Raw genomic sequence first — 57,671 nt, 5'->3', positions numbered from 1 at the left:
GCTGTAATGGACGTCGAGGCGGCGCAGCGAGGTGCTCCAGGCGTCCGGGCTGCTGCCGTCCTTGCTCGGACGATACATCCAGCGCAGCGGCGTGGCATTCTTGCTGATCTCGGTGCCCAGCTGCCAGTCGTTGCCCTCCTCCGGGAATTTGTCGCCCTTGCCGCCGGCGCGCGCATAGGCTTCCACCACTTCACCGGCAATGTCCGAACTCGATTCGTTCAGGCCTCCCGACTCTCCCGAGTAGATCAGGTCCGAGGTAGAGGCGGTGATGCCATGCCCCATCTCATGGCCGATCACGTCGATCGAGCCCAGGCTGGTGAAATAGCTGCCGTCGCCGATGAACATGCACTTGCAGGTATCGCTGTAGTAGGCGTTGTCGTAGCCCCGATTCACATGCACGGCGATGGTGGTCGAGGTGTCGCGGCCGTCCAGCGAGAGCCAGCCCAGCACGTTCTTGTGGGCGTCGTAGGTGTTCATCAGGCCCCACATCGCGTTGACGGCCGCGGTCTGGCCGTTCACGCCGGTGGTGCTGCCGCCTTCGACGAACTGCTTGCCGTCGCCCCAGGTGTTGGTGGCGTTGGTATAGACCTTGCCGGCGCTGCTGCCGTTGTTGGCATTGGTGATCGCCATGGCGCCGAAGCTGCCGCCCTTGCCGCGCTCGGGGTCGAGCATCCGGTAGACGCCGTCGCTGAGGGTGGTGCTGATCGGGACATCGCCGTTGTACTGGCTCTTGCCCACGCCGGTCACGGTCTGCAGCATGTTCCACTGGTCGAGCACGGCGGCGTCGCGCGCGCTGACGACGGTGTCGAAGTAGACCGGCTGCTCGCCCACCCGCATCCGGGTACGCACCAGCCAGGCCAGTTCGTAGCGCTCGACCACGTCCTGCACGTCGAGGGCATTCAGGTCCGCTTCTTCCTTGGCGCCGGCGCCGACCACGCGCTGCATGCGCATGACCGGGTAGATCAGCAGCTCGGCGGCCGGCTTCGTCACGTGCACCGCATTCTGCCCCAGGCTCGGCGCCAGCGAGGCCAGCGCAGCCGCGATCGCCGTCCTGCCGTTGACCTGCGGCTGGACGCTGAAGCTCGCGGTCAGGGCGCCGAGGCGGTTGGCGCTGCCCGTACCCAGGTGCAGGCGGCGCTCCGAGGCGGATTCGGACAGGACCTTGGCCGACTTGTCGAGCACCACCACCGATTCCGAACCGAATACGCGCAAGCCCTTCCAGGTATGGGCGGCGCGCAGGATCTGGGTGCCGTTGACGCCCGGGTGCTGGGCCGTGATCCGGTAGTGGTGGTCCCTATCGAGTCCCTTGGCCTGGCCTTGTCCGGCCAGCTGGGCCAGCACCGAGGCCTTGGCCTGGGAGCTCAGCGTCGCCGGCGCGCTCATGGTCGGCGCCGCATGGAGGGGCCGGGACAGCGGCAGGAGCAGCAAGGCGGCGCCGAGCAGCGCTGCCGGGAAGGTGGTGTGCTTCGTCATCTCGTCTCCGTCCGTGGAAACGCGGCCCCAGGATGGGCCGCCCACCGGACAGTGTGGACGAGCTCAGCAGAAAAGGTTTGCTTGAACGCAACGCTTATGCAGGCGGGTGACCGGCGCGCCCGCCTGCATACGGCTTAGAAGCTGCGGTTCCAGCTGAACGCCAGGGTACGGCCGCGGCCGGCGTAGGTAGCGTTGGCGTCGACGGCGGAGGCCGACTGCGAGTAGTAGCCGACGTACTGCTTGTCGAACATGTTCTCCAGGCTCAGGCCGAAGCGGCCGTAGCCGGTGTCCCAGGTGGCGGCGGCATCGACCAGGGTGTAGCCCTTGAAGTGCTCTTCCAGGTTGCTGGTGCCGACGCGGCGGCCGATGTTGATGTCGCGGTCGCGCAGGTGGGTGGCCTGCAGGCGCAGCTGGGCCTGCGGGCGCAGCTTCCAGTTGGCGCCCAGCACGGACTTGTCCGGGCCCTGCGAACGGGCGCCGAGGTCGAGGTCCATCGGCGCGCCCTGGGTGGCGGCGGTCTTGCCGTCGGTGGTGGCCCAGGTGCCGAACAGGCTGAGGTCTTTCGTCGGACGCCACTCGACGTTCGCTTCCCAACCCTTGACCGTGGTCGGCACGCGCTCGACCAGGCCGATGCCGGCCGAGGTGATGCGGATCACGCTGCCCAGCTTGGAGCGCGAATCGTAGCGCGACAGGCCGAACTGGCCACGGCTGCCGCGCCAGTTGATGCCGATCTCGTTGTTGCGGGTGAGGATGGGCTGCAGGCTGATCAGGTTTGAGACGGATTGGTTCGGCACGGCCACGCCGCGCAGCACCAGGCCGGCATCCGGCAGGCCGAAGCCTTCCGAACTGCCCACGAAGGCCGACCAGCCCGGGGCGAAGCGCGGGTCGAGCCGCCAAACCGCACCGATGTTCTTCACCGCTTTCGTAAACTCGGCGGAACCACCCTCCACCCGGCGGCTGCCGTAGGCGGCCAGGGTGGTATAGGTGTCCACCTCCAGTTTGGCGTCTTCGTAGCGCACGCCGCCGCGCACGGTCACCGGGCCGAACTCGTATTCGAGCTGGGTGAAGGGTGCAAGCGAACGGAATTTCAGTTCCGGCACCCAGGTGCGGCCGGTCCCCGCCAGGCGCTGCTGGGGGTTGTCCTGCAGCCAGTCGACGCCGGCCGTCAGTTCCAGGCCGGCCACCAGCAGGTCCGGGCGGACCCAGGTCATGCGCGAGCCGCGCTTGTCGGTCACGACCTGCGACTGGTCGTACAGGGTCCCGACCGGGGCGATGTTGCGGTCCTGGAAGGTGGAAGTGTTGGTGGCGCCATACAGGGCCGAGAACTCGTGACCGAACAGCTGCGCGGTCAGATAGCCCCCCGCCAGGTCGTTGTGGCGGTAGTCGATGCTGGCGCTGCGCACCTTGTTGCGTGGCGGCATACCGATCGGGGTGCCGGGGACCGAGCTGGTCGGCAGGCCCTGGGCCACGTTGCCGGGCACGCTGCGGTAGTCGCCGTCGCCGGCCAGGTCGAAGCGGTTCAGGGTCAGCTGCAGGCGCTGGGCGCCGAAGGACTTGCCGATCTTGAGGAACAGGTCGTTTCCATGCGAGTCCATGGTATCGCCCTGCACGGCGTCGACGCCCAGGCGGCGGCCGCTGCCGTCGTAGCCCATGCCGCGGCGCTGCACGCTGGCGAAGGCCAGCATGTCGAAGTCGCCCGATTTGTGGGCGACCGTCAGGCCGGTCTTCCAGTCCAGGCTGTCGGACTCGAACTGGCTGGCGAAGCGGGTGTTGACCGTGTAGGCGGTGCCCTCGGCGCGCGGGGTCTTGGTGATGTAGTTGATGATGCCGCCGGTCGCGCCCATGCCCTGCATGGCCGAGGCGCCGTTGATGACTTCGATGCGCTCGATGATGGCACTGTCGGCGAAGTAACCCTCGCGCATGCCGGCGCGCAGCGGGTTCGATTGCGGGATGCCGTCGAACAGGATCAGCGGCTGGCGCCCACGCAGCGATTCTCCGGTGGAGGTCATCTTCTGGCGGCTCGGCGCATAGCCAGGCACATAGGTTGCCAGCGCCTGCGATGGATCATCGGCGATCAGGTATTGGGTCGCCAGTTCCTGCTGGGTGATCACCGAGACCGCACCCGGAATCTTGTCGACCGCCTTGGCGGTGCGGGTGGCGGTGACGACCACCGAGGCGAGCTCGTCTTCCTGCGCCTGGGTCGGCGCTGGTTCTTGTGCGGCTGCATGGGACATGGCCATCAGCATGCAGGCGGCGGCAACGGCGGCGCTCAGTGGCTTGACTGTGTTCTTGTTATTCATGGAACAAATACGCTTTCTGTGCAGGAATCGCGAAATGATAACTATTATCATGTAAGGACGCAAGATCAGAATCATTCTCATTTCGGTTATCATTCAAGGCATGAAACCGCTCATCCGCACCGTTCACCTCTGGGCCGGCCTGATTTTCGGCACCATCCTGGTCCTGCAAGGCCTGACCGGCACTGTCATCGGCTGGCGTCACGAACTCGACGCCTGGCTCAATCCGGGACTATTGCAGGTGGCGCCGCCGCCGGGGACCGTTGCCGGCACCGAGGCACGCCCCTCCCCGGCCCAAGTGGCGACGGTTGCCGCACGCCTGGCGGGCGACCCCGCCTACGGACGGCCCGACACCCTGTTCCTGCCGGAAGTGCATGGGGACGTGTACGTGGCCTGGTATCGCCCGGAAAAGCCGGCGTCGAGCTGGTCGCAAGGGGTGACGCGCCAGGTCATGGTCGATCCGGCCAACCTGGCGGTGCTGGGCGAACGCAACTGGGGTGAGGCCGGCCTGTCGCGGCCGCTCCTGATGCCGACCCTGTTCCACCTGCACCGCTACCTGATGGCCGGTGAGGCGGGCAAGCTGGTGATCGCGGTGCAGGGCGTGGCCCTGTTGCTGCTGGCCCTGACCGGCATCGTGGTCTGGTGGCCGACGATGACCCTGTCGGCGTTCCGGCATGCGATCACGGTGCGCCGCGGCAGTAACTGGCCAAAATTCAACTTCCAGCTACACCGTGCGGCCGGCTTCTACACGGCGCCGGTCCTGCTGGTGCTGGCCTTCTCGGGGGTGTACTTCAATGCGCCGGACTGGGTGACGCCGGCGGTCCGCGCGGTGGCACCGCTCAGCAAGAACGACAAGGCGGTAAACGCGAGCCCGCAAGACGCGCCGCGCATCGATGCGGGCGCGGCGATGGCCGCGGCGCAGGCGCGCTATCCCGAGGGCCGGGTCTCGCGCATCGGCATTCCGGGGAAACCGGAGCAGCCCTACGAAGTGCGGGTGCGCCAGCCGGGCGAGCTGCGCCATGGCGCGGGCGCCACCCGCGTGAGCGTGGACGCCGGCAGCGGCGTGGTGCTGCGGGCCATCGATCCGCTGACGGCACGCGGCGGGGACTGGTTCGTCAGCACCCTGTACCCGCTCCATACCGGCGAAGCCTTCGGCACCTTGGGGCGCGTCGTGATCAGCGTCGCAGGGCTGACGCCGCTGCTGTTCTTCATCACCGGGCTGGTGGTCTGGATCAAGTTCCGCCGCAAGCCGGCCAAGCGCACGGCGCCAAAGGCACAGCCCAGGACGGCGCCCGCCCGGACAACCGAACAGGCGAGCGCGCGCCGGGCCTAGCGGCGGTAATAGCGCTTGCCGTAGCGGTCGCCGTCGTAGCGGATTTCCTCGCGGCCGCGCCGCTTCATCAGGTAGACCGCCGTGCCGACCACGGCGGCGGTGATCACCGCCTTCTTCGCCAGCCCTGCCGGGTTGTGCTTCATCTCGGCCTTGATCCCCATCTCGCCCAGCACGTTCGGGATCTTCCCGTGTGCGAGGTCATCGGCGATGCCTTCGACCATGTTGACGCGGTCGGCCAGCAGCAGAAGCAGCCAGTGGCGGATGTCGTTCTCGCTCGACTTGAAGGCCAGGCGCCGGATCATGCCCGACAGGCCCGAGGGCGGCTGCACGGTGCCGAACACCTGGGTGATGCCCGGGCGCTCGCTCGACACCAGGATCTCGACCTTTTCCTGCTGCTGGGGCGGGTCGCCGTCGGGCTGGTTGATAAAGCGCGGCGGCGTGCGTTCCATCGGCACGCCCGGACGGTCCTTGCGGTCGAGGTCGGCGCCCCAGCCATTGATGTGCTGCAGCTCCTGGCGCGAGGGACGGCGCGGTGCGATGTGGCCCTGCCCCGGATGCTGCTGCAGGTGGCCATGGTCGTGGCCATGGTGCTTGTGTTCGGTGATATCGCTGCGTGGTTCCATGGTCGCTCCTTAATGCATTGCGCTGGCCGAGACCGCCTTCACCTGGTTGGCGTTCGGCGGGATCAGAATGGTCTTGATGCAGTTGTCGAGCTTGCCCGAGAAGATGTGATAGGCGTCCGACACTTCTTCCAGCGGCACCCGGTGGGTGATGATCTCCTTCGGGTTCAGGCGTCCCGCGCGGATGTGCTCGATCAGGCGCGGCAGGTGGCGCTTGACGCTGGCCTGGTTCATGCGCAGGGTCAGGCCCTTGTTCAGCGCATTGCCGATCGGAACGAAGTTGAAGGTCGGCCCGTATACGCCGACGATCGACACGTTGCCGCCCTTGCGCACCGAGTTGATGCACCAGTGCAGCGCCGTGGCCGAGCCGGCCTGCATCATCGTGTAGCGCCCGGTGAGCGACTGCATGGCATTGCCCGAGGCTTCGCAGCCGACCGCATCGATACAGACGTCGGCGCCCATCCAGTCGGTCATCTTCTTGATGTGCTCGGCCATGTCGCGCACTTCCTTGAAGTTGACCACCTCGCACTGGGCGTAGCGCTTGACGAACTCGAGCCGGTATTCGATGTGGTCGACCACGATCACGCGGCCGGCGCCCATCAGCCAGGCCGACTTGGCGGCGAAGATGCCGACCGGGCCGGCGCCGAACACGACAACCGTGTCGCCTTCCTTGATGTCGCCCATTTCGGCGGCCTGGTAGCCGGTCGGCACCGCATCGGTGAGCAGCACGGCGTCGTCGTCGTGGATGTCGTCGGGAATCACCATCGGGCCGACGTCGGCCATCGGCACGCGCACCAGCTCGGCCTGGCCGCCATCGTAGCCGCCCGCCGTGTGCGAATAGCCGTAGATGGAACCGACGGCCGTGGATTCCGCATTCATGTTGTGGCAATTGCCGTACAGTTCGCGGTCGCAGAAGAAGCAGGAACCGCAGAACACGTTGAAGGGCACCAGCACCTTGTCGCCGACCCTCAGGTGCTGGACACCGGAGCCGACCTCTTCCACCACGCCGATGAACTCGTGGCCGAAGGTGTGGCCGACGCGGGTGTCGGGCACCAGGCCATGGTACAGGTGCAGGTCCGAACCGCAGATGCAGGAGCGGGTGACGCGCACGATGGCGTCGCCTGGGTGCTCGATGACGGGGTCGGGCTTGTGATCGGCGCGGACGCGGTAGGGCCCGCGGTAGTTCATTGCCAGCATAACTCCTCCTCGATGATGTCATGACAGATACACGGAGCCCGCCATCTCGGCGGGCTTGTGAAAACACGTTATGGCAAAACACCCAAGATTGCGATACGCGCACGGAAACGAACGGGGCGATTCGATGGGTTGGACGGCCCATTGGCCGCCCGACGGGAATTTGTCCTACACAGGACTAAAGCTGGCGCGCTTCGAAGGTATTGCACTGTTCCACGCTGCCGCTCTCCAGGCCGCGCTTGAACCAGCGCACGCGCTGGGCCGAGCTGCCGTGGGTAAACGAATCCGGCACCACCGTGCCCTGCGACTGGCGCTGCAGGGCATCGTCGCCGATCGCGGTGGCCGCGGCCATCGCCGCTTCGACGTCGCCCGGCTCGATGACCTGCTTGCGCTGGTTGGCCCAGATGCCGGCGAAGCAGTCGGCCTGCAGCTCTAGCCGCACCGACAGGGCATTGCCTTCCTTCTCGGACACGCCGCGCTGGGCATTGTGGACCTGGTCGGAGAGGCCCATCAGGTTCTGGACGTGGTGTCCCACCTCGTGCGCAATGACATAGGCCTGGGCGAATTCGCCGGCCACCTGGAAGCGCTGTTCCATCAGGCGGAAGAAGCCCAGGTCGATGTAGACCTGGCGGTCGGCCGGGCAGTAGAACGGGCCGGTGGCGCTGCGCCCGGTGCCGCAGGCGGTGGGCGTGGCGTCTTCGAACAGCACCAGCCGGGCCGGCTGGTATTGCGCGCCCTGGGCCGCGAACAGCGTGGCCCAGGCATCCTCGGTCGAACCCAGGGTCGCGCGCACGAACTGGGTTTGCGGATCGTTGGCCGGCTCCGCGCGCGGCGCCTGCTGCACCGGCACCGGCCCGCCGCCACCGCCCAGCAGGGCGAGGATGGTGCCGGGATCGACGCCGAAGATGGCGCCGCCCACCAGGGCGATCACCAGGGTGCCGATGCCGACGGTGCGTCCGCCCAGGCCCCCGAAGCCGCCTCCTCCACCCCCGCGGCGGTCCTCCACGTTATCGCTCTGGCGTTCGCCTTCCCATTTCATGGCCTGTCTCCTCGTTGTCTAGCGTGCTGGATGGCGCTTCAGATTGCCCGTATCGGCGCGCTCGCGCGCATCCTTGCTGCGGAATTCTTCTTCCAGCGTCCCCAGCCCGCTCTTGATTTCATCGTGCAGGGCACGCTCATGGCGCTCGCGCGCGACTTCGCGTTCTACCCGGCCCCTGGCTCCCTCGATGCCGTCCCTGTTTGCCATTGCTTTCTCCTGTTTGGACCGACTGGATGACCGCCGTGCGAACGAGTATGGCGACGCGCCCCGATCCACACTGTACGCATGCTCACATAGTGGCGGAAATTTCCTGAAGCCATCACCGGCAACAAGGTTAGCTGGCGCACAGCGCCGCCGCGCCGGACGTGCGACGCTGTGCCCATGACCAGCCCCCACGCCAACGCCCTGCTCGCCGTCGGCCGCTACCTGCGCGCGCACGGCTACCGTTTCATTACGGTGACCCCGTCCACCCACCGCCGCATCAACCGTCGTCCCGGCAACGAGCGCGCCATCGACCTGCGCGGCATCTTCGGCTGGAGCCGGCCGTTCGCGCCCGAGGACGTGGCGCCGGAACTGCTGTCGCTGATGCGCGAGGCCGGCATCGTGGAGCCCGACGGCAGCCTGCTGCGCGCGACCCTGCGCGCCTCGACGCTGGGGGAACTGCTGGTGTTCCACTCGGCCTACCCGACCGAGGATGAGGATTCGGTGTTCTTCGGGCCCGATACCTACCGCTTCGTGGGCACGATGGGACGCGCCTTTCCCTGGCTCGGCTCGGGGCCGACGCGGGCCGTGGACATCGGCTGCGGCGGCGGCGCCGGCGCACTGGCGATCGCACGCCAGTTCCCGCACGCCGAAGTGACCGGCGCCGACATCAATACACGCGCGCTGGCGCTGACGGTGGTGAACGCGCAGCTGGCGGGGCTGCCCAACCTGCGCGCCTGCCACAGCGACCTGTTCGACGGCCTGGAGGGCGATTTCGACCTGATCGTGTCGAACCCGCCCTATGTGCTCGACCCGAGCGAACTGCCCTACCGCCACGGCGGCGGCATGCGCGGCGCCGAACTGTCGGTGCGGATCGTCAGGGAGAGTCTGGGGCGGCTGCGCCGCGGCGGCAACCTGATGCTCTACACGGGCGTGGCGATCGCCGGCGCCCTCGATGAATTCCTGGAAGCGGTCCGCCCCGAGCTGGAAGCGCAATGCGACCACTGGAGCTACGAAGAGCTGGACCCGGACATCTTCAGCGGCCAGCTGGGCGAACCGGGCTACGAGGACGCCGAGCGGATTGCGGCGGTGTGGCTGCACGCGATCAAGCGCTGATGCACCTGTCGGTCAGCACGGGAACGACCTCGTCGAGGCGAGCGACCTCCCAGCTGGGCAGCGCCTCGCTGTCGTTCGCCAGGCGGCCCGGATTGAACCAGCAGCTGTCGATGCCGAAGCGGTTGGCGCCGAGGATGTCCGCATCCAGGCGGTCGCCGACGATGACGGTCTCCTGTTTCGAAAAGCTGCGCGCCATCCTGGCGGTGTACTCGAAGAAGCGGCTGTCCGGCTTGGCGTGGCCGCAGGCTTCCGAGGTCGCGACAAAAGCGATGTACCCGCCCAGCCCGGAACTGGCGATGCGGCGGTGTTGGATGTGGTGCACGCCGTTGGTGATGATGCCGACTTCGCCGATGGCGGACAAGCTCTCGCACAGCTGCTGGGCGCCCTCGACCAGCACCACGGTCTCGGACAGCGAGTCGAGGTAAATGCTGCTGGCCCTGGCCGGATCGAGATCGAGGCCGCTGGCAGCGAAGGTCTGGCGGAAGCGCTCGACCTTCAGCAGGTCTTTCGACACCATGCCCGTTTCGAAAGCGCGCCACAGCGCCAGGTTGATCGCCTGGTATTGCTGGAACAGGCTTTCGAGCTCGCCCCCGAGGCCGAGTTCGCGCATCGTGCGCACGAAGGAAAGCCGTTCGGAGGCCTTGAAGTCGAGGAGCGTGTTGTCCAGGTCGAAGAGGAATAATCTGTGTTTCACCAGTCGACTATACCACGCCCGCTACAGGTACTTCAGCCAGGCGAGGTCGCGCCGCCTTGCCTTCAGCCGGGCGAAGGCCTGCACCGCCGGGAACAGGACGAGGCACAGCAACGCCGTCAGCGCCCACACCGGCCACACGGCATCGAAGCGCGCCGCGGCGGGGTCGATGGCGGCCACGATGAGGACCAGCAGCTTGAGCGCATACAGGTGCAGGATGTAGAAGAACATCGGCGCCGCGCCCAGCACGGCGAGCTTGCCCACCATGGAGCCGTGACGGCGCTCGAGCAGCAGGAGCAGCAGCAGGCCCAGTCCGAGCGTCAGTGCCGTGAACAGCAGGGACGGCGGATACTTGGTGACGTTGAAGAAGCTCATCACCGTCTCGGCGGCCGAGGCGCCCGCATGCCAGGGCCGGTCGCCGTAGATGTTCAAGGCCCGCAGCAGCAGGAAGCCGCCCAGCCCTGCCACGGCCCAGCCGAGCAGCCGGCGATGGCGGCGCTGCGGCGCGAAGCCTGCGCCGAACCACGGCCCACAGGCATAGCCCAGGCAGATGATGCCGATCCAGGGCAGCACCGGATAGGAGGTGCGCAGGCGCAGGGACTCGCCGATTTCCAGCCAGCCGCGGTCGTGCAGGATCGCCCAGATCGCATGCAGCGGATGGCCGGCTGCGAACTGCAGCGGGTCGAGCAGGTTGTGGCCGGCGACGATCGCCAGGCCGAGCGCCGCCAGCGCCGCGCGCGGCAGGCGCACCAACGCCGCCAGTGCGATCATCGACAGGCCGATGGCCCAGATCACCTGCAGGTAGATCACCTGCGCCGGAAAGCTCGCGGTCCAGGCGAAGTTGATGACGGTGAGTTCCAGCGCGACCAGGAACAGGCCGCGCTTGAACAGGAAGCCTGCGGCGGCCGCGGCGCCATCCTGCTGGCGGGCGCCGTACAGGAAGGCCGACAGGCCGGCCAGGAACACGAATACCGGCGCGCACAGGTGGGCGACCAGTCGCGAGATGAACAGCGGGCCGGAGGTCGTGGCGACGTCCATCGGATCGGACACCTGCAGGTGCAACAGGAAGGTCTCGCGCACGTGGTCGGCCAGCATGAAGACCATCACCAGGCCGCGCAGCGCGTCGATGCCGATGATCCGCTTGCGGGTGCCCGGATTCATGTCGTTCGTCATGGACTCAGAGCTTTACATTGAAAGACAGGTAGGCCGCCCGCCCCGCTCCCGGCGAGAACATCGGCTGGGCGCTGGCGGCGGGCCAGAAGAAGTTGTCGAACCAGGCATATTCATGGCGGCGGTCGGCCAGGTTCTTGAGCTGCAGGTCGAGGCTCATACGCTCGGACAGCTGGTAGCGCAGGTTCGCGTCGAACAGGACGAAGCCGCCGAACTTGCCCTGGACGTTCGCGTTGTCGATGAAATAGCTGCCCTGCGCCCGCCCCTGCAGTCCGACGCGCCAGCGCTCGTAGACCCGGACGTCCAGGCTGGCGTTGCTGATGTGGCGCGGCGTGGAGAACACTTCCCGGCCCGCCAGCGACAGCCCCTCGGCGCTGAAGGCGCTCACCACTTCGGCCTTCTGCAGCGAGTGCGAGAGCGACAGGTCGACCCGGTCGCCGATACGCGCCGAGGCCTGGAAGTCGAGGCCCTGGCGGCGCGTCTCGCCCAGGCCCACTGTGGTGCCGGTGGCGGGCATGTTCGCCACCTCGCCGGTCGCATCCTGGCGCCAGGCCGCGACGCGCAGGTCGGCGCCGGGGATGGGCCTGAACTTGATGCCGAGCTCCTTGCCGGTATTGATCGAGGGCGCGAAGGCGGCCTGGCCCGGCACCAGGTAGGCCGGCGCGCCGGAGCCGGTCAGGATCTGGAAGGTCCGGCCCCAGTTGGCGTACAGGCTCAGGTCCGGCGCCGGGCTGTAGACCATGCTCAGCTTGGGCTGCCTGATCCAGCCGTAGTCCTGCAGCCGCGCCCGCAGTCCGTTCGCCTTGTTCAGGAAGCCGCCGCTGAATTTGTCCAGCCGCAGGCCCGGGATGATCTTGAGCGCATCGACCGGCTTGATAATCGCCTGCAGGTAGGCGCCGCTGTTGTCGAGCGTGTAGCTGTCGTCGTTCTGGGCCGTGGCCGGCGTCGCGAAGCTGGTCGGCAGCGCGAAGCTGTAGCGCAGTCGCCGGTACTGGTTGTCCTGGTGCTCCGCGTTGACGCCGCCCTCGAGCACTAGCGCGGCGCCGGCGCGCCAGGTCAGCGTGCTCATGACACCGCGCTGGCTCTCGCCCCAGATGCGGCGCTGGCGCGGCGCCGTGCCGGCCGGATTGCTGGTGAAGGTCACGCGGCGGTCGTCGGCATAGCGGTTGAAGTACAGCTTGCTGGCCAGGTGGGCGTCTGGTGAAATCTGCCAGTCCAGGTGGGCGCTCGCATGCCGCATGTCGCGCTCGCTCACGTCCTTGGCGTTCTTGGCCGGCGAGTGGCGCCGGTCGGCCGCCAGTTCCGCCGCCGTGAGGAAGCCCGGCTCCTCGGCATCGTGGCGGTAGCTGCGCAGCACCAGGCCGGCCTTGAGCGCCTTGTCGGCCGAGCCGAGGAACCACTTGGCGGCGGCCGTGTGTTTGTCGGAATCGCTGTGGGCGCGGTAGCCGGTCGATTCCTGTTTGGCCAGGAAGTAGTTCTGGGCCAGGCCATCGGCCTCGCGCCCCAGTGCCAGCTGGGCTTCGCGGGTGCCGAAGCTGCCCAGGGTGAGGCGGCCGTCCGTGTAGTTGCCGCCCTGGCGCGTGCCGAAGTTGATGTTGCCGCCGATGTTGTGCAGGCCGTAGCGCGGGTCGTTGGTGCCGCGCACCACCTCGATGTAGTCCACCTCGAGCGGGAAAATCATGTCGATGAAGCGCTGGTTGCCGCTGTTGACGTTGCTGGGAATGCCGTCGATCAGGACCTTGATGCCGTTGATATAGCCTTCGCCGTTGAAGGCGCGGAAGGTGGCCTTGCCGGATTCCGCACCCATGCGGGTTTCGGTCAGCTGGATGCCGGGGAGCTGGCCCAGCAGCTCCCAGCTGTTGGCGACGTTCTTGTCCTCGACCTTGTCGGCGCCGAGCACGTCGACCGAGCTCATGACGCTGTTCGACAGCAGCGGGCCGCCGCGCTGGGCGCTCACCCGCACTTCGCCGATCACCATCACAGGGTCGTCGGCGAATGCGGCCTGGCTGAACAGGGACAAGGGCGCCAGCAGCAGCGCTAGTGGCAAGGACGGGAGCGCGCGCTTCATGGACCGGAAACCTTTTAGGATGGCAAGAGACCTTGATGATACTGCATTCTCATTATCGTTTCAACCCTGACTTTCGGAATCCGCGACACGTGCTAAGCTGGATTGAATGGCGGCCCCGCCCGCGAACGCCCGGCCGGGAACGCTGTCCAAGTCCGTGTCCGGTCCAGCCTGCGGCCGGCGTCGATTCAGGGAGGCGAACGTGTCACGCCACCAGCTCGCTGCGGCATCGGCCATACCGGCCTCGTCCCTGGTCGCGCTGCTGCTCGCCCTCGTTTGCCTATTCCCTCCGGCATCCGCTACCGCCTCCAGGCCGGCAGCGGTCGGCCTGCTGACGATCGACGGCGCCATCGGCCCGGCCAGTGCCGACCACGTCGTGCGCGGCATCGCGCGTTCGGCCTCGCTCGGACACGGCCTGCTGGTCCTGCGCATGGACACGCCCGGCGGCCTCGACACCTCGATGCGCACCGTGATCAAGGCGATCCTGGCCTCGCCGGTGCCGGTCGCCACCTACGTCGCCCCCAGCGGTGCGCGCGCCGCCAGCGCCGGCACCTATGTCCTGTACGCGAGCCACATCGCGGCCATGGCGCCGGGCACCAACGTCGGTGCCGCGACGCCGGTCGAGATCGGCCTGGCGCCGCCGCAGCCGCCGCCGACGGACAAGGAAAAGGCCGGTAAGGACGCCCCCGATACCGCCCGTCCGGATGCCGCATCGCCCATGAAAGCCAAGGCACTCAACGATGCCGCCGCCTACCTGCGCGCCCTGGCCCAGCTGCGCGGCCGCAATGCCGACTGGGCCGAACGGGCCGTGCGCGAATCCGTCAGCCTGAGCGCCGAGGATGCCTTGCGCCTGCAGGTGATCGACGTGCTGGCACCCAGCGTCCCCGCCCTGCTGGATCAGCTCCACGGCCGCACGGTCACGCTGGCGGGCCAGCCGCGCCGGCTGCAGACCAAGGGCGCGCTGGTGGTCGAGTTCGCGCCCGACTGGCGCAACAATGCGCTGGCGGCGATCGCCAACCCCAGCGTCGCCCTGCTCCTGATGACGGTCGGGATGTACGGCCTGATCTTCGAATTCATGAACCCGGGCGCGGTGGCGCCCGGCGTGATCGGCGCCATCTGCCTGCTGCTGGGACTGTACGCGCTGCAGCTGCTGCCGGTGAACTACGCCGGCCTGGCCCTGATCGTGCTCGGCCTGGCCTTCATGGCCGCCGAAGCCTTCCTGCCCAGCTTCGGCATCCTCGGTCTGGGCGGGATCGCCGCCTTCGTGGCGGGCGCCCTGATGCTGATCGATACCGAGCTGCCCGGCTTCGGCATTCCGCCCGGCCTGGTCGGCACGCTCGCCGTCGCCAGCGCCCTGCTGCTGTTCGGCACCGCACGCCTGGCCCTCAAGACCCGCCGCCGCCCCGTGACCAGCGGCGCGGCAGGAATGATCGGGGCCCTGTGCACCGTCGAGGAGCTCGGCAAACTGGGCGTCCACGAAGCATGGGTGAGGGTCGAGGGCGAGCTGTGGCAGGCCATCAGCAGCGCGCCGCTGCACGTGGCCCAGACCGTGCGCATCGTCGGCCGCAGCGGCTTGCGGCTCGAAGTAGTCCCTGCCGACAACAATTAGGAGAACGCGATGATCTCGGGTATCGGTATCGGCCTCGGCGGCCTCTTGTTCCTGGTGCTGGCGCTGCTGGTCGCGGCGATCCGGATCCTGCGCGAGTACGAACGCGGCGTGGTGTTCCAGCTCGGCCGTTTCTGGGGTGTGAAGGGACCGGGTTTGATCATCCTCATCCCGGTGCTGCAGCAGATGGTGCGGGTCGACCTGCGCACCATCGTGCTCGACGTGCCGACCCAGGACGTGATCTCGCGCGACAACGTCTCGGTCAAGGTCAATGCCGTCATTTACTTTCGCGTGGTCGACCCCGAACGCGCCATCATCCAGGTCGTGAACTTCATGGAAGCCACCAGCCAGCTGGCCCAGACCACCCTGCGCTCCGTGCTCGGCAAGCATGAACTCGACGAGATGCTGGCCGAACGCGAGCGCCTGAACGTCGACATTCGCGAGGTGCTGGACGCCCAGACCGATGCCTGGGGCATCAAGGTCGCCAACGTCGAGATCAAGCACGTCGACCTGGACGAATCGATGATCCGCGCCATCGCCCGCCAGGCCGAAGCGGAGCGCGAGCGGCGCGCGAAAGTCATCCACGCCGAGGGCGAGCTGCAGGCTTCCGAGAAACTGCAGCAGGCCGCGCGGGTACTGTCGCAGCAATCGGGCGCGATGCAGCTGCGCTACCTGCAGACCCTCAACGCGATCGCGGGCGACAAGTCCTCCACCATCGTCTTTCCGCTGCCGATCGACGTGCTGGCGGGCCTCGATGCGCGCCTGCGCAAGGACGCGGGCTGAGCCGCCCTGGTCCGCTCAACATCCTGAGTGTTCAGAGCGAATGCTTGACCCTCAGCATGAAACGGCGGGAAATGACATACTAGTCAATACGCCAGTATGTCATTACGAAAGAGCCCAGTGAGAGACTTCAACGTAACGCTGAACCATCCGTCGCGCGTGCCGCTCGCGGCCGAGCTCCACTCGCGGCCCTTCATGCGCATCGACGCCCCCGAGGCCATCACCCACCTGGCGGTCTGCCACGGCGGCGAGGCCGGCCCGCCGGGCCAGCATTCCCAGCACCGCCTGCTGGGTGAACTGTGCGGGCATTTCGGCGTCGCGGCGCCGGGTCCGGGCAGCAACCACTTCTTCCACGACTTCGGCAGCTTCCGGCTGAAGTGGGAATGCCATACCGAGTTCGCCACCTATACCGTGGCCGCGCCGCTGCCGCCCGACATGGCGCTGCACGAGGCCTTTGCCCACGTGCCGCTGTCCTTCCTCCCGGCGGCCTGGCTGGCGCGGCTGGAAGGCAGCCTGATGGCGGCGGCCCACGTGGCCCTGGTCAAAGGCGATGTCGACGCTTCCCGCCTCCCCTCGGTCTTCGAACGCAACCAGTTGGCCGGCTCCTCGGTCATGCAGGGCGCCGAGCTATGGACCGATTTCGCGATCCAGTCCGACGGTTTCAGCCGCTTCGTGATCCGCGACCTCGGCATGCGCCACCTGCAGGGCGGACGCCTGGTGCAGCGGGTGCTCGAGATCGAAACCTACCGCATGATGGCCCTGCTCGGCCTGCCCGCCGCGCGCACCGTCGCCACGGAACTCGACCACCTCGAAGCCGAGCTGTCTTCGCTGGCCAGCGCCATGGTCGCCACCGACATGGCCCCTGCCGAGAAGGGCGCGGAAGGCGAGCAGCGCCTGCTCGACCAGATCACGCGCCTGGCCGCGCGCCGCGAGAAGCTGGTGCTCGACAACGGCTACCGCTTCTCGGCCTCGAAAGCCTATTTCGGGATCGTCAAGGCGCGCATCGAGGAACTGCGCGAAGTGCGCATCGAAGGTACGCCCACGGTGGAAGAATTCATGGAAAGGCGCCTGGCGCCGGCGATGCATACCTGCGACGCGGTCAGTGCGCGCCAGGACGCGCTGGGACGCCGCATCGCCGACAGCAACGACCTGCTGCGCACCCGCGTCGGCATCGTGCAGGAGCTGCAGAACCGCCGCATCCTGGAATCGATGAACGCGCGCGCCGCCCAGCAGCTGCGCCTGCAGCTCGCGGTCGAGGGCCTGTCGGTGGCTGCAATCTCCTATTACCTGGTGGGCCTGCTCGGCTACGCGGGCAAGGCGGCCAAGGCGGCCGGGCTGCCGATCAATCCGGACCTGGCGCTCGGGATCCTGGTGCCGGTGGTCGCCGGCGCGGTCTGGCTGGCGCAGCGAAGGGTGCATCACCGGATCGGGCGGCGCGGCCACTAGATGACGACAATCGGCATCGACCTGGCAAGAACGTGTTTCAGGTCCACCGAGTTGATGCGCACGGCAAAGCAATGCTCATGAGGCAGCTAAAACGTGCAGAAATGACTGCCTTTTTCTCCAATCTGGCGCCATACCCGACCCGCGTTTGGCCGCAGCTACCCAATTGGCCAGCGTCCCTTTTGGAATGCTGACACGTGCTCCGTCCGAAACTGTCCGGCTCTTTGTGTCCGGACATCTACCGGACACAGAGCGTACGAAGCCGACACCTGCAAAATCAGGCACTTATATCTTGGCACGCTTTATGCAGAGTTCTCCGGAAAAATTCCCTTTATCCATAAAAACTCATTCGTCCTGTGAACATACCTACATCGAGATATTTGGCCTTCGTTAGGCCGTTGGGCGTGATGCTCTTCGTCGCGGCCCTATCCTCCACTGATGGGTTTGCCGCCGACGGCCCCAACTTGTCAGGTATGGAAATACAGGCTGCCATCCATGCTCGTGCAACAGAGTCTATGCGCCTCGCCGCCATCGAGGCAAAAATGCGCCAACGCGACTGGAACGCCAAAGCCGGGCCCCTGGCGATCGTGGTCGGCGTGCTCGATGCGTCGGGCCCCCGATTCTACAAACTCGGATTGGCTGACCGGGAAACCGGCCGGCTGGCGGACGAACATACAATCTTCGAGATCGCGTCGGTCACGAAGCTGTTTACCTCGTTGATCCTGGCCGACATGGTGGTCAAGGGAGAGGTCGCGATCGACGACCCCGTACAAAAGTATGTACCGGGCGTCACGGTTCCCGTATTCGATGGCCACCCGATCACCTTGGCCGATTTGTCGATGCACCGCTCGGGACTGCCGCGCGATTCCGCCGACAAGACGGAGAACTACGACAGTGTCGCAAGGCGTGGATTTTCGACCGAGCAGCTGTACCGCGCCGTGGCCGAATCCCGGCTCACTCGTGCACCAGGCAAGGTCGAGTACTCCAATCTTGGCGTCAGCCTGCTTGGTTGGGCGTTGGCCGAACGAGCCGGCACGGATTTTCCCTCACTGGTACGGGCGCGCGTCTTTAGCCCGCTGGGCATGACGGACAGCGGCTTCGGGGCCGATGCCTCCCTGCGCGCACGTCGGGCCGTCGGATATGGCGACGAACTGAAGCCGACTCCCGATTTCACGAGCATGCCAGGCTACTATCCCGGCGGTGGTATTCAGTCGAGCGCAAGCGATATGTTGCGGTTCCTGGCCGCGATGATGGGGACCACATCCAGCGCGCTGCAGCCGGCTGTGCTCTATATGCGGAAACCGTTTCCAGATAAAAAACCCGACAATACCCTCGCATGGGGGCGGATGTTCTCCAGGACGTCCGTCATCTGGAACCACAGTGGCCGGAGCCTCGGCTTCAGCAGCTTCCTCGGGTTCGACGCAAACAGCGGCGTTGGCTGCGTCGTGTTGACCAATTCGCGCATGGTGGATGTCGACGACCTGGGCTTCAGGATCATCAATCGGATTCATCCGCTGAGGCAGAAGGTGCCGCCAGTCGAATTCGTGGCCACTATCGAGGCCGATGGCTATCGCCAGTTGGAAGCGACCTACCGCGCTTTTCGGCACCGGGGTCCCAGTTTCTCCCTCGGCGAGGGCGCGGTGAATCTTTGGGGCTATGAATTGCTCGGACAAGGACGCAGCCGCGAGGCGATCGAAGTGTTCAAGTTGAATACGACGATCTTTCCGAAATCGGCCAACGCCCATGACAGCCTCGGCGAGGCTTACGAGAAAGCGGGGATGCCGGCACTTGCGATTGCCAGCTACCGCAAGGTCCTGGAACGCGACAAGAACTCTACAAATGCCCTGGCAAGGCTTCATGCGCTCAAGGCAGACGCGGATGGCCTGGCTCAACCTTGAGCATAGCAATGCGACGGTGGGAACGGCGGCGTAGCTTCGGCAGGATGCGCCAGATCTAACGCGGACGGTCAGGTTGCAACCTGATTGCAGTTATTTCGACAGCAGTAAAACCAGAGCTTGGCCGTCTGCTTCGGGTCGGCTGCTGCCGGTCCCGACAGGTGGCAGTTGGCCAGGAACGGACCGCCGCCAATGCTCATCCGGAGTTGCCGTGACAGCTATCTCCTGTCACCATCCACTACCGCTTGCGCAACCACCACTTGGAGTTTACCTTGACTGCAGACATCCCAGCTTTGATCGGACGACTCGGTCGGGCAGCGCAGGGAACGGCGAAATGAACCCGTTCGATCGCAGGCGCTTTCTCCATTTGGCCGGGGTGGCGGGCTCCGCTTCCATTACCGGCACGGGCACCGGCTTCGCCCAAACGGCGTCGGAAAACATCCGGCACCAGGTGCTGGAAGCCGATCCAAAGGTCCCGGCACCCGTCCAAACCATCCGCTTTGCCGTCATCGGACTGGATCACGCTCACATCATGAGCATGACTGCGGCGGTCCTGCGGGGCGGCGGGCAACTCGTCTCCGTCCTGTCGACAAATCAGGAGGGGCTGAAGAATAAGCAGCTCGCCGAGTTCCGCGCGCGGTTCGGCGACGTGTCCGAAGCAGCCAGCGAGGATGCCGTCCTGCAAGACCGTTCTATCCAGCTCGTGCTAGGGGCACCGGTTCCCGACCAGCGCGCCCCCTTGGGCATCCGCGTGATGAAAGCCGAGAAGGATTTTTTGAGCGACAAACCCGCCGTTACCAGCCTTGCCCAACTTGCGGCAGTACGCAGGACTATTCGTGCGACCAAGCGCAAGTTCGCGATCATGTATTCCGAACGGCTGGAAGTGCCGGCAGCCGTGAAAGCAGGAGAGCTCGTGCAAGCCGGCGCCATCGGCAAGGTCATTCAAACTGTGAATCTGGCGCCGCACCGCCTGAGGGCATCTTCGCGGCCAGCCTGGTTTTTTGATCGAAAGCGCTACGGCGGCATCCTGACGGACATCGGCTCGCACCAGGCCGACCAGTTCCTGTTCTATACCGGCTCGACCAAGGCAAGCGTGGTGGCTTCCCAGACCGCCAACCTCGCCCATCCGGCATACCCGAATTTCGAAGACTTTGGCGACATGCTGCTGACCGGCAATGGCGGCACCGGCTATGTGCGTGTGGACTGGTTTACGCCCGATGGCTTGGCGAGCTGGGGTGACGGCCGTCTGTTCATCCTCGGCACCGAAGGTTATATCGAACTGCGCAAATACATCGATCCGTTGGGGCGACAGGGCACCAACCATTTGCTGATCGTCGATCGAAAGGAAGCGCGCTACCTGGATTGCAGCAAGCTCGACCTGCCGTTCGGGCGCGAGTTCGTAGCGGACATCGTCAACCGGACCGAGACGGCACAAAATCAGGAACAGGCCTTGCTGGCGGCCGAAATGGTCTTGAAGGCGCAGAAGAATGCGACGCGGCCCTTAGCGGCCTGATACTTGCGACCGGCCACACCCGGCCAGTCCAAGACGGCAGAACCAGCGGTACGCCAGGTTCATGCTCATTTCTTCGCACAGTCGCCATTCTGAACGGATGCCGTAACGGGAGCCGACGATCAGCATCCTGGGTCTTGAATATATCTTTGGCCAATGGAGACTCTCTCGGCGAGGCCCACACATGTGCACTTGTCAAAACAAGGGCATGCGTGGCCTTTAGTGAGGTTTTTATTTATCTTTCCCCATGTGTTGGGCAAGGTCCAGGACAGCGTGACAATTCAAGCATATTCAGCTTGCAACGCCCTCTAGAATAAAAAAGATAAAAAGGAGAGGCAGCCCATGAAAACCATCACCGATCCTCGGGGCTTTGAATTGGCGGGAGGTAAAGCAAAACTTGTCGTCGCACTGGTATTGCTGTCTTTGGTGCTGACTGGCGCGTTTGCGTTCAGGCAGCCCGATGAAGTCGTGCTCGACGGCGCCATGCGCACGCAGGCAATCGATAGCCTGGTGATGGAACTGAACCAGCATTACGTGTTTCCCGACACTGCAAAACAGATCGAAACCTTGCTGCGCAAGCGGCAGCAGGATGGCAAGTACGATGCGATAAGCAATGGCATGCGATTTGCCTCGCAGCTCACGGCCGATATGGCTTCCGTCGCCCACGATAAGCATATGAAGGTGAGGTTCAGCCCCAGGTTCCTGCGCCCCGACCGCGATCCGGACAGCATGACAAGTGCGCCGCCGAGCGGCAAATCCGGCATCGACAAGGTCGGACGCCTGACTCCTGCCATCGGCTATCTGCGCCTATCGGCATTCCCTCCCCCCTCCCTCGTTGCGGAAAAGTATGTCTCCGTGATGAACACCTTATCCGATACCGACGCGCTCGTCATCGACGTGCGCGACCACCGTGGCGGCTCCCCCCAATCGGTGGCTCTCTTGATCAGCTATTTCGTCGACCAACGCACCCGCCTGAACGACATCTGGTCGCGCGATTCCGGCCAGACGCAGCAGTTCTGGACTGAAGACAGACTCGACGGCAAACGCTATGGCGGCAAGAAGCCAATCATGATCCTGGCCGGCCCCCGCACCGGGTCGGCCGGCGAAGATTTCACTTATACGATGCAGGCGCTGAAACGCGCCACCGTCATCGGCGAGCCGACCTGGGGCGGCGCCCATCCGGTCGCCTCGTATCGCCTCAGCGGTCACTTTTATGCCGATATCCCGAACAGCCGCAGCATTAGCCCGATTACCCACACGAACTGGGAAGGCACGGGCGTCAAGCCAGATATCGCGGCGCCACAGGCCGATGCGCTCGCGGTGGCCAAGGACCTGCTGCAGCGAAAGCGCGATGCCATTTAATTATTGAAGGATGCCTTCTCATAAATGACGCCCTGACGATTTCCGTGCCTCGCCTGCACACGGATCGCCCTACGCTTCGGGAATGTCGTATCGAAGACTTCGAATTATTTCCAGATCATTTGTCGGATGCTGAAAGATCAGCCCATTTGCGCTCGGCAGACAGGTCCGCTGGGTGGCTGCGTGGGAGCTTTCTTCAGCGATCTAGAAGAAGCGTAGCCGAGCCAAAGCAAGGTCCGCTTCCGGGCGAAAGCTGCTGTTATACCTGCCAGCAGCTTTTGGCCAGGAGCGCTTCGTGAGCGAATCATTCAATGGCCTGCGCGCTGCTCGCTGCAGGAGCGCCTCTGTCGGCGTTACGTTGACTCGTCGTCAGCATCAGCCAGTCCCACTCAAAATCTTCTGGATAGCATTTAATACTGCTATTAACTAGCAATGATTGTGCTATCCTAAAATCACTTCACTGCCTCATTGACGAAGTAAGCGTTTCCGATTTACCCAAGCAACATCGACCTGCGCGACACAGTCAGAGGAAAAAAATGAATAAGAAATGGATTGTCATACCGTGTTTGCTGGTGCTAACCATGACCAGCGCAGTTGCCGCACCGCCCTCGCCGCAGCCTCCTGGTGAAGAAAAAAGACCCGAATCGACCTTGGTGGCCGATCGCGCGACGCAGTCGGAGGTGATCGACACGCTGGTAAGAAAATTGAATGACCACTATATTTTTCCCGACAAGGCCAGGCGAATCGAAACCGCGCTGCGCCAGCGCCAGCGGGAAGGCAAGTACGACGCCATGTCGGACGGCAAGCAGTTTGCAATTCAGCTCACGGACGACATGCGTGCGGTTGTCCGTGACCTGCATATGTCGGTATTTTTCAGCCCCAGGCCGGTCCCGGCCGACGATGCAGCCGGACCGCCACCCGCGTCGCAAGCGGAATGGGAGCAGCGCGTCCCCGCCGACAAGCGCCAGGTCATGCGCCAGATGGCAAACCGCAGCGTGGAACAGGTCGAACACCTGACGCCCAGGATCGGATACCTGAAGGTGTCCGGCTTCCCGCCGTCTTTCCTTATGGCCGAACGCTACGCCGCGGCGATGAACGAACTCGCCGATACCGACGGCCTCATCGTGGACCTGCGCAACAACGGCGGCGGCGGACCGGACGCGGTCGCCTTACTGGTCAGCTATTTCGTCGACCAGCGCACGCGCCTCAACGACATCTGGGATCGCGATACCGGCATCTCCACGCAGTATTGGACGCAAGACAAGCTCGACGGCAAACGCTATGGCGGCAAGAAGCCGGTCATCATCCTGGCCGGCGCTGGAACGAAGTCTGCCGGGGAAGACTTCGCTTACACGATGCAGGCCATGAAACGCGCCACGGTGGTCGGGGAGCGGACCTGGGGCGGCGCCCACCCCGCGCGCCCTTATCGACTAAGCGAACATTTCCTTGCCGTGATACCCGGCCGGCGCACGATCAGTCCGATTACCCAGACCAACTGGGAGGGCGTAGGCGTCATGCCGGACGTCGCGGCAAAACCGGACGATGCGCTTGCGGTGGCCAGGGACCTTCTGCAGCGCCGGCTTCAGGGCAGCAGCCCTCTCGCCGCCGCGGGACAGTGATGCCGGGGACGCACCTCCCCGCGCCAGGCGGTGCGTCCAGCGCAGGTCGAGCGAAGCGGCCTCACTTCGCCAGCAGGTGCGGCCCGATATCGCGCACCGACTGCACCCCGGTCAGGACCATGTTGGTGCGCAGGTCCTTTTCCATGATCGCCAGCAGGCGCTCGACCCCTGCCTGGCCCTGGGTGGCCAGCGCGTACACGAAGGCACGCCCGATCAGCACGCCGTCCGCGCCCAGCGCCAGCATGCGGAACACGTCGGTCCCGGTGCGCACGCCGCCGTCGGCGAAGATGGTCATCTTGCCCTTCACCTCGGCGGCAATCGCCGGCAGCGCGCTGGCCGAGGACGGCGCCCCGTCCAGCTGGCGCCCGCCGTGGTTCGAGACCACGATGCCGTCGGCGCCGAAGGCCAGCGCGTCGCGCGCGTCTTCCGGGTCGAGGATGCCCTTGACGATGAACTTGCCCTTCCACTCGTCGCGGATCCATTGCAGGTCGGGCCAGGCGATGCCCGGGTCGAAGTTGGCGCCCAGCCAGCCGATGTAGTCGGCCAGGCCGGTGGCGCTGCCGCGGTAGGCCGAGATGTTCCCGAGGTCGTGCGGACGCCCGAATACCCCCACGTCCAGCGCCCAGCGCGGATGCAGCATCGCCTGCAGCACGCGCCGCAACGGCCCGTTCGGACCGCTCATGCCGCTGTGGGCGTCGCGGTAGCGCGCGCCCGGCACCGGCATGTCGACCGTGAACACCAGGTTCCTGGCGCCCAGCTCCCAGGCGCGCCGCATCACGTCGCGCATGAAGCCGCGGTCCTTCAGCACGTAGAGCTGGAACCAGATCGGATTCGCCGCCTGTGCCGCCACTTCGGCCAGCGGGCACACCGACACGGTGGACTGGATGAAGGGGATGTTGCGGTGGCAGGCAGCGCGCACGGCCTGCACCTCGCCGCGGCGCGCGTACATGCCGGTGAGGCCGACCGGCGCCAGCGCGATCGGCAGCCCGTAGTCCTGGCCGAACCAATCGACGCCGAGGTCGAGCTGCTCGGAACCGCGCAGCACGCGCTGGCGCAGCTTGACCGCCTGCAGGTCGTCGACGTTGCTGCGCAGGGTCTGCTCGGCGCCGGCGCCGCCATCGAGGTAATGGAACAGGAAGGGCGGCAGCCGGCGGCGTGCCGCTTCGCGAAAATCGGTGGCGGACGAAATGATCATGGACGGTGAATGCGAATCGAATCCGCACAGTGTATGCCGGGGTGCGCAGGGGCGTCCATCTTCATCTGCGCATTAATCAGCGTATTGAGCAGCGCGTTGATCAAGCGCTGAGCGAAAGCGGCGCTGTATTCACAGCCCCGTGCATTCGCTCAAGCGCCTGATTAAATGGCCCGCGAAACAAGCGGCCGGTTGACACTGCCGCTATGGCAAATGAATACTCGGATGAGCTATCCTCGACCAGAGACCCAACACACCATGGCATCCAACACCTGTATCGACACGCTGCAGCGCAGCATCGCCCTCGGCCTGCTGGCCCTCGCCTGCAGCGCCTGCACCACCACGGCGACGGGCACCCAGGCCGCGGGCCGGCAGCTCGAACGGCTCGACCGCGGCGTGGTCGCGATTCCCACCCAGGGCGGCAACTTCGTCAGCTGGCGCGCACTCGGCCAGGAAGACCCGGCCACCGCCTTCAACCTCTATCGCGACGGCAAACGCCTGAACGACCAGCCGCTCGCCGCCACCAGCTTCATGGACGCCGGCGCCGCCCTGGGCGCCGCCTACAACGTGCGGCCGGTACACGGCAATGCCGAAACCGGCGCGAACGGCAAACCGGTGGCCGCCTGGCCGCAATCCTTCCTGAGCATCCCCCTGCGCAAGCCGGCGGACGGGGTGACCCCGGACGGCGTGGCCTACAGCTATGTAGTGAACGACGGCTCGGCCGCCGACCTCGATGGCGACGGCCGCTACGAACTGCTGGTCAAGTGGCAGCCGACCAATGCGAAAGACAATTCGCAGGGCGGCTACACCGGCTCGACCTACATCGATGCCTACCGCCTCGACGGCAGCTTCATGTGGCGCATCGACCTGGGCCGGAACATCCGCGCCGGCGCCCACTACACCACCTTCCTCGCCTATGACTTCGACGGCGACGGCCGCGCCGAAGTGATGATGAAGACCGCCGACGGCAGCGTCGACGGCCAGGGCAAGGTCATCGGCGATGCCAGGGCCGACTACCGCAACGAGCGCGGCTTCATCCTGGCCGGACCGGAATTCCTGACCGTCTTCGACGGCCGCAGCGGCGCCGCCCTGGCCAGCACCGGCTATCTGCCGGCACGCGGCGGCGACGGCGCGGCATGGGGCGACAGCCGCGGCAACCGGGTCGACCGCTTCCTCGGCGGCGTCGCCTACCTCGACGGCCAGCACCCGAGCGCGGTCTTCGCACGCGGCTACTACACGCGCGCCGTGCTGGCGGCCTGGGACTGGCGCGACGGCAAACTGTCGCAGCGCTGGGTCTTCGACAGCGACGCGCCCGGCAATGACACCGCCGCCGGCCAGGGCGCGCACTGGATGGCGGTGGCCGACGCCGACGCCGACGGCCGCGACGACATCGTCTACGGCGCCGCCACCATCAAGAGCGACGGCAAGCTGATGTACAGCACGGGCCTGTGCCACGGCGACGCCCTGCACGTCGGCAAGCACGACCCGAACCGGCCCGGCCTGCAGGTCTTCATGGTGCACGAGTCGCCCAAGTGCTACCGCGGCAACGGCGCCGCGATGCGCGACGCCGCCACCGGCACGGTCCTGTGGGGCCTGCCCTCCACCGTCGACGTCGGCCGCGGCATCTGCATGGACATCGACCCGGCCCACCCCGGCAACGAATGCTGGGCCGCCCTCGGTGGCATCACCAACCCGGTCGGCGGCCTGGTGAACGCGCAAGGCGTCCAGATCTCGGCCACCCGTCCGCGCGCCTTCAACTTCGGCCTCTGGTGGGACGGCGACCTGCTGCGCGAATCGCTCGACGGCACCAAAATCGAGAAATGGAACCCGCAGGCCCAGCGCCTCGATCCCCTGCTCGACGCCGCCCCGCAGCGCGCGGCCTCGAACAACGGCACCAAGGCCAATCCGGTGCTGTCGGCCGACCTGTTCGGCGATTGGCGCGAAGAAGTGGTCTGGCGCAGCAACAACGATGACGCCCTGCTGGTGTTCAGCACCACGGCGCCGACCAGCCACCGCCTGCCGACCCTGATGCACGATACCCAGTACCGGGTGCAGGTGGCGGCCCAGAACGCCGGCTACAACCAGCCTCCGCACCCCAGCTTCTTCCTCGGCGAAGGCATGACGCCGCCGCCGTCGACCAACCAACCTTGAACGCGAACCAGACATGATCCTCCGCTTCTCCCTGACCTCGGCCGCCGCGACCCTGCTGGTCGCCGGCGCCGCCCATGCCGCCGAGCGCCTGACCGTCACCGTCACCCACTCGCTGGACATCGCCCGGCCCGCCGAGACCATCGCCATTCCCTGGGCCAAGGTCAACGAAGCCCTGCCGCAGGCCCTGAACCAGCAACTGGTGATCAAGGATGGCGCCGGGCGCGTCCTGCCCTACCAGGTGACCAATGTCGCGCCCACCGCCAAGGATCCGAAGTTCATCGGCGCCGCCTACGGCGAGCTGCTGTTCCAGCACGACTTCAAGCCGGGCGAGAAGCGCGCCAGCTTCACCATCGAAAAGGCCGGCGCCACGGTGCAGCCCTTCCCGGCCAAGACCTACGCCCGCTTCGTCCAGGAACGCCTGGACGACTTCGGCTGGGAGAACGACAAGCTGGCCCACCGCGCCTACGGCCCCGCCCTCGCCGCGCCGGCGCCCGCCGGCAGCGACAAGGAAGTGCTGGTCACGAGCGGCATGGACATCTGGTTCAAGCGGGTTCCCTACCCGGTCGTCGACCGCTGGTACAACATCGGCCACGACCACTACCACGTCGACCAGGGTGAGGGCATCGACATGTACAACGTCGGTACCACCCGCGGCGCCGGCGGCACCGGCATCTGGGACGGCAAGCAGCTGTTCGTTGGCGCCAACTACAAGACCTGGAAGATCCTGGCCAACGGCCCGGTGCGCACCGTGTTCGAGTTGAGCTACGACGGCTGGGACGCCGCCGGCACGAGGGTGTCGGAAGTCAAGCGCTTCACCGTGGACGCCGGCCGCTACTTCGACCGCATCGACAGCATCTTTACCTTCGCCGGCCCGGACAAGCTCACCGCCGCCGTCGGCCTGAACAAGCGCCCCAGCGACAAGGGCCAGGAAGTCAAGGTCGACTTCAGCGAGAACAAGAACGACGGCAGCCTGGTGCAATGGGTCACCCAGCGCAGCTTCGGCGACTTCGGCGTGGCCCTGATCGTGCCGACCGCCTCCGGCTTCGCCGCCGACGAACGCAACGGCCTGGTGACGGCGCCGGTCGTCTCCGGCCAGACCCTGCGCTACCACGTGGGCGCGGCCTGGACCCGCGGCAGTCCCTTCGCCACCCAGGACGACTGGAAACGCCACGTCGCCGAGGAAGCCGCGCGCCTGCGTGCGCCGGTGAGCGTCAGCCTGTCCACGGGACGCTGAGCGATGGCCCCGCTGTCCCGCCGCGCCTTCTTCAAGACCGGCGCGCTGGCCGCGGCGCTACCGCTCGGCATGCGCGCCGTTGCCGCCGAAGCGGCCGCACCGGCCTCCCCGACGGTGGCCGACCTGGCCTGGCTCGAACGCGCACCGGCGCTCATGACCGGCACCACCTTCGGCGTGCCCTGGCCGCGCGGCGCACTGCGCAAGGACCAGGACTTTGCCCTGCTGGGTGCCGGCGGCGGACTAGCCTGCCAGAGCTGGCCGATCGCCTACTGGCCGGACGGCTCGCTCAAGTGGACCGCGCATGCCCTGCCGGCCCAAGGGGCGCTACCGGAGCGCCTGCAAGTGCGCCCCGGGAAAGCGCGCCTGCCGGCCAAGGCGCTGGCGATCAGCGAAAGTCCGGACGCCATCGTGGTCGACACCGGCGTCATCGCCTGCACCGTGCCGCGCCAGGGCGGCGACATCATCCGCAGCATCCGCCGCGGCGGCCGCGAGATCGCGCGCGCCGGCAGGCTGGTCGCGCTGAGCGACAACCAGCCCGACGGCAGCGAAGGCGACACCCGCCGCACCGCCTATGAAAGCCAGCTCACCCGGGTCACGCTGGAGCAGCGCGGTCCGGTGCGCAGCGTGCTCAAGCTCGAAGGCATGCACCGTGCATCCGGCGGCAAGCGCTCCTGGCTGCCCTTCACCGTGCGCCTGTATTTCTATGCCGGCGCCGAATCGGTGCGCATCATGCATACCTTCGTCTTCGACGGCGACGAGCAGCAGGATTTCGTGCGCGGGATCGGCCTGCGCTTCGAGGTGCCGCTGGCGGACGAGCCCCACAACCGCCACGTCCGTTTCGCGGGCGAAGCCGGCGGCCTGTGGGCCGAAGGCGTACGCAACCTTACCGGTCTGCGCCGCGACCCCGGCGAAGCCGTGCGCAAGGCCCAGCTGGCAGGCCTGGCGACGCCGGAAATCGCCGAGAGGGTGCGCAAGAACCTCGAATTCGTCCCGGCCTGGGGCGACTACAGCCTGTCGCAGCTGTCCGCCGACAGCTTCCGCATCCGCAAGCGCACCAAGTCCGGCCACGGCTGGATCGACGCGGCCTGGGGCCGGCGCGCGCCCGGCCTCGGCTACATCGGCGGTGCCAGTGGCGGCGTGGCCTTCGGCCTGCGCGACTTCTGGCAGCGCCACCCGACCCAGCTCGACATCCGCAACGCCCACACGGATGCGGCCCAGGTCACGCTCTGGATGTGGTCGCCCGACGCACCGGCCATGGACCTGCGCTTCTACCACGACGGCATGGGCATGGACACCCACGCCGAAGAGCTGCAGGCCCTCGACATCACCTATGAGGACTACGAAAAAGGCTTCGGCACCCCGGTCGGCGTCGCCCGCAGCAGCGAACTGACCCTGTGGGCACTGGACGCCACGCCGGCGCGCGAGCGCCTGGTGCAGATGGCGGCCGCCGTGCAAACGCCGCCGCAGGTGGTGGCCGCGCCCGCCCACATCCTCGCCACCCGCGTGTTCGGCAATATGTGGTCCCTGCCCGACCGCTCGACACCGGCGAAAGCGCAGCTGGAAGACCGGCTGGACGCCCACTTCGCCTTCTACCGCGACGAGGTCGAACAGCGCCGCTGGTACGGCTTCTGGGACCATGGCGACGTGCGCCACACCTATGACACCGACCGCCACGAGTGGCGCTACGACGTCGGCGGCTATGCCTGGGCCAACTCGGAACTCTCGCCCGACCTGTGGCTATGGTATTCCTTCCTGCGCAGCGGCCGCGCCGACATCTTCCGCATGGGCGAAGCCATGGTGCGCCACACTAGCGACGTCGACACCTACCACCTGGGCCGCTTCGCGGGACTGGGCACGCGCCACAACGTCCAGCACTGGGGCTGCAGTGCCAAGCAGGTGCGCATCAGCACCGCCGTCTACCGCCGCATGTATTACTTCCTGACGGCGGACGAACGCATCGGCGACGTGATGCGCGAAACCCTCGATGCCGACCAGCGACTGGAAGCGGTCGACCCGGTGCGCAAGCTGCCCAACCAGCCGCCCAAGGGCCGCTTCCCGGTGCGCGCCAGCTTCGGCACCGACTGGGCCTCGCTGGTCGCCAACTGGCTGACCGAATGGGAGCGCAGCGGCAGCGCCAAGTACCGCGACCGGATCCTCACCGGCATGCGCGACATCGCCGCCATGCCGCACGGCTTCTTCAACGCAGAGCGCATGGGCTACGAGCTGGAGACCGGGCGCCTGCACAACATGATCGGCGACGACGTCAAGGCCTCGCACCTGAACGCGGTATTTGGCGCCATCGAGATCTTCGACGAGCTGATCAACCTCACCGGCGACAAGGACTTCGAGAAGGCCTGGATCGAGTACTGCGAGCTGTACAACGCGCCGGCCGAGGAACAGCGCCGCCGCCTGGGCAAGACGCATGGCGGCACCGACGCGCTCTACCTGGGCAACTCGCGCATGACGGCCTACGCGGCCTGGAAGCGCAAGGATCCGGCACTGGCGCGCCGGGCGTGGTTGGAGTTCAGCGGCGGCAAGCGGCCCTATCCTGCCTTCGTACCCACGCGGGTCGCCGGTGCGGTCGTGCTCAACCCGGTGAACGAAGTGCCGTGGGTGACCACCAACGATACCGCCCAGTGGGGCCTGGCCGCGATCCAGAACCTGGCCCTGATCGGCGATGCCCTGCCGGCGTCCTGAACCCCAAACGACAAAGCACATGACACCATCATTCAAGCGCACCCTGTCCGCCCTCGCCGCCGCCAGCCTGCTGGCGGGCTGCGCCACCCAGCCGCCGGCCGGCCCGGCCCTCCGGTTCGCCTTCGGCGGCGCGGCGCCTGCCGGCTACACGCCGGTGGCCCTGGATGCCACCTATGACGCCGCCCGCGGCTTCGGCTTCGAGCCAGGCAGTGCCCGCGGCAGCTATTTTTCGGTCGACCTCCCGGAGGGTAACTACCGCGTGACGGTCACCCTGGGCGACGACACGCAGCCGGCCGTCACCACCATCAAGTCCGAACTGCGCCGCCTGATGCTCGAGAACGTGAAGACCACGCCCGGCCAGAAGCTCGAGCGCAGCTTCATCGTCAACGTGCGCACCCCGCAGATCGCGCCGGTGGACGGGGTCCCTGCCGGCGAAGTCGCCCTCAAGGCGCCGCGCGAGACGGTCACGGAAGCCTGGAACTGGGACAAGCGCCTGACCCTGGAATTCAACGGCGCGCGCCCGGCGGTACGGAGCATCGAGATCGTCCCGGTACGGGTGCCGACCCTGTTCCTGCTCGGCGACTCCACCGTCAGCGACCAGCCGGGTGAGCCCTACAACAGCTGGGGACAGATGCTGCCGCGCTTTTTCAAGCCCGAGGTCGCCGTCGCCAACCATGCGCAGTCCGGCGAGACCTACCGCGATTCGCTGCAGCGCCGCCGGATCGACAAGATCCTGAGCCAGATGAAACCGGGCGATACCCTCCTGATGCAGTTCGGGCACAACGACCAGAAGCAGATCAAGGACGGCAAAGGGGGCCCCTTCACCACCTACAAGGCCGAGATCAAGACCCACGTCGAGAAAGTGCGTGCGCGCGGCGGCCTGCCCGTCATCGTCTCGTCGATGGAACGGCGCCGCTTCGACGAGGCCGGGAAGATGGTGCTCACCCTGACGGACTACGCCGAAGCGGCGCGCCAGTCGGCCAAGGAACTGGGCGTGCCCTTCATCGACCTGCATGCGATGAGCCAGACCATGCACGCGGCGCTCGGCGTCGAAGGCTCCAAGGCTGCCTTCGCCCTGCCCGCCCCGGACCGCCTCGACAACACCCACCACAACCCCTACGGCAGCTATGTGATGGCCAAGGCCATCGTGCTGGGCATGCGCAATGCCCAGCTGCCGGTGGCCCGCCACGTGGTCGACGATTTCGCGTTCGACCCGGCCCGCCCCGACCCGGTTGCGAGCTTTGCGGTGCCGCCGAGCCCGGGCCGTACCCAGGAACGCCCGCTCGGCGACGACAGCAACCGCGTGGGAAGCGGGCGATGAAGCGCCGTGTCGCACTGGCGACGCTGGCGGGTGCGCTGCTCGCCGGCTGCGCGGGCCTGCCGCGCACCGAAGAACAGCAGGCTTACCTGTTCGCCTACTTCATCGGCAACGGCGCGGACGGCCTGCACCTGGCCGCCAGTAGCGACGGATATCAGTGGGACGCGCTGCGCGGCGGCGCCAGCTTCCTCACGCCCACCGTGGGCACCAAACTGATGCGCGACCCGAGCCTGGTGCGCGGACCGGACGCCCTGTACCACATGGTCTGGACCAGCGGCTGGAACGACAAGGGAATCGGCTACGCCTCCTCGCCCGACCTGATGAACTGGTCGCCCCAGCGCGATCTGCCGGTGATGGCGCACGAGCCGACCGCACTGAACGCCTGGGCGCCCGAGATCTTCCACGACGAGCTGCACGGGCATTACCTGATCCTGTGGTCGTCCACGATTCCGGGGCGCTTCCCCGAGACCGAGGGCAAGAGCGAGGAAAAATACAACCACCGCATCTACGCCACCACGACGAAGGACTTCGTCAGCTTCACGCCGACCCGCCTGTATTACGATCCGGGCTTTTCGGTGATCGACGCCACCCTGGCGCGGGCCTTCGGGCGCGACTGGCTGCTGGTGAAGGACGAGACCCGCTATCCGCCGAAGAAGCACCTGCGCGTTGCGCAGGCCTCCGGCTTCGAGGGGCCGTTCGGGACGCTCGGTGCGCCGGTCACGCCGTCCGGCCTGTGGAGCGAGGGTCCGAGCGTGCTGCAGGTGGGCGACGAGGTGATCGTGTACTACGATGCCTATACCGCTGGCCACTATGGGGCGATGCGCACGCGCGATATGGTGAACTGGGAAGATGTGACGGCGAAGCTGCGCTTCCCGGCCGCAGGTACCAAGCAGCGGGTGCGGCACGGTACCGCGTTTGCGGCGCCGGCAAGTCTTGTCAGCAAACTGCGCTGACCTGTGAGGTGGGCGGCAAGGCCGCCCACCGTGCAAACCCGCCTTAGCGGGTGCCCTGATACATCAGGCCGCTGTCATTCAGGCCGAACTTGTACTTCTTGTTCATCTCGATGATCTCCGCCCCGGCCAGCAAGGTCGGGCCGTAGCCGTGGGCCGCCTTCACGCTGGTCGGACGGTAGGCGTAGAAGGCCGGATCGAAGGCCATGCCGGTTCCCACGCAGATCCCTTCGATCTGGCCGTTGGCCGTCACCTTGCTGGCCACCGCATTCCACGCGAAGTTGGCCATCGGCCCGTACATCTGCGCGTCCACATAGCCGCGGTTGACGGCGCGCGCGATCGCGTAGGTGTAAATGGCGGTGGCCGAGGTTTCCTGGTAGGTGTCGTTGCGGTCGATCAGCTGGTGCCAGAAGCCGTCCTTGGTCTGGTATTTGCCCAGCCCCTTGATGTGGGCGCGCAGCTGTTCCAGCACGGGCTTGTAGCCCTTGTGGTCCTTCGGCAGCACTTCCAGCACCTCGACCATGGCCATCACCGCCCAGCCGTTGGCGCGCGCCCAGTGGAACTCCGGATGGTCGCGCAAGCCTTCGACGTAGCCGTGCATGTAGATGCCCAGGTCCTTGTTGAACATGCGCTTCGAGAACTGCAGCACCTGGCGCACCGCGTCGTCGTAGTGCTTGCGGTCGCCCGTGACCTTGCCCAGGTAGGCCATGGTCGGCACGCCCATGAACATGTCGTCCAGCCACAGGGTGTCCGGCAGCGGGCGCATCTTGCGGCCGCCCTTGCCGTCCGGGCCGCCGCGTGCCAGCGTGCCGTCCTTCAGGCGGTACTCGTGCTTGGTGACGAAGTCGCCGCAGATGCCGAGCATCTGGCTGTAGTCGACCTTCGAGCCGGCCACCTGGGCCTTCAGGAAGCTGTGGCACAGGGCGCCGGCGTCGTCCAGCGCATGCGGATTCAGGAAGCTCTTGATCGGCGCGAGCGCGTTGGCGGTGTCCGCCTTCACGACCGGCAGGTAGGTCTTGGTGAGCTGCGACAGCAGCGCATGGCGCTTCTGGGTGTAGTCGAGGTAGCGCTGGTCGCCGGTAGCCTGGCCGGCGGCCACCATGCCCTGGTAGGTGACGCCCCACTCGTAGCTGGTCAGGCGGAAGTCGCCCGGCTTGAGCACCGCGTCCGGATCGGCCTTGGTCAGGTCGGTGACCGGCGTGCCGTTGCTCTTGTGGATCAGCTCAGCCGGGGTGGTGCGGTCCAGGTAGGCGAACACGCGGTCCAGCACCGCCTTGACCTCGTTGGCTTCCATCGGCTGGTAACGGGTCGGGTACTTCACGTCCAGGGCGTGCAGCATGGCGTCGGCCGCGGCCGGGCCTTTTTCCTGGGCGGCGGGCGCTTCCTGCGCAAAGACGCTCATGGCGGGGAACAGGCTGGCGACGAGCAGGCCGATCAGCGCGCGGCGCGGCATGGGGGAATTCATGGGTGTCTCCTTTTATTTCAACTGGTGGATCGTAAGATTGTCGATGGTCTGGCGCGACCATGTGCTGCGGAATCCTGTGTAGCCCCGGGTGAAGGGCTGGGGGTCGCGATACGAAAAGACTTCGCGGCCGTCGATGCGCATGCGGGTGCAGCCGCGGTAGACCGCGATCTCGACCCGGTAGTCGCGGTTCGGCTGCAGCATCCAGGCCGGCTCCAGCCGCTCCCCGACCAGCACGCGCTGTCCGCCGCCGTAGCGGCGCAGGCGGGTGGTCGTATTGCCGTTGCCGCCGACGCCGGCATAGTACATGTCCAGGTCGTCGTAGTCCTCGAACTTGCCGGAGCGGGTGAACAGGCTGCTGCGCGCCGGATCTTGCGCCATCCAGAAATGGTTCAGGTCCGACAGGCGGTCGTTGCGGCCGCCGTCAAGTACCACGCGGCGGGTGTAGGCGATCAGGATGTCGCCCGACAGGGGCTTGTCGAGCCAGACGGTGGCGCCGGAGTCGACATCGATCACCAGGCGGCCGTCGCGGGTGCCGATGAAGTTGCCCGGCTTGCGTGCGTATTCGCTGACGTAGCCCATCAGCGGGCCGTCGAAATCGTCCTGGTGCAGCAGCGTCCCGCGCTCGCCCCAGTTGTCGCAGGCGGCTTGCGCACCACCAGCGCCAGCCAGCAGCGCCGCCGCGAGCAGTACAGGTTTCATCACTGGACGCCCGCCGCCTTGTCCGAGAAATAGGGACGCAGCGGATTGCCCGGCAGCGCCTTCAGGCCTGCGACCACGCGCTGGGCGTTGAACTCGGCGCCGGCGCCATTGGTGTGGGTGCGCGCGTCGGAGAAGAAGGTATCGACCTGTGGTGCGCCGATCGCGCGGTAGCCCTCGGTGACAAGCATGGTCAGGTCCATGAAATGGGCGCCGCCCGCCTCGGCGACCTGGCGGCCCCAGTCGGCGAAGTTGGCGAAGTCGCGCTCTCCCTGCCATTTGTCGCGGTGCGGGATCGGCGAAGCGATGACCACCGTCGCGCCCTTCGCTTTCGCGTCCGCCACGTAGCGCGCCATGTACCAGCCGAAGCTGTGCACCTGCTCCTTGCCGCCGTCCGGACGGGTGTCCTCGACCGTGTCCGGACCGATCCCCGGCTTTGATGCGCGGTTCTTGTTGGCCGGGTCGCCGATGCGGCCGCCGTCGTTGTGGCCGAACTGGATCACGACGGTGTCGCCGCGCTTGAGCTGCCCGAGCACGCGCTCCCAGCGGCCTTCGGTGAAGAAGGTGCGGCTGCTGCGCCCGCCGATGGCGGCATTGACCACATTGATCTTGCGGGTGTCGAAGTAGGGCGCGAGGCGCTCGCCCCAGCCGATGGCGCCGTTCTGGCCGCCGCTCTTGACGGTCGAGTCGCCGACCAGGAACAGGGTCGGCAGCTTCGGATCGAGCGGGGCTTCCTCGCGCACGGTGCGCGCATCGACTACCGGGCGCACGTCCTCCATCTCACCCTTCGGCTTCAGGAAGGAGGCCATGCGCGGGTCGCCCAGGGTCTTCAGGCCCGCCACCACGATCTGCGCGTTCAGCGCGGCGCCGGCCCAGTTGGTGTGGATGCGCTCATCGGGCACCGTCACCGGAAACATCTTCATCACGCCCTCGCGGCCCATTTCGTCATAGCGGCGCGCCGCCAGCTCGTTCAGGTCGATGAAGCCGGTTTTTTCCAGGCGCGCGACTTCGGCGGCCCAGCCGGCGTAGTCGCCCTTGTTGCGGCGCACTTTACCCACATCCGGGCCTTCCTCGTTCCAGGCCTTGCGCGGGATGAGGGAGACGACGACCGGCGTCGCGCCTTTCGCGCGGATATCGGCGATGTACTTGCGCAGGTAGCCGCCGTAGCTGTACACGGTCTCGCGCTTCCCGGTCAGGATGTTGTCGATCTCGGTGGCGTCGTCGCCAATGCCGCGGATGCTGCCGCGCGCCCGCTTGTCGTCGTTGACCGGGGAAGCGTCGTTGTGCCCGAACTGCATCAGCACCATGTCGCCGGGCTTGACGAAGGCCAGCGTGCGCTCCCAGTGGCCGCTGGTGATGTAGGTGCGGCTGGACAGGCCGCCGACCGCGCGGTTCACGAGGTTGACCTTGGCCGGATCAAACCAGGCGGCGATAGGATTGCCCCATCCCCACTGCCCTTCCGCGCCCTTGCCCTGGCCGTCGTCGTGGCCGTTGCGCACCGTGGAGTCGCCGATCAGGATGATCGAAGGCAGGGCGGGATTGGCCGGTTCCGGCAGCTTCACCTGGGCGCGCGCCGGGTCGGTATTGACGGCAGGCGCAGGGCTCTGTGCTTGTGCCGTTCCGCAGGCCAGCAATAGCATTGCGCCGGCACGGATCAGGGTGCTCAGGATGGACATCGAGGGGTCTCCATGTGTTATAGCTTTTCCCTGATTCTATGCGCCGCCGCTGAACCCGGCAGTAAAGACGCAGAAAGAATCACCATAATGATTAGATCTGAGCAACTCATGCTGGGAAAATGATCGGACAACATCACAATACGGAGACACCCCCATGCGTTCCCCCATGACCACCGCCCTGTGCCTGTCCGTGGCACTCCTGTTCAGCCATGACGCATTGGCCCAGATCGGCAAACGCTTCCCCTCCGAGCGCAAAGTCGTCAAGGATCCGGTCACCGGCACCATGCTCACTTTCCTGACCAGCAAACCGCACGGCGATTCCAAGATCTACCCGACCCACCCGCAATGGACGTCGGACGGCAAGTGGCTGGTGTTCCGCTCGCGCCTGGCCGGCGACGAGGCCGTGGCCGTGAACGAGGCGACCGGCGATTTGGTCCAGGTGACCGAAGGCGGCTACACCGGGATGCTGAACCTGGCCCGGAAGTCCATGAAGCTGTACTACATGCGCAAGGCGCCGGACGACGACAAGGTCTTGCAGATCGTCGAAACCGACCTGGCACGGGTGCTGGCCGACAGCGCGCAAGGCCGCATGCAGCCGGCAGGCAGCTACCAGCGCGTCGCCGCCAACCTGGCGCCCGAGCTGGAAGCCGGCGGCGACCTGGCCCTGGACGCGGACGAGGAATGGGTCTATTTCAAGGTCGGCCCCGGCCAGGCCGCCAGGCACCTGGCGCCCGGCACCAAGATCGAGCCGGCCTTCGGCCCGCGCAAGATGGGCGCCGGCCCGCAAGGCATCGCGCGCCTGAACGTGCGCACCGGCGAAGTGAAGCACGTGGTGTCGGTGCCCTTCCAGGTCGGCCACATCCAGGCCAACCTGTGGAACCCGGGCGAGATCGTGTTCTGCTGGGAGACCGGCGGCAAGTCGCCGCAGCGCACCTGGACCGTGAAGGCGGACGGCAGCGGCCTGCGCCCGCTCTACCCGGAAGCATCCTACGAGTGGGTGACCCACGAGGCGGTGATCTCGAAGGATGAAGTGGCGATGGCGATCATGGGCCACCGCGCGATTCCGGGCGCCGCATCGGCGGTGGCCGGCCCGGCAACGGACGTCGGCGGCGCCAACCCGGGTCAGGACGACGGCTGGGGCCAGACCGGCACCCGCGAGAAGCCGACCGGCCTGGCGATCGTCAACCTGCGCACCCGCCAGATGCAGATCGTCGGGCAGACCGAGTCGGGCAGCGGTCTGTGGCACGTGCATGGTTCCAGCGACGGCCGCTTCGCCGTGGGCGACGATTTCAGCCGCAGCGTCTACCTGATCGACCGCCGCAACCGCGAAATGATGATGCTCACCACCGGCCACAAGACCACCGCCGCCGACCACCCGCATCCGACCTTCAATGCCGACGGCAACAAGATCCAGATCCAGTCGGCCATGCTGTCCGAGGATGGCCGTTCGATGAACATCGTCGTGGTGCCGGTGCCGGACGCCTGGCTCAAGCGCCGCTGATCTACGGCACGGGCGTGATCCGGATGCTGCGCAGTTCGTAGGGCGTCCCTTCGAGCTGGAAGCCGATCCGCCCCGCGCCCGGCGCGGCCGCGCTGACGCGGTTCTGCGGCACGCCGTTGACCGTCACCTCGATCACGCCGTCGCGCGCCAGGATGTCGGCGCTGTTCCATTCGCCGGCCGGCTTCTCGCTGCCGGCCCCGGTATGGCCCTTGATGGCAGGGTAGGCGCCGGGCGCCGTGGTGAGCGGTTCGGCAAAGGACGCGCCGGCCATCGGCAGCACGTCGCCGGCGAAACCATGCTTGGTCTGCACCTGCAGGCTGAGCGGCCAGGCGCCATCCTTCGGGCCGGACGCCACATGCAGCAGCACGCCGGCATTGCCCGGCTTGCCCGGCCAGCGCCATTCGACGTGCATACGATAGTTGGTATAGGCGGCGCGGGTGGCGATGTAGCCGGCGGGTTTGCCGGACACCTGGATCACGCCATCGGGGCCGCGCGACCAGGCCGTGGCCGCATCGGCCGCCGGCGTGGCGACGAGCTCCAGGCCGTCCCTGCTGTCGAAGGGCTGCACGGCCTGGGTGGCGCAGCCGCCGAGCAAGGCTGCGGATGCGAGAATACTGCCGACATGTGAAAGCTTTACCATAAAAGGATATTCCCATGAATGAAAACAGGAGACGCACGATGACGCAGCTTGCTGCCGGTCTGGTGCTGACGACGTTTGGAAGTGTGCCGGCCGCCGCTGCCGGCCCGCTGGTGCTGCCCTTGTGGCCGGAAGGCGTACCCGGCGCCAAGCCCGAACTCGGACCGAACCGCGTCGACGACGAGGGCCGCACGACCAACATCACCGAGCCCACGCTGACCGTGTACCCGGCCGCGGTCGACCGTCCCAACGGCACGGCAGTCATCATCTGCCCGGGCGGCGGCTACGTGCGCCAGTCGACCCGGCGCGAGGGCGAGCAGTATGCGCACTGGCTTAGCACCCTGGGCATCACCAGCTTCGTGCTGAGCTACCGCCAGCTCGAATTCGGCCACCCCGCCCCCTTGCGCGACGTGCTGCGCGCGGTGCGGCTGGTGCGCTCGCAGGCTGCCCGGTTCAAGGTGAATCCGGACCGCATCGGCGTGATGGGCAGCTCGGCCGGCGGACACCTTGCCGCCACCGCGGGCACCTTGTTCGACCATCCGCTCGGACGCACCGGCGCCCAGCTGGATGCGGTCAGCGCCCGTCCCGATTTCCTGATACTGATGTATCCGGTGATCGCGATGGAAGGGCCTGCCGTGCATGCCGGTTCGCGCAAGGCCCTGCTGGGCGCCTCGCCCACGCAGGCCGACGTGGACCTGATGTCGCCCGAGCGCCAGGTGACGGCCCAGACGCCGCCCACCCTGCTGATCCACACCCAGGCCGACCAGGCGGTGCCGGTCGAGAACAGCATCCTGTTCTACCAGGCGCTGACGCGGGCCAAGGTGCCGGCGGAGATGTACTTGTTCGAGCAGGGATCGCACGGGATGGGGATGCGGGATGGACTGGGGACGGCCTCGGTATGGCCGCGCCGCGCCGAAGAGTGGCTGAAGATGCGCGGCCTGCTCGACCGCGCCAAATAAGGCGAGGACGGCGGATTACGCCATGTGGAACACCTGGGTCAGCGGCCACTCCTTCGGCCGGTTCCCGGGTTCCACTTCCATCAGGTCCGCCATGTAATCCCACCAGCGCCGCATCACCGGATGATCGGGCAAGGGCCCGAGCTGGTGCCCCGGATGCAGCTTCATGACGGCGAACAAATCCAGCGTCGCCTCGTCCAGGAAAATCGAATAATCGTAAATGCCGGCGCCGCCCAGCAGCGCGGCCAGCTCCGGCCAGATGTCGTCGTGCCGGCGGCGGTATTCTTCTTCATTGCCGGGCTTGAGTTGCATGCGGAATGCACGGGTGGTGATGCTCATGTCTTGTCCTGGTCGTTAACGAAAAAAGCGCCCCGTGAGGGGCGCCAACATCAAGATCAAACGATGCCGCTGCTGCTCGCGCCGGCCTTGGCCGGACGCGCGCTGGCGACACGGTCGCGGTAGCCGCTGGCGCGGTAGGCTGCCACCGGGTCGGCTGCGCCACCCGAACGTACACGGGCCATCGCCAGGATCGGGCCGACGTCGGTGCGGAAAGCGCGCTTCAGGCACTGGGCCGCCTGAAGCACGTCGTTCTGCTCCTGCAGGCCAGCCAGTTCGTTGCGGTCGACCAGGGCCGACTGGATGAAGGAACGCTGGACTTCCACCGCGCTGCTCATCAGGCTTTCGATCGGATCGGTCACGTTGTGCGACTGGTCCAGCATGTAGGCCGGCTTGAAGCCCGGACCTTCGCGCAGGGCCGCGTCGGCCAGCTCGTTGAAGACCAGGAACAGCTGGAAGGGGTTGATCGATCCGGAATCCAGGTCGTCGTCGCCGTACTTGCTGTCGTTGAAGTGGAAGCCGCCGAGTTTACCGAACTGCGCCAGGCGCGCCACGATCATCTCGATGTTGGTGTTCGGGGCGTGGTGACCCAGGTCGACCAGGCACTTGGCCTTCGGGCCGAGGGTGGTGGCGCAGGCGAAGCTGGTGCCCCAGTCGGCGATGGTGGTGGCATAGAAGGCCGGCTCGAACAGCTTGTGCTCGATGAAGATGTTCCAGTCGCTAGGTAAGGCCGCATAGATCTGGCGCATGCTTTCCAGGTAGCGCTCCAGGGCGCCGCGCAGGTTGCTCTGGCCCGGGAAGTTGGCGCCATCGCCGACCCAGACGGTCAGGGCCTGCGAACCGAGGGCCTTGCCGAGTTCGATGCACTCGATGTTGTGGGCCACGGCCTGGGCGCGGGCAGCCGGGTTCATGGAGGTGAGGCTGCCGTACTTGTAGGTGTGCTCCTGGCCGGCCTGGTCCTGGAAGGTGTTCGAGTTGACAGCGTCGAAGCCGAGGCCGAAGTTCGCGGCGACTTCGCGCAGTTCGGCGGCATCGCTTGGTTTGTCCCATGGGAAGTGCAGCGACACGGCCGGGGTGGCGCGGGTCAGCTGGTTGATCACGCCGCAGTCTTCCAGCTTCTCGACCACGTTGCGCGGCTCGCCGCGACCCGGGAAGCGCGCGAAGCGCGTGCCGCCGGTACCGGCGCCCCAGCTCGGAACGGCCACTTCGAAGGTCTGGGCCAGTGCGGTGAGTGTTTCGATGTCCAGGCCGCGGCGCGCCAGCACCCCGCCCAGCGCGTCATAGTCGGCCTTCAGGCCGGCTTCCAGTTTGGCGTTCTGGTCCTGGACCAGGCCCGCGTCGATCAGGCTTTTCATACTTGTCTCCTTCAGGCTGCGGTAACAAGGGCGTAGCCCGTTGCTCCGCAGCCTACTATTTTAGCGGGTGAATGCACCGGCGTTGCCGGCGTCCACGTTCAGGATGTTACCGGTGCTTTTGCCCGACTTGTCGCTGGCGAAGAAGTAGACGGCTTCGGCGATGTCTTCCGGCAGCACGCTCAGTTTCAGCATGGAGCGCTTGCGGTAGAACTCTTCGATGTCGTCGGTGCCGATCTTGTTCGATGCGGCGCGTTCTTCCTTCCACTTGCCGTCCCAGATGCGCGAGCCCTTGATGACCGCGTCCGGATTGACGACGTTGACGCGGATGCCGTGCTCGGCGCCTTCCAGCGCGATGCAGCGGGCCAGGTGCAGTTCCGCAGCCTTGGCGGTGCAGTAGGCGGAGGCGCCGGCCGATGCGACCAGGCCGTTCTTGCTGCCGACGAAGACCATGCTGCCGCCCAGCTTCTGCTGCTTCATCATCTGGAAGGCGCTGCGGCTGACCAGGAAGTAGCCGGTCACCAGGATGTCCTGGTTGCGCTTCCAGATCTCGAGCGTGGTTTCGTCCAGCGGCGCCGCCGAAGCGATGCCGGCGTTCGACACCAGCAGGTCGACGCCGCCGAAACGCAGTGCGGTATCAGCCAGCACCTGGGCGACTTCTTCCTCGCTGGTGATGTTGCCGCGCACGGTGGCGACGTTGTCCTTGCCTGCCACCTTCGACAGTTCCTGCTGGGCGTTGGCCAGCGCTTCATTGTCGATGTCGGTGACCATCACGCAGGCGCCTTCCTGCAGCAGCTGGCGGGCGACCGCCTGGCCGATGCCGCCGGCGCCGCCGGTGACGAGGGCGATGCGGCCGGCCAGGCTCTTCGGCTTGGGCATGCGCTGCAGCTTGGCTTCTTCGAGCAGCCAGTATTCGATGTCGAAGGCTTCCTGTTCCGGCAGGCCGACGTAGCTGTCGACACCGTTCGCGCCGCGCATCACGTTGATCGCGTTGACGTAGAACTCGCCGGCGATGCGTGCGGTGGCCTTGTCTTTCGCGAACGAGAGCATGCCCACGCCCGGGATCAGGTAGATGATCGGGTTGGCGTCGCGGACCTTCGGGCTGTTGGAACGCTTGCAGCGCTCGTAGTAGGCGGTGTAGTCGGCACGGTAATCGCTGAGTGCCTGGTCCAGGCCGGCGACCAGGCGCTCGAAGCTAGGGGCGGCCGGGTCGAAGTCCAGCACCAGCGGTCGGATCTTGGTGCGCAGGAAGTGGTCCGGGCAGGAAGTGCCGAGGGCCGCCAGCGGCTTGAGGTCGGCGCTGCAGACGAATTCCAGCACGGCGGCGCTGTCGTCGAAGTGGCCCAGCTTGTATTCTTCCTGGCTGATCTTGCCGCGCAGGAGGGGCATCAGGCGGGCCGCCAGGGCGGCGCGATCAGGCGATGCCAGCGGCTGGGTGGACTGGCCGCCGAACACCGGCTGCTGGATGTTCGCCGCCAGCCAATCCTCGGCGCGCTTGATGATCGCCAGCGTGGTCTCGTAGCAGGACTTGGCGGTATCGCCCCAGGTGAACAGGCCGTGGCCTTCCAGGATGATGCCCTTCAGTTCCGGGTTCGCTTGCGAGACCGCTTCCAGCTTCAGGCCAAGGTCGTAGCCCGGACGCTGCCATGGCAGCCAGCCCAGCTCACCTTCGAAGATCTTCGCGGTCAGTTCCTTGCTGTTCTTGCAGGCGGCGATCGCGATGCAGGAATCCGGGTGCATGTGATCGACGTGCTTGTGGGCGATATAAGCGTGCAGCGGGGTGTCGATGCTGGCGGCGCGCGGGTTCAGGTTGAAGGTGCAGTGCGGCAGGTAGCCGACCATCTCGTCCTCGTGCTCGAGGCCGCGGTAACGCCCTTTCAGGGCCTGCAGCTTGTCCATGTACAGGGTCGAGAAGCCATCCAGCTTGATCGAACCCAGGTCGCCGCCCGAGCCCTTCACCCACAGCACCTCGACCTGCTGGCCCGACAGCGGATCCTGCATCGTGACCTTGGCTGAGGTATTGCCGCCGCCGAAGTTGGTAATACGCAGATCCGAACCCAGCAGGTTCGAACGGTACAGCAACAGTTCCGGCTCACTCATGTTCGCGGCCACACTGTCGTCCCAGCGCGAGGTGATCGGTTCACGCTGTTTCGTTTCGCTCATAGCGCCCATCAAAATTCTCCAAGTTGATTGTTTTGTCATCGTCCAAAGGTCGATGTGTCTCTCTTCCAATGTCCTGCAGCCGCCACGTTTTGCGGCACCGGGACACAGTAGAAATCAGGCAAGCAAGGGGTGTCAACGCGCAAACGATCAACTTGCTGACCAAGTCTCAATCAATCACCGGGTTGATCGATTTGCGCGTTTGTGCGTTGCAACGAAAGCAAATAATCAGGTGATTGATCATTTGGTGATTGACGTTACGGCAGTGCTTGATCAATACTTTTCATACAAACCGCGATTCCAGCAGGAACGACGGATGACACGCCGCACATACACAGACGGCATTCGGAGGAGACAACATGGTGAATCACAAACGCCGCAAGCGTTTGCTGAAACTGCTTGCCGAGCACCAGACGGCAACGGTCCAGCAGCTTGTCGAATGGCTCAACGCATCCCCGGCGACGGTCCGTCGCGATATCAGCTGGCTTGCCGGCCGCAACCTGCTCACCCGCACCCGCGGCGGCGCCGAGAACCTGCTGCCGAAGACGCGCCAGTTCTCGCTGACCAGCGAAACCTTCCAGAACAACATCCAGTGCTATGCGGCGCGCAAGCGCGCCATCGCCCGCCATGCGGCCGGCATGTGCAGCGACGGCGAAACGATCATCATCAACGGCGGCACGACCACCTTCATGATGGCCGAGTTCCTGACCGAAAAGCAGCTCAAGATCCTCACCAACTCCTTCCTGATGGCCGAGCGCCTGCTGGTCTCGAGCGAGAACGAGATCATCGTCCCGGGCGGCCGCGTCTACCGCGAGCAGAACGTGATCCTGTCGCCTTTCGATAACGACATCACCCAGCACCACTACGCCACCAAGATGTTCATGAGCGTGTATGGCCTCTCGCTGCTGGGACTGATGGAAGCCGATCCGCTCCTGATCCAGGCCGAGAAGCGCCTGATCAGCCAGGCCGAGGAACTGGTGGTGCTGGCCGACAGCTCGAAGTTCGCACGCAAGGCCGGCCTGATCCTGTGCGGCCTGGACCGCGTGTCCACCGTGATCACCGATACCAACGCCTCCGACAAGGCCGTGCAGCTGCTCGAGCAGTACGGCGTCAAGGTGGTCACCGTCGAACCCGACGGCGAGCCGATCGCCGCCTGCCCCCCGCGCTACACCCCGCAGTACGACCTGCAGTCCGCTGACCTGATGGAGCTTTCGCATTGAAGATCAAAAAAATCCTGCTCGCGGCGGCTGCCGTCGGCATGCTGGCCGGCCTGGCCGGCTGCACCGAGAAGAAATCGGAACAGACCCCGCCTCAACAGCTGAAGATTGCGATGGTCGTGAAAAGCCTCGGCAACGGCTTCTTCGACGCCGCCCACCAGGGCGCGAAAGAAGCCGCCGGCCAGATCGGCGGCGTCGAGATCATCTACACCGGCCCGACCACGCCCAGCGCCGAAGGCCAGATCGAGATCATCAACTCCCTGATCAGCCAGAAGGTCGACGCCATCGTGGTCTCGGCCAACGACCCGAACGCCCTGGTGCCGATCACCAAGAAGGCGATGCAGCGCGGGATCAAGGTAATCTCCTTCGACAGCGGCCTGGCCAAGGAAGGCCGCCAGATGCAGCTGAACCCGTCGAATCCGGACATGATCGGCGAGAAGCAGATCCAGATGGCCGCCAAGGAACTGGGCGGCAAGGGCGAGCTGGCGATCCTGTCGGCATCGGCCCAGGCGACCAACCAGAACATCTGGATCGGCGTCATGAAGAAGACCCTGGAGAAGCCCGAATACAAGGACCTGAAGCTGGTCGCCACGGTGTACGGCGACGACCAGTCGGACAAGAGCTACCGCGAAGCCATCGGCCTGCTGCGCAGCCACCCGAACCTGAAGGCGATCATCGCCCCGACCACGGTCGGCATCGTCGCCGCCAGCAAGGCGGTCGCGGATGAAGGCCTGGTGGGCAAGGTCTTCGTCACCGGCCTCGGCCTGCCGTCCGAGATGGCCGGCCACGTCAAGAGCGGCGCTGTGCGCGAATTCGCGATCTGGAACCCGATCGACCTCGGCTACGCCGCCACCTATGCCGCCCACGAATTCGTGAAGGGCAAGGCGAAGCTTGAGCCCGGCGCCAGCGTCTCGGTCGGCCGCATGGGCAGCGTGACCCTCGATGCCAACGGCGAAGCCGCCATGGGCCCGCCGTTCACCTACAACGCCGAGAACGTCGACAAGTTCGCCAAGTTGTTCTAATCGGTCCACCGCCGCGCGTGTCCTTCCCGCGCGGCGCCTTTCACCTTTAGCGACACCGTATGCCAGTGACCCAACTGACAAGCACTCCCCTACGCCGCGAAAACGAAGCATCGGATGCGCCGGTCCTGCAACTGACCGGCATCACCAAGCGCTTCAACGGCGTCCATGCCCTGAATGGCGTGCGCCTGAGCATCCGTCCGGGCGAAGTCATGGCCCTGATCGGCGAGAACGGAGCCGGCAAGTCGACCCTGGTCAAGACCCTGACCGGCATCCACCGCCCCGACGCCGGCGCCATCCTGCTCGACGGGAAGGAAGTCGCCTTCGGCAGCCCGCAAGAGGCGATGGCGGCCGGGATCACGGCCGTGCACCAGGAGACCGTCATGTTCGACGACCTGACGGTCGCCGAGAACATCTACGTCGGGCGCCACCCGACCCGCGGCGCCGCCAGGCGGATCGACTGGGCCCATATCGAAACCGAAGCCGAGCGCCTGTTCGCCCGCCTCGAGGTCGCCCTGCCGGTGCGCGCCCGTGTGCGCGACCTGTCGGTGGCCCAACGCCACTTCGTGGAAATCGCGCGCGCCCTGTCGCAGGATGCGCGCGTGGTGATCATGGACGAGCCGACCGCCGCCCTGTCGCAACGCGAGATCCGCGAGCTGTACCGCATCATCGACCAGCTCAAGGCCGCCGGCACCGCCGTCATCTTCATCTCGCACAAGTTCGACGAGATCTTCGAAGTGGCCGACTGCTACACCGTGCTGCGCGACGGACAGTTCGTGGCCGAAGGCCGCCTGGCCGACATCACCGAACCGGAACTGGTGGCCCTGATGGTGGGCCGCGCGGTGCACCAGGCCTACCCCAAGGCGCAGGTCGAGATCGGCGCGCCCCTGCTCGAGGTGCAGAACCTGTGCCACCCGACCGAATTCCAGGACGTCAGCTTCAGCCTGCGCAAGGGCGAGATCCTCGGCTTCTACGGCCTGGTGGGTGCCGGCCGCTCGGAAGTGATGCAGGCCCTGTTCGGGCTCACGGCCAACGTCCAGGGCAGCGTGCGCCTGGAAGGCGCCGCCGCCCGCTTCCGCAACCCGAGCGAGGCGATCGCCCACGGCCTGGCCTACGTGCCGGAAGACCGCCAGCAGCACGGCGCCCACCTGACCTTGCCGATCCAGCACAACATCACCCTGCCGATTTTGTCGAAGTTCGGCTTCTTCACCCGCCGCCGCGCCGAAACCCAACTGGCGCGCCGCTTCGCCGAACAGCTCGAACTCAAGGCCCACCACCTGAACCAGCACGTCGCCGAACTCTCCGGCGGCAACCAGCAGAAGGTCGTGCTCGGCAAATGGCTGGCCACCGAGCCGAAGGTCATCATCCTGGACGAGCCGACCAAGGGCATCGACATCGGCTCCAAGGCCGCGGTACACCGCTTCATCAGCGAACTGGTGTCACGCGGCCTGTCCGTGATCCTGGTGTCGTCCGAACTGCCCGAGGTGCTGGGCCTGGCCGACCGCGTGGTCGTGATGCGCCAGGGCCGCGTGGTGCGCGAGTTCGGGCGCGCGGACGCCACGCCTGAAACCGTGGTCGCGGCGGCATCCGGCGTCGACCTCGACGCCGCAACCGAGGTAGCAGCATGAATATGAACATTTTTAAACAACGCGAGCCCCTGCTCGCCCTCATGGTGGTGGCCCTGGTGCTGCTGGTCGGCATGCGCGCCCCCGTGTTCCTGAGCATGCAGTCGCTCGCCAACCTGCTCACCGACAGCACCCTGCTGGTGATGCTGGCGCTGACGCAGATGCTGGTGATCGTCACGCGCGGCATCGACCTGTCCGTCGCTTCTACTTTGGCGCTGTCGGGCATGGTCGCGGCCATGCTGGCCGCCGCCAATCCCGGCCTGCCGTTGGTGCTCGTGATGCTGGCGGCGACCGTCAGCGGCCTGGCCCTGGGCCTGGTCAACGGCTGGCTGATCGGCTACCTGCAGCTTCCGCCGATCGTGGTCACGCTCGGCACCATGAGCATCTACCGCGGCCTGGTGTTCGTGCTGTCGGGCGGCACCTGGGTCTCGGCGCACCAGATGCCGGCCAACTTCGTCGCCTTCCCTCTCGAGCGCCTGCTCGGCCTGCCGCACCTGGTGTGGATCGCCCTGGCCGCCTTGCTGGCGATGGCCTTCGTGGCGCGCCACACCCGCTTCGGCCGCGACCTCTACGCGATCGGCAATGCGCCGCATTGCGCCGCCTACATCGGCATCCCGACCGCCAGGCGCCTGTGCTGGACCTATGGCCTGTCGGGCATGGTCGCCGGCCTGTGCGGCTACCTGTGGGTGGCGCGCTATGCCGTCGCCTACACCGAGATCGCCTACGGCTTCGAACTCACCGTGATCGCGGCCTGCGTGATCGGCGGCGTCAGCATCGCCGGCGGCGTCGGATCGGTACTGGGCGCCATGCTGGGCGCGCTGTTCCTGTCCGTGATCGGCAATGCCCTGCCTGTGCTGCAGGTGTCGCCGTTCTGGCAGAGCGCCCTGACCGGCGCCGTGATCCTGGTGGCCGTCCTGATGAATGCCCGCGGCAACCGCAACCGCAGCCGCCAGATCCTGCCGCTGCACAAGCTTGACAACCTGAGGAGCGCCGCGTGAACGCGACCACCATTGCCCAGACCGAGGCGGCCAGCGAAGCCGCAGCCAGCACCTCGCGCTACACCATCCTGGACCGCGAAAAGCCGGCCCTGCGCCATCTCGCCAAGCGCTGGGAAAGCCTGCTGGCCCTGCTCCTGCTGGCGGTGTTCGTCGCCGGCGGCGTGACGCTGCCGCACTTCCTCGACCCCTACAACCTGCTGGACGGCACCGCCAACTTCAGCGAGAAGGCCCTGATCGCCCTGCCGATGGCCTTGCTGATCATCTGCCGCGAGATCGACATCTCGGTGGCCGGCACGCTGGCGCTGTCCTCGGTGGCGATGGGCCTGGCCCACCAGGCCGGCGCGCCCGCGGGCAGCCTGCTGTTCGTGGCGCTGGGCACCGGCTTGGTGTGCGGCTGGCTGAACGGCTTCCTGGTCACCCGCTTCATGCTGCCCTCGATCGTGGTCACCATCGGCACCTTCTCGCTCTACCGGGGCCTGGGCAGCGTGGTGCTGGGCGACAAGGCCTTCACCAATTACCCGCAGCTGATGGCCGACTGGGGCCAGGGCGTGTTCTTCGGCATGGTGCCGCGCTCCTTCGTGATCCTGCTCGGCTTCGCCCTGCTGTTCGCGCTGGTGCTGCACTGGACCTCGACGGGCCGCCGCATCTACGCGATCGGCAACAACCCTGACGCGGCGCGCTTCTCCGGCATCGCGGTCGACCGCTACCGCCTGGGCCTGTTCATGCTCACCGGCGCCATGGCCGGCCTGGCAGCCTTCCTGCTGACCGGCCGCATCGACAGCACCCGTCCGAACATCGCCACCGGCTGGGAACTCGAGATCATCACCATGGTGATCCTGGGCGGCGTCAGCATCTCGGGCGGCGCCGGCACCATCGGCGGCGTGATGCTGGCCGTGCTGACCATGGGCGCGGTGACCTACGGCCTGGCCCTGGCCAATGTCCCGGGCATCTACATGACCATCGTGGTCGGCGTGCTGCTGCTGGCCACCATCGCCCTGTCGCGCCTGCTGCGCGGCAAACCGACCCGCCACTGAACCAGGAACAGAATCAATGCAAGCTAGGACGGGCGACGCCCTCATCGTTCTCGACATCGGCAAGACCAACGTCAAGCTGGCCCTGGTGGACGCCGGCGGGCGCATGATCGCCGAAGAGCGCCGCCCGAACGCCATCCTGCGCGACGGTCCCTACCCGCACCATGACACCGACGGCATCTGGCAGTGGATGCTGGCGACCTGCCGCGGCTTCGCCAAACGGGCCCGGGTCTCGGCGATCGTGCCGGTGACCCACGGCGCCACCGCCGCCCTGGTCGACGACGCGGGCCTGGTGCTGCCGGTGCTCGACTACGAAGCGGCGCTGCCCGGCCTCGACTACGCGGCCCTGCGCCCGCCGTATGCGGAAACCTATTCGCCGCTGCTGCCGGCCGGCCTGAACCTGGGGCGCCAGCTGGCCTGGCTGCAGCAGCGCCACCCGGAAGACTTCGCGCGTGCGCGCCATATGCTGATGTACCCGCAATACTGGGCCTGGCGCCTGTGCGGCGTCGCGGCCGGCGAGGCGACCTCGCTCGGCTGCCACACCGACATGTGGGACCCGGTCCGCCAGGACTATTCCGCCCTCGTAAAGCGCATGGGCTGGGAGTCGAAGCTACCCCCAATTGCGCCGCCCTGGGCGGCACTCGGCACCCTGCGCGCCGAGGTCGCGGAAGCGACCGGGCTGTCGCCCCACTGCGAAGTCCTGTGCGGCATCCACGACAGCAATGCCTCGCTGGTGCGCTACCTGGGCCGCGACGGCGCCGCCACGCCGCGCACCGTGCTCTCGACCGGCACCTGGCTGATCGCCGCCGCCTTCGGCACCAGCCTGGACGGCCTGCGCGAAGACGCCGACATGCTGGCCAATACCAATGCGCTGGGCCAGCCGGTGGCCTGCATGCGCTTCATGGGCGGACGCGAATTCGCGGCGCTGGCTGGCGACCAGCCGGCCAGCTGCTCCTACCTGCAGCTCGAACAGATGGTGGCGCGCGGCAGCATGGCCCTCCCCTGCTTTGCCGACAGCGGCGGTCCCTTTGCCGGCCGCGCCGGCAGCATCGAGGGCCGGGCGCCGGTCGATGCCGGCGAACGCTTCGCGCTCGCCACCCTGTATTGCGTCCTGATGACCGACTACTGCCTCGACGCCCTGGGCGCGCGCGGCCCGATCACGGTCGAAGGCAGCTTCACCGCCAATCCCTGGTTCGGCCCCCTGCTGGCCGGCCTGCGCCCGCAGCAGGCGCTGAGCTATTCGGACGACGCCAGCGGCACCACCTGCGGCGGCTGGCTGCTGCGCTACCGCGACGCGACGCCGCCGGGCGCCAGCGTGTTCAAGGCGCCGCGCGCGCTCGCCGGGCTCGAAGCCTACCGCGCCAGGTGGCGCGAGGCCGTGCAGCAGGCCGGCGCGCCGGTGGCTGCCGCCGGCTGAGCGCAGTCGCGGGTCACGATTCAAAAGGCGCCACCCGGCGCCGATATCGAATCATATCGGGCCGGTCTCGCTTTTCAGGGAACGAGATTGTTTCGTGATGCGCCTGCCTTCGTCCTTGCGGATCGTCTCCGGCGGCCTAGACTGAATCATCCCCCAGGTCCCGACACCGCGCCGCCATGGCGCGACGCCCGCTCCGAAGGCCTTTCTCCCTTCGTGAAGGAACGATCATGCGCCCCCTGCTCCTATTGCCCGCATCCCTGCTGCTGTTCGCCACCGGCGCGGATGCCCAGACCATGTCCTATCCGCCGCCCGACACCGCGCCGATCGCCTCGGTGCAGGTGAGCGCGCCTGCCAAGGTCGTGCGGATCCGCCCCACTGAAGCGCGGATCATCTCCGGCGCGTATGCCATGTCGAACGGCTGGAACCTGCGTGTCCTGACTTCCTCACGCTACATCGACGCCATCATCGACGACGAACGGCCGATCCGCCTGGCCGCGGTCGCACCCTACCGTTTCGTTTCCGGCGACGGCAACGTGACCATGGATTTCAACCGTGGCGATGGCGACGACATGCGGATGAGCTATGTGCCCGACCTGCGCCTGGGCCAGCGCGTCGTACTCGAATCGAGGATGGCGCAACGCTGAGAAGCTGATCGAGGCGTGGCGCACGCACGTCACTCCATGATCTCGAGATCGACGCCCCCGCGCACTGCGCGCAGCTTCACCAGCTCCACCTGCTCGAGCGCATTTTCCTTGCGCCCGTCGCTCGTCACCGCCAGCGCTACCGTGTTCTCGCCGTTCGGGTTCAGGATCCCCGGCGGGATCACGAAGGTCCGCTGCGGGCCGATGTGGGCGATGAACTGCCCCATGTTCCAGCCGTTCACGAAGATCAGCGCGCGGTTCTCGCGCTCCGAACGCGGCTTGCTGGTGTCGCCGAAGGCCAGCCCGAGCTGGATGTCATGTCCGCGCGGCAGGTCGAGCCTGAAGCTGGTGCGCAGCCAATAGGTGCCCGGCGCCGGCGGTGCATCGGTCGTGCGCGCCGCCTGCCAGCCCTGCGCGGGCGCCGAAGGCAGGTGCCAGCCCTGGCGCTCGCCATACAGGCCGCCGTTGTTCAGCGGTCCGCGCAGGCGGTCCACCAGCTCTTCGCCACCCTGGCGGCCCTGGATGCGCCAGGCGATCGGCACCGCGAAACGCTGGCCGCCGCGCTTGGTCAGCGAAGCCGATATCAGGCCACGCGCCTCGCGGTGGTAATCGTCCGCCATCAGGTTCCAGTTGTGCGAATTGTTGCGCACCATGACCGAGATCACGTGCTCTCCCGGACGCAGCTCGCCCAGCGACAGTTTGATGCTGTCGGTGGTTTCCGGGAAGGAGCGGCCGGTATCCAGCTCATGCTGGCCGACGTAGCGGCCGTCGATCCAGACCTGGATCAGTCCGGCGCCGCCGGCGCCATAGAACAGTTCAAGCTGGTTGGCCTTCGGGTCGCTTGCCGTGAAGCGGCCGCGGTACCAGACGTCGCCGTGGTGGAAGCCGTAGTCGCTCATCGCCAGGGTCGGCTGGCCGCGTTCCGGCATGGTCCAGGTCTGGGCCGCCGAAGCGCGGCGGTCGGCCTGCACCCAGGCGCTGTCGTCGAAGCGCGGCGCGGCTTCCTGGCTGTCCACGCGGCGGGTCCAGGCCAGGCGCTTGAGGTCGGGCAGGCGCACCGCCTCCGCTCCCTTCACGGTGCCGGCACGGACGCTGCCATCCGGCTGGCGGCTCAATGCCAGTTGCTGGCCATTGAAGCTGGCGGCCTCGAAGGCCGGGCCCCAGATCTCGATGGGGCTGTCCTCGCCCGCGTCGCCGCTCAAGGCCAGCTTGCCGCCGGCCAGGCTGGCCGAGCGCACCAGCGCGGGCGTCAGCTGCAGCGCGCGGCCGGCGCCGGTCTCCTGGGTCCACAAGCGCAGGCTGGTCTGCTCGTCGGCCAGCAGGAGCAGCATCGGCGCCCTGCCGCCGCCCGAGATGCGTACCCGCGCCAGCCCGTCGTGCACGTAATTCAGCACCAGGTCGCCCCTGGCGGCATCCCAGCGCGAGCTGACCTGCCCCGCCAGCACTTCCACGGTCGGTGCGCTGCCGTAGCGCAGCACGGTTTCGCCGGCGATGCCGTCGCGGCCATGCAGCAGCGCGATGTCGCGCTCGCCGTTGCGGAAATGGGTCTGCAGCTCCGAGGTCGAATACACCAGGCGCTGGCGTTCCATGTCGTAGGCGGCCAGCAGCGTGCGCGCATCCTGGCCGCGCAGCGTCGAGCCGATCGTGTAGTCGCCGTCGCGCGTGGCCAGCTTGACGCTGAAGGATTCCTCGCCCTTGCCGTCGGTGGGATTGTGGGCCGCGAGGATCACGTGGCTGCCGAGGCGCCGGTTGACGTTGTGGTAGAGCTTCAGGCTGGCGCCGGCGGGTGCCAGTGGCGGGCCCTTGTCCATCTCGGCCAGCACGCTTTCGGCCGCCTGCACGAACATGCCCTGCTGCTTGAGCGCCAGGGCTTTCGGGCGCAGGCCGCGGTCTTCGGAGATCGGCGCGCCGTAGTCGTAGGAGGTGTACACGACCGGGCCGGCGAGCCAGCCCCAGGACGTGCCGCCGAAGGTCATGTAGATGTTGTGGATCGTGATGCGGTTGATCAGGTTGGTGCCGTAGAACACCCGCTGGTAGCCCTTGCCCTGGCGCTCGGCGGTGCAGGCATAGGTGCCGTTCGAGCCCCAGTAGTCGAACCAGCCGCCGCCCAGTTCCGCCGCGAAGCCGGGGGTGCCGGGCGAGGTCAGCGCGCCGACCTTGCCGGTGCCGGTCGCGTAGATGCCCCAGTCCGGCGCCTTGTTGGCGCCCGCCGGGTTGGCGAACACGTCGCAGCTGCCGCCCGGGTAGCCGTCGAAGGCATAGATGTCGGTCGGCCCCTGGTTGGCCCAGGGCGCGCTCGCGCCTTTCGGTGCCCAGTCGGGCAGGCGGCCGGCCGCGTTATGGAAGAACGGCACGCTGATGCCGTCGGCGCGCGCCTTGCGCGCCAGATGCTCCATCTGGCGCACGTGCTTGGGTTCGACCTTGCCCAGCTCGTTCTCGAGCTGGTAGGCGATCACGTTGCCGCCGCCGTCGGTCACCTGATGGCGCGCGATGATGGCGTTAATCTGGGTCATCCACTCGTCGACCGCCGACAGGTAGACCGGATCGTCGGTACGGGCTTCTGCGCGGCTGCGGAACATCCAGCCGGGATAGCCGCCGCCGGTCAGCTCGGCGTTCACGTAGGGGCCGGTGCGGGCGATGATGTACATGCCCTCTTCTTCCGCGATCTGCAGCGCACGCTCGACGTTGCGGATCCCCGAGAAGTCGTACACGCCCGGGGCCGGCGAATGGTAGCCCCAGTCGAAATAGAAGGCCACGCCGTTGAAGCCGAGCGCCTTCATCTTCTGGATCACGTCGCGCCACAGCGAGGGATTCGGCAGGCGGAACGGGTGGATCTCGCCCGACCAGACGACCACGCGCTTGCCGTCGATCTTCAGCGAATACTGGTCCCAGCTGACCGCCTTCGGACGGCCCTTGGGCGCCGTGACCGCCGCCAGCGCCTTCGATTCTTCTCCCATGATGCCGAACGAGGACGCCATCGCGGCCGTTCCGCTCACACGTCCCTGTTCGCCCCAGCTGCGGCCGCCGTCCTGGCTGTCCACAAACCAGGCGCGCTTGCCGTCTTCGCTGCGGGTAAACAGCCGCAGCGTGGCGCCCAGGCGGACCAGCCCCGCCACCTTGAGGCCCGTGCCCAGGCTGCCCAGCGTCGATTGCTGCTCGATGCGCCACGGTCCGCCAAGGTCGGCCGCGCGCGCCAGCACCAGACGGCCGCTGCGCTCCTCGCGCGCGACCGCGACCAAGCCATCGCCGTCGGCCACAACCACGGTATCCAGGTAGCCCGCATCGAGCCCGCGCAGCGGCACCGGCGCTCCCCAGTCGGCCAGCTTGTCATCCGGCGTGACGACATAGGCGCCCTGCCCGCCCTGGGCTGCCGGCAGGGTCAGGATCAGGTGCAGGCGGCCGTCGGCGCCGCGCAGCCAGGCCGGTGCACGCACCTGGCCGGCGCCGAGCTTGATCTCGCGCTGGAACTCCCAGCGGCGCAGGTCCTGCGACGTGGCCAGGCCGATGGCACCCGGTGCGCCGCTGGCGTAGGCCAGCACGTAGCGGCCGCCGGCATGGCGCGCAAGGGCGGGATCGCCCAGCTTGCCGGATGGCGGCGTCCAGGTCTCGGACGCGAGCGACACGAAGTTCGCGCCATCCTGGGAGGACAGCACGCTGAGCGTATTGGCTGCGCCCGCGGTGAGCGCGGGCATCAGGACCACTTGCCCGGACCGGGATGCCGCCTTGGCGGCGGCGGACCCGGCCTGCAGGCCGGAACCTTGCGGAATGCCCAGCTCCTGGGCCGCGGCCGAACCGGCCAGGGTGGCGGCGGAAAGTGCGATGGCCAGGAGCGAGGGCCTGGCTTGGAAAGTGATCGGCAAGCTGTCTCCTTTGTATTATGCGGTGGCGCGGTCCATCCTCGGGTGTCCGGCGCTCCCCGGACATTGTAGGCGCTGCGCCGGGAATCGATCAGCCTGGCCGCGAAAGAATCAGGGTCTTGATCGGTGGCGCCCACCGTGACCGGCGGGCGCTCAAAGCGATCAAACGGATGAGTATTTCGTCCCAGGTTGCGCACACCAGCCGGGCTATGCAAAGATTGGGCCGCGGAGCCCATGCCTGGTGCGCCGCCCGCCGGGGCGCTGGACCACCGGCAGGACAACAAGGAACGAGCCGTATCGTTCCAAGACGAGACACCGCTACCCAATGAATTCGTTCTCCACCCTCGACACAGCCGTCTTCCTGTTCTACTTCTTCGTCGTCGCCGGCTACGGCATATGGATCTACCGGCGCCGCCACAACCGCTCCGGCAAGGAATCGCACGACTACTTCCTGGCCGAAGGCTCGCTCACCTGGTGGGCCATCGGCGCCTCGCTGATCGCGTCCAACATCTCGGCCGAGCAGTTCATCGGCATGAGCGGCTCCGGATTCCGGATCGGCATGGCGATCGCCGTGTATGAGCTGATGGCGGCCGCCACCCTGATCATCGTGGCGGTGTTCTTCATGCCGATCTACCTGAAGAACCGCATCTACACCATGCCCCAGTTCCTCGAGCAGCGCTACGGCCGCGGAGTGGCCACCGTCATGGCCGTGTTCTGGCTGGCCCTGTACATCGTCGTCAACCTGACCGCGATCCTGTACCTGGGCGCGCTGGCGATCAACAGCATGGTCGGCATCGGCGTGCTGCCCTGCATGCTGTTCCTGGCGGTGTTCGCCACCATCATCACCCTGGGCGGCATGAAGGTGATCGGCTACACCGACGTCATCCAGGTGTTCTGCCTGGTGATCGGCGGCCTGGTCACCACCTGGATCGCGCTCGACCTGGTGGCGCGCCTGGCCGGCGGCGAAGGCGCGATGGTGGGCGTGCGCGAGCTGTTCACGCGTGCCGGCGGCCACTTCGACATGGTGCTCTCGCGTGACAACCCGAACTACATGGACCTGCCCGGCCTGTCCACCCTGATCGGCGGCATGTGGATCGTCAACCTGAGCTACTGGGGCTGCAACCAGTACATCACCCAGCGCGCCCTGGGCGCCAGCCTGCCGGTCGCACGCAAGGGCCTGCTGTTCGCGGCCTTCCTGAAACTCCTGATGCCGGTGATCGTGGTCCTGCCGGGCATCGCCGCCTATGCGCTCGACCAGGGCGGCGTGCTGGGCGACTCGCTGCGTCCGGGCGGCGAACTGAATCCCGACCGCGCCTACCCGACCCTGCTGACCCTGCTGCCGGAAGGCCTGAAGGGCGTCGCCTTTGCCGCCCTGACCGCGGCCGTGGTGGCTTCGCTGGCCGGCAAGGCGAACAGCATCGCCACCATCTTCACGCTCGACATCTACCGTCCCAAGTTCCGTCCCGAGGCCAGCGAGCGCCACATGGTCTGGATCGGCCGCGTCACGGTGGTCGTCGCGATGGCGATCGCGGTGGCGATCGCGCCGCTGATGGGCATCGACAAGAAAGGCGGCTTCCAGTACATCCAGGAATACACCGGTTTCGTCTCGCCGGGTATCTTCGCCATGTTCCTGCTCGGCTTCTTCTGGCGCCGCACCAACGGTGCCGCCGCGATGTTCGCGGCAATCGCCAGCGTGGCCCTGTCGGTCGTACTCAAGTTCCTGCCGGACTTCGTCGACCTGTCCTTCCTGGCGCCGATCGGTTTCGCCGCCAATAACGGCAGCGGCGTGTACGAGATTCCTTTCCTCGACCGCACCCTGATCGTGTTCCTGCTGATTGTCCTGGGCATGGCCGTCATCAGCCTGCTGGGCCGCCAGCCGGCATCGACGATCGTCAAGGTCGACCGCAGCCTGTTCCGGGTCGAACCGGGCTTCGCCTTCGGCTCGGCCGTTGTCTGCCTGATCCTGGTGATCGTCTACGCCGCCTGGTGGTGACGGTGATGTGAAAGGTGGCCGGCGTTGAACTGACCCCAGAAAGTTGGACATCAACTTTCTGGGGTTTTTCACATGGGGAAGTACACACCTGCCTTCAAGCTAATTGTCGTGCAACGATATCTTGAAGGCTCGATGGGTTAC

The 57,671-nt window shown here is 66.7% G+C and carries 42 protein-coding genes and 2 pseudogenes (1 of these 44 running past the window's edge); 25 read left to right on the top strand and 19 right to left on the bottom strand.

The annotated features are described in order from the left end of the window. Together AC56LK_RS20530 and AC56LK_RS20525 are read right to left on the bottom strand one after the other, a co-directional pair. On the bottom strand, positions 1-1,473 hold the 5' portion of the coding sequence (locus AC56LK_RS20530; RefSeq protein ID WP_497186331.1) for a M4 family metallopeptidase. The gene continues 330 nt to the left of window position 1, outside the view; the window shows 1,473 of its 1,803 coding nt (coding positions 1-1,473); it begins with the start codon at positions 1,471-1,473; the stop codon falls past the left edge of the window. Between the two features lie 134 nt (positions 1,474-1,607). Continuing rightward, entirely contained in the window at positions 1,608-3,773 is a 2,166-nt protein-coding gene (locus AC56LK_RS20525; RefSeq protein ID WP_497186330.1) for a TonB-dependent receptor, read from the bottom strand. Between the two features lie 100 nt (positions 3,774-3,873). Between AC56LK_RS20525 and AC56LK_RS20520 the strand changes: the two genes are divergently transcribed. Then, on the top strand, positions 3,874-5,103 hold the full coding sequence (locus AC56LK_RS20520) for a PepSY-associated TM helix domain-containing protein (protein ID WP_497186329.1): 1,230 nt from the start codon (positions 3,874-3,876) through the stop codon (positions 5,101-5,103). Here the strand turns inward: AC56LK_RS20520 and AC56LK_RS20515 are convergent. From AC56LK_RS20515 to AC56LK_RS20500, 4 genes are all read right to left on the bottom strand, one after another. Further along, on the bottom strand, positions 5,100-5,726 hold the full coding sequence (locus tag AC56LK_RS20515; protein WP_497186328.1) for a hypothetical protein: 627 nt from the start codon (positions 5,724-5,726) through the stop codon (positions 5,100-5,102). The two genes, AC56LK_RS20520 and AC56LK_RS20515, sit on opposite strands and share 4 nt — an antisense overlap. Before the next feature lie 9 nt (positions 5,727-5,735). After that, complete coding sequence (locus AC56LK_RS20510) at positions 5,736-6,920, bottom strand: zinc-dependent alcohol dehydrogenase (RefSeq protein WP_497186327.1); 1,185 nt, start codon at positions 6,918-6,920, stop codon at positions 5,736-5,738. 175 nt (positions 6,921-7,095) lie between these two features. After that, the gene (ypfJ, locus tag AC56LK_RS20505) at positions 7,096-7,956 is read right to left on the bottom strand and encodes a KPN_02809 family neutral zinc metallopeptidase (RefSeq protein ID WP_497186326.1); all 861 of its coding nucleotides are present in this window, start codon (positions 7,954-7,956) and stop codon (positions 7,096-7,098) included. Between the two features lie 18 nt (positions 7,957-7,974). Next, positions 7,975-8,163: a hypothetical protein gene (locus AC56LK_RS20500; protein ID WP_497186325.1), complete on the bottom strand. Its 189-nt coding sequence runs from the start codon at positions 8,161-8,163 to the stop codon at positions 7,975-7,977. Positions 8,164-8,337: 174 nt separating this feature from the next. Between AC56LK_RS20500 and AC56LK_RS20495 the strand changes: the two genes are divergently transcribed. Then, the gene (locus tag AC56LK_RS20495) at positions 8,338-9,273 is read left to right on the top strand and encodes a methyltransferase (RefSeq protein ID WP_497186324.1); all 936 of its coding nucleotides are present in this window, start codon (positions 8,338-8,340) and stop codon (positions 9,271-9,273) included. Here the strand turns inward: AC56LK_RS20495 and AC56LK_RS20490 are convergent. Genes AC56LK_RS20490 through AC56LK_RS20480 form a run of 3 tightly spaced genes read right to left on the bottom strand, consistent with a single transcriptional unit; the run spans position 9,263 to position 13,202 of the window. Beyond that, positions 9,263-9,967: a YjjG family noncanonical pyrimidine nucleotidase gene (locus tag AC56LK_RS20490; RefSeq protein ID WP_497186323.1), complete on the bottom strand. Its 705-nt coding sequence runs from the start codon at positions 9,965-9,967 to the stop codon at positions 9,263-9,265. The two genes, AC56LK_RS20495 and AC56LK_RS20490, sit on opposite strands and share 11 nt — an antisense overlap. Before the next feature lie 21 nt (positions 9,968-9,988). Next, on the bottom strand, positions 9,989-11,137 hold the full coding sequence (locus tag AC56LK_RS20485; RefSeq protein ID WP_497186322.1) for an acetyltransferase domain-containing protein: 1,149 nt from the start codon (positions 11,135-11,137) through the stop codon (positions 9,989-9,991). A 4-nt stretch (positions 11,138-11,141) separates the two neighbouring features. After that, positions 11,142-13,202: a TonB-dependent receptor gene (locus tag AC56LK_RS20480; RefSeq protein WP_497186321.1), complete on the bottom strand. Its 2,061-nt coding sequence runs from the start codon at positions 13,200-13,202 to the stop codon at positions 11,142-11,144. A 199-nt stretch (positions 13,203-13,401) separates the two neighbouring features. Between AC56LK_RS20480 and AC56LK_RS20475 the strand changes: the two genes are divergently transcribed. The 6 genes and pseudogenes from AC56LK_RS20475 (at position 13,402) to AC56LK_RS20450 (ending at position 20,436) form a co-directional block, all read left to right on the top strand. Further along, a complete protein-coding gene (locus tag AC56LK_RS20475) occupies positions 13,402-14,808 on the top strand; it encodes an NfeD family protein (protein WP_497186320.1) in 1,407 nt (468 codons plus the stop codon). A 9-nt stretch (positions 14,809-14,817) separates the two neighbouring features. Further along, positions 14,818-15,588: a slipin family protein gene (locus AC56LK_RS20470; protein WP_497186319.1), complete on the top strand. Its 771-nt coding sequence runs from the start codon at positions 14,818-14,820 to the stop codon at positions 15,586-15,588. 96 nt (positions 15,589-15,684) lie between these two features. Continuing rightward, positions 15,685-17,031 (top strand): DUF3422 family protein, encoded by a 1,347-nt coding sequence (locus AC56LK_RS20465; RefSeq protein ID WP_497186318.1) that lies wholly within the window; start codon positions 15,685-15,687, stop codon positions 17,029-17,031. Continuing rightward, positions 17,032-17,156: pseudogene (locus tag AC56LK_RS20460) on the top strand (IS110 family transposase); the annotation flags it as partial. A 279-nt stretch (positions 17,157-17,435) separates the two neighbouring features. Further along, a complete protein-coding gene (locus tag AC56LK_RS20455) occupies positions 17,436-18,926 on the top strand; it encodes a serine hydrolase (RefSeq protein ID WP_497186376.1) in 1,491 nt (496 codons plus the stop codon). Between the two features lie 331 nt (positions 18,927-19,257). Beyond that, on the top strand, positions 19,258-20,436 hold the full coding sequence (locus AC56LK_RS20450) for a Gfo/Idh/MocA family protein (RefSeq protein ID WP_497186317.1): 1,179 nt from the start codon (positions 19,258-19,260) through the stop codon (positions 20,434-20,436). A gap of 24 nt (positions 20,437-20,460) precedes the next feature. Here the strand turns inward: AC56LK_RS20450 and AC56LK_RS20445 are convergent. Next, positions 20,461-20,565: pseudogene (locus tag AC56LK_RS20445) on the bottom strand (transposase); the annotation flags it as partial. Between the two features lie 210 nt (positions 20,566-20,775). Here AC56LK_RS20445 and AC56LK_RS20440 point away from each other — a divergent pair. Further along, complete coding sequence (locus AC56LK_RS20440) at positions 20,776-21,795, top strand: S41 family peptidase (protein WP_497186316.1); 1,020 nt, start codon at positions 20,776-20,778, stop codon at positions 21,793-21,795. 533 nt (positions 21,796-22,328) lie between these two features. Next, positions 22,329-23,411, top strand: coding sequence for a S41 family peptidase (locus tag AC56LK_RS20435; RefSeq protein ID WP_497186315.1), 1,083 nt, complete (start codon positions 22,329-22,331; stop codon positions 23,409-23,411). A 61-nt stretch (positions 23,412-23,472) separates the two neighbouring features. Here the strand turns inward: AC56LK_RS20435 and lldD are convergent, their stop codons facing one another. Next, positions 23,473-24,606, bottom strand: coding sequence for an FMN-dependent L-lactate dehydrogenase LldD (gene lldD, locus AC56LK_RS20430; RefSeq protein WP_497186314.1), 1,134 nt, complete (start codon positions 24,604-24,606; stop codon positions 23,473-23,475). Between the two features lie 255 nt (positions 24,607-24,861). Between lldD and AC56LK_RS20425 the strand changes: the two genes are divergently transcribed. From AC56LK_RS20425 to AC56LK_RS20405, 5 genes are read left to right on the top strand one after another with little or no spacing between them, the layout of a single operon-like run. After that, a complete protein-coding gene (locus AC56LK_RS20425; RefSeq protein ID WP_497186313.1) occupies positions 24,862-26,754 on the top strand; it encodes a rhamnogalacturonan lyase in 1,893 nt (630 codons plus the stop codon). A 13-nt stretch (positions 26,755-26,767) separates the two neighbouring features. Next, on the top strand, positions 26,768-27,988 hold the full coding sequence (locus AC56LK_RS20420) for a DUF4861 family protein (protein ID WP_497186312.1): 1,221 nt from the start codon (positions 26,768-26,770) through the stop codon (positions 27,986-27,988). Positions 27,989-27,991: 3 nt separating this feature from the next. After that, positions 27,992-30,685, top strand: a complete 2,694-nt coding sequence (locus AC56LK_RS20415) for an exo-rhamnogalacturonan lyase family protein (RefSeq protein WP_497186311.1) — start codon at positions 27,992-27,994, stop codon at positions 30,683-30,685. Positions 30,686-30,704: 19 nt separating this feature from the next. After that, entirely contained in the window at positions 30,705-32,006 is a 1,302-nt protein-coding gene (locus tag AC56LK_RS20410) for a rhamnogalacturonan acetylesterase (protein WP_497186310.1), read from the top strand. After that, a complete protein-coding gene (locus AC56LK_RS20405; protein WP_497186309.1) occupies positions 32,003-32,956 on the top strand; it encodes a glycoside hydrolase family 43 protein in 954 nt (317 codons plus the stop codon). The genes AC56LK_RS20410 and AC56LK_RS20405 overlap by 4 nt, the downstream gene beginning before the upstream one ends. A gap of 43 nt (positions 32,957-32,999) precedes the next feature. Here the strand turns inward: AC56LK_RS20405 and AC56LK_RS20400 are convergent, their stop codons facing one another. The 3 genes from AC56LK_RS20400 to AC56LK_RS20390 are packed head-to-tail and all read right to left on the bottom strand — an operon-like array spanning position 33,000 to position 36,790. Beyond that, positions 33,000-34,418 carry a glycoside hydrolase family 88/105 protein gene (locus AC56LK_RS20400; protein ID WP_497186308.1) on the bottom strand — a complete coding sequence of 473 codons (1,419 nt, stop codon included), beginning with the start codon at positions 34,416-34,418 and terminating at the stop codon, positions 33,000-33,002. Between the two features lie 12 nt (positions 34,419-34,430). Then, entirely contained in the window at positions 34,431-35,117 is a 687-nt protein-coding gene (locus tag AC56LK_RS20395) for a DUF6250 domain-containing protein (RefSeq protein WP_497186307.1), read from the bottom strand. Continuing rightward, positions 35,117-36,790, bottom strand: a complete 1,674-nt coding sequence (locus tag AC56LK_RS20390) for a rhamnogalacturonan acetylesterase (protein ID WP_497186306.1) — start codon at positions 36,788-36,790, stop codon at positions 35,117-35,119. The genes AC56LK_RS20395 and AC56LK_RS20390 overlap by 1 nt, the downstream gene beginning before the upstream one ends. Positions 36,791-36,944: 154 nt before the next feature. Here AC56LK_RS20390 and AC56LK_RS20385 point away from each other — a divergent pair, with 154 nt between their 5' ends. Continuing rightward, complete coding sequence (locus tag AC56LK_RS20385; RefSeq protein ID WP_497186305.1) at positions 36,945-38,291, top strand: TolB-like translocation protein; 1,347 nt, start codon at positions 36,945-36,947, stop codon at positions 38,289-38,291. Between the two features lies 1 nt (position 38,292). On the opposite strand, the gene AC56LK_RS20380 is transcribed toward AC56LK_RS20385, so the two are convergent. Then, the gene (locus tag AC56LK_RS20380; protein WP_497186304.1) at positions 38,293-38,931 is read right to left on the bottom strand and encodes a 3-keto-disaccharide hydrolase; all 639 of its coding nucleotides are present in this window, start codon (positions 38,929-38,931) and stop codon (positions 38,293-38,295) included. A gap of 38 nt (positions 38,932-38,969) precedes the next feature. On the opposite strand from AC56LK_RS20380, the gene AC56LK_RS20375 reads away from it, so the two are divergent. Then, positions 38,970-39,887: an alpha/beta hydrolase gene (locus AC56LK_RS20375; protein ID WP_497186303.1), complete on the top strand. Its 918-nt coding sequence runs from the start codon at positions 38,970-38,972 to the stop codon at positions 39,885-39,887. 15 nt (positions 39,888-39,902) lie between these two features. Here the strand turns inward: AC56LK_RS20375 and AC56LK_RS20370 are convergent, their stop codons facing one another. The 3 genes from AC56LK_RS20370 to AC56LK_RS20360 all read right to left on the bottom strand — a co-directional run bounded on the left by AC56LK_RS20370 (position 39,903) and on the right by AC56LK_RS20360 (position 43,744). Further along, positions 39,903-40,217, bottom strand: a complete 315-nt coding sequence (locus AC56LK_RS20370) for an L-rhamnose mutarotase (RefSeq protein WP_497186375.1) — start codon at positions 40,215-40,217, stop codon at positions 39,903-39,905. Between the two features lie 62 nt (positions 40,218-40,279). After that, positions 40,280-41,575 (bottom strand): L-rhamnose catabolism isomerase, encoded by a 1,296-nt coding sequence (rhaI, locus tag AC56LK_RS20365; protein WP_497186302.1) that lies wholly within the window; start codon positions 41,573-41,575, stop codon positions 40,280-40,282. Between the two features lie 60 nt (positions 41,576-41,635). Further along, positions 41,636-43,744: a bifunctional rhamnulose-1-phosphate aldolase/short-chain dehydrogenase gene (locus AC56LK_RS20360; protein ID WP_497186301.1), complete on the bottom strand. Its 2,109-nt coding sequence runs from the start codon at positions 43,742-43,744 to the stop codon at positions 41,636-41,638. Positions 43,745-44,091: 347 nt separating this feature from the next. Here AC56LK_RS20360 and AC56LK_RS20355 point away from each other — a divergent pair, with 347 nt between their 5' ends. From AC56LK_RS20355 to AC56LK_RS20325, 7 genes are all read left to right on the top strand, one after another. Next, complete coding sequence (locus tag AC56LK_RS20355) at positions 44,092-44,952, top strand: DeoR/GlpR family DNA-binding transcription regulator (protein ID WP_497186300.1); 861 nt, start codon at positions 44,092-44,094, stop codon at positions 44,950-44,952. A gap of 38 nt (positions 44,953-44,990) precedes the next feature. Next, the gene (gene rhaS, locus AC56LK_RS20350) at positions 44,991-45,971 is read left to right on the top strand and encodes a rhamnose ABC transporter substrate-binding protein (protein WP_497186374.1); all 981 of its coding nucleotides are present in this window, start codon (positions 44,991-44,993) and stop codon (positions 45,969-45,971) included. 59 nt (positions 45,972-46,030) lie between these two features. After that, entirely contained in the window at positions 46,031-47,596 is a 1,566-nt protein-coding gene (locus tag AC56LK_RS20345; protein WP_497186299.1) for a sugar ABC transporter ATP-binding protein, read from the top strand. A 2-nt stretch (positions 47,597-47,598) separates the two neighbouring features. Next, positions 47,599-48,591: an ABC transporter permease gene (locus tag AC56LK_RS20340; protein WP_497186298.1), complete on the top strand. Its 993-nt coding sequence runs from the start codon at positions 47,599-47,601 to the stop codon at positions 48,589-48,591. Beyond that, positions 48,588-49,625, top strand: coding sequence for an ABC transporter permease (locus AC56LK_RS20335; RefSeq protein WP_497186297.1), 1,038 nt, complete (start codon positions 48,588-48,590; stop codon positions 49,623-49,625). The genes AC56LK_RS20340 and AC56LK_RS20335 overlap by 4 nt, the downstream gene beginning before the upstream one ends. A 16-nt stretch (positions 49,626-49,641) precedes the next feature. Further along, positions 49,642-51,039: an FGGY-family carbohydrate kinase gene (locus AC56LK_RS20330; RefSeq protein WP_497186296.1), complete on the top strand. Its 1,398-nt coding sequence runs from the start codon at positions 49,642-49,644 to the stop codon at positions 51,037-51,039. Positions 51,040-51,266: 227 nt separating this feature from the next. Further along, the gene (locus AC56LK_RS20325) at positions 51,267-51,683 is read left to right on the top strand and encodes a hypothetical protein (RefSeq protein ID WP_497186295.1); all 417 of its coding nucleotides are present in this window, start codon (positions 51,267-51,269) and stop codon (positions 51,681-51,683) included. A 29-nt stretch (positions 51,684-51,712) separates the two neighbouring features. Here AC56LK_RS20325 and AC56LK_RS20320 read toward each other — a convergent pair whose 3' ends face one another. Beyond that, positions 51,713-55,540, bottom strand: coding sequence for a beta-galactosidase (locus AC56LK_RS20320; RefSeq protein ID WP_497186294.1), 3,828 nt, complete (start codon positions 55,538-55,540; stop codon positions 51,713-51,715). A gap of 322 nt (positions 55,541-55,862) precedes the next feature. Here AC56LK_RS20320 and AC56LK_RS20315 point away from each other — a divergent pair, with 322 nt between their 5' ends. Continuing rightward, complete coding sequence (locus AC56LK_RS20315; protein WP_497186293.1) at positions 55,863-57,530, top strand: sodium:solute symporter family transporter; 1,668 nt, start codon at positions 55,863-55,865, stop codon at positions 57,528-57,530. Positions 57,531-57,671: the final 141 nt, after the last annotated feature.

Source organism: Telluria sp. ZB4P36, from assembly GCF_059685865.1.
The sequence above is the reverse complement of the archived record's forward strand: the minus strand, read 5'-3'. Positions and strand labels throughout refer to the sequence as shown.

Bases quoted from the DNA above. Each gene is read 5' to 3' on its own strand.
- AC56LK_RS20515 (WP_497186328.1), bottom strand. From the start codon at position 5,726: ATGGAACCACGCAGCGATATCACCGAACACAAGCACCATGGCCACGAC.
- AC56LK_RS20465 (WP_497186318.1), top strand. From the start codon at position 15,685: ATGTCATTACGAAAGAGCCCAGTGAGAGACTTCAACGTAACGCTGAAC.
- AC56LK_RS20450 (WP_497186317.1), top strand. From the start codon at position 19,258: ATGAACCCGTTCGATCGCAGGCGCTTTCTCCATTTGGCCGGGGTGGCG.
- AC56LK_RS20325 (WP_497186295.1), top strand. From the start codon at position 51,267: ATGCGCCCCCTGCTCCTATTGCCCGCATCCCTGCTGCTGTTCGCCACC.
- AC56LK_RS20495 (WP_497186324.1), top strand. From the start codon at position 8,338: ATGACCAGCCCCCACGCCAACGCCCTGCTCGCCGTCGGCCGCTACCTG.
- rhaI (WP_497186302.1), bottom strand. From the start codon at position 41,575: ATGAAAAGCCTGATCGACGCGGGCCTGGTCCAGGACCAGAACGCCAAA.
- lldD (WP_497186314.1), bottom strand. From the start codon at position 24,606: ATGATCATTTCGTCCGCCACCGATTTTCGCGAAGCGGCACGCCGCCGG.
- AC56LK_RS20340 (WP_497186298.1), top strand. From the start codon at position 47,599: ATGAACATTTTTAAACAACGCGAGCCCCTGCTCGCCCTCATGGTGGTG.
- AC56LK_RS20455 (WP_497186376.1), top strand. From the start codon at position 17,436: ATGCTCTTCGTCGCGGCCCTATCCTCCACTGATGGGTTTGCCGCCGAC.
- AC56LK_RS20355 (WP_497186300.1), top strand. From the start codon at position 44,092: ATGGTGAATCACAAACGCCGCAAGCGTTTGCTGAAACTGCTTGCCGAG.
- AC56LK_RS20425 (WP_497186313.1), top strand. From the start codon at position 24,862: ATGGCATCCAACACCTGTATCGACACGCTGCAGCGCAGCATCGCCCTC.
- AC56LK_RS20385 (WP_497186305.1), top strand. From the start codon at position 36,945: ATGCGTTCCCCCATGACCACCGCCCTGTGCCTGTCCGTGGCACTCCTG.
- AC56LK_RS20485 (WP_497186322.1), bottom strand. From the start codon at position 11,137: ATGACGAACGACATGAATCCGGGCACCCGCAAGCGGATCATCGGCATC.
- AC56LK_RS20415 (WP_497186311.1), top strand. From the start codon at position 27,992: ATGGCCCCGCTGTCCCGCCGCGCCTTCTTCAAGACCGGCGCGCTGGCC.
- AC56LK_RS20345 (WP_497186299.1), top strand. From the start codon at position 46,031: ATGCCAGTGACCCAACTGACAAGCACTCCCCTACGCCGCGAAAACGAA.
- AC56LK_RS20400 (WP_497186308.1), bottom strand. From the start codon at position 34,418: ATGAATTCCCCCATGCCGCGCCGCGCGCTGATCGGCCTGCTCGTCGCC.
- AC56LK_RS20405 (WP_497186309.1), top strand. From the start codon at position 32,003: ATGAAGCGCCGTGTCGCACTGGCGACGCTGGCGGGTGCGCTGCTCGCC.
- rhaS (WP_497186374.1), top strand. From the start codon at position 44,991: ATGCTGGCCGGCCTGGCCGGCTGCACCGAGAAGAAATCGGAACAGACC.
- AC56LK_RS20525 (WP_497186330.1), bottom strand. From the start codon at position 3,773: ATGAATAACAAGAACACAGTCAAGCCACTGAGCGCCGCCGTTGCCGCC.
- AC56LK_RS20410 (WP_497186310.1), top strand. From the start codon at position 30,705: ATGACACCATCATTCAAGCGCACCCTGTCCGCCCTCGCCGCCGCCAGC.
- ypfJ (WP_497186326.1), bottom strand. From the start codon at position 7,956: ATGAAATGGGAAGGCGAACGCCAGAGCGATAACGTGGAGGACCGCCGC.
- AC56LK_RS20375 (WP_497186303.1), top strand. From the start codon at position 38,970: ATGACGCAGCTTGCTGCCGGTCTGGTGCTGACGACGTTTGGAAGTGTG.
- AC56LK_RS20500 (WP_497186325.1), bottom strand. From the start codon at position 8,163: ATGGCAAACAGGGACGGCATCGAGGGAGCCAGGGGCCGGGTAGAACGC.
- AC56LK_RS20420 (WP_497186312.1), top strand. From the start codon at position 26,768: ATGATCCTCCGCTTCTCCCTGACCTCGGCCGCCGCGACCCTGCTGGTC.
- AC56LK_RS20440 (WP_497186316.1), top strand. From the start codon at position 20,776: ATGAAAACCATCACCGATCCTCGGGGCTTTGAATTGGCGGGAGGTAAA.
- AC56LK_RS20380 (WP_497186304.1), bottom strand. From the start codon at position 38,931: ATGGTAAAGCTTTCACATGTCGGCAGTATTCTCGCATCCGCAGCCTTG.
- AC56LK_RS20390 (WP_497186306.1), bottom strand. From the start codon at position 36,790: ATGTCCATCCTGAGCACCCTGATCCGTGCCGGCGCAATGCTATTGCTG.
- AC56LK_RS20435 (WP_497186315.1), top strand. From the start codon at position 22,329: ATGAATAAGAAATGGATTGTCATACCGTGTTTGCTGGTGCTAACCATG.
- AC56LK_RS20470 (WP_497186319.1), top strand. From the start codon at position 14,818: ATGATCTCGGGTATCGGTATCGGCCTCGGCGGCCTCTTGTTCCTGGTG.
- AC56LK_RS20520 (WP_497186329.1), top strand. From the start codon at position 3,874: ATGAAACCGCTCATCCGCACCGTTCACCTCTGGGCCGGCCTGATTTTC.
- AC56LK_RS20315 (WP_497186293.1), top strand. From the start codon at position 55,863: ATGAATTCGTTCTCCACCCTCGACACAGCCGTCTTCCTGTTCTACTTC.
- AC56LK_RS20330 (WP_497186296.1), top strand. From the start codon at position 49,642: ATGCAAGCTAGGACGGGCGACGCCCTCATCGTTCTCGACATCGGCAAG.
- AC56LK_RS20510 (WP_497186327.1), bottom strand. From the start codon at position 6,920: ATGCTGGCAATGAACTACCGCGGGCCCTACCGCGTCCGCGCCGATCAC.
- AC56LK_RS20480 (WP_497186321.1), bottom strand. From the start codon at position 13,202: ATGAAGCGCGCGCTCCCGTCCTTGCCACTAGCGCTGCTGCTGGCGCCC.
- AC56LK_RS20395 (WP_497186307.1), bottom strand. From the start codon at position 35,117: ATGAAACCTGTACTGCTCGCGGCGGCGCTGCTGGCTGGCGCTGGTGGT.
- AC56LK_RS20360 (WP_497186301.1), bottom strand. From the start codon at position 43,744: ATGGGCGCTATGAGCGAAACGAAACAGCGTGAACCGATCACCTCGCGC.